Below are 57,671 nucleotides of genomic sequence, written 5' to 3' on the forward strand. Positions count from 1 at the left end.
TCCACGCGCGGCTCGCGGGAAAGCGTCTCGTTGATCGAATAGGTTCCGGCCACGACCGCGACCGTGCCTGTCTTCAACCCGCCGACGCCGAGCGCGGAAGCCGTCACGTCATGCAGCCCGCCGACAACGGGCGTACCGGCGACGAGGCCCGTGCGCTCAGCGCATTGCGCCGAAACGCCACCGACGATCTCGTCCGAGCGCGACATGGGCGGAAGGGCGTCCCAAAGCTCGTCCAGCCCGAACAAGGCAAGCGCCTCGCGCGAATAATCCTGCGTGTTCACATCGGTAAAGGAGGTCGAGGCCTCGGTGCGATCCGTGCCGACCGCGCCGGTGAGGCAGAAGCGCAGCCAGTCCTTGCAGGCGATCACATGCGCGATGCGGCCATAGCGTTCCGGCTCGTTCTGCTTCACCCATGCCAGAATGGCCGAAGGGGCCGATGCGTGCGGCAGTTGCCCGGTAACGGCAATGGCGCGGTCCGCGACGGGACTGCCGACCCAGCGCTCCGCCACATCGACGGCACGGCTGTCGAGCGACAATATGCCTGCGCCGAGCGGACGGCGATCCCTGTCCAGCATATAAATGCCGTCGCCATGGGCCGTGGTGGCGATCGCCAGAATATCGGAAGCCGGGCGCCCGCTTTTTGCGATGGCTTCGGCAATCGCATCGGCGGTCGCGTTCCAGAACGCGTCCATGTCGCGCTCGACATGGCGTGGGTGCGGGAACGATTGCGCCACGCGGCGGCGCGCGACGGCAAGCGGCGTTCCGTCAATATCGAACAGGACGGCCTTGGTGACGGTCAGTCCGCTGTCGATTCCGAGCAGAGAAGGCATGAATTCTATTCCCGACTCATGATTTCGATCCGCCCGATCGGGCGATCACAACCTCGATACCCTGCGACTGCATCCGCTCCAGATGCGCTTCCGGCGTATGTTCATCCACGATGACAACATCGAAATCGGTCAGCGCGCCGAAATTGTGCAGGGCGCGGCGCTCGAATTTGGTGTGATCGGCCAGCAAAATGCGCCTGGCGGCGCAGTCCAGCATGGCGCGCTTGGTCTCCACCATTTCGGGCGACTGGTGAAACAGGAGATCGTCGGTGATCGCGGCAATCGACATGAAGACCACATCGGCGCGAAGACGCCGGATCTCATGGATCGTCATACCGCCCACGAAGGCGTTGCACCAGTTATAGAGCTGGCCGCCGAGACCGAGCAGCGTCACGTCCTTTATGTCGCGCACTTCGTTCATCAGGGTGAGCGAATTGGTGATGACGGTCAGCGGACCCTTGTCCGGCAGATGGGGCACCATCTGTAATACGGTGGTGGAATCGTCGAAGAAGATGGCCTGTCCCGGCTCGACGAACTGCATGGCGGCTTCGGCGATCAGCTTCTTTTCTTCCGACTGGCGGCTGACGCGATACTGGTCGCTCGCCTCGATGAGGCTGGTCGGAGCCGCCGATACGATCCCGCGCGATTTGCGGAACAGCCCGCGGCTTACAAGTTCATCGACATCGCGATGGGCCGTCATGAGGCTGATGCCGAAACGCTCGGTCAGGTCCTCGATGCGCATCGAGCCTTCGGCCATCACTGTTTCAGCGATCTGCTGGCGCCGGACCAGCTGGCGCGCATGGCGGCTGTCGTTCGGCACCTGCCCGGTCTTCAGGCCATCCGTCATCAGCTTGTCGATGCCTGCCTTGTTGCTCACAGCCATGCCTGCCAACCCGTCCCCTTGTTCGCACGTTGTTCGCGCATCGTTCGCGCACCCCGAAAGCGTTTCGGCTGACGGGGTGCACCTTGTTCGAACCTTACTGTTCGAGAACGAACGGCGAGGTGTACTTGTCGACATTGTCCTTGGTGATCAGGATGCAGTCGAAAAGCTGCTTTTCTTGATCGACGCCGGTCTTGCCGGTCTTGATGAAGTTGTCGGCCTGCTTGACGGCAGCTTCGGAGAAGACGGCGACCGGCTGGAGAACGGTGTACTGGAGTTCACCGGCCTTGATGGCCGCAACGGCATCCGGCGAACCGTCGAAACCGCCGACCTTGACCTGGTCCAGCTTGCCGGCCTGCTTAAGAGCGGCAATCGCGCCGAGAGCCATTTCGTCGTTACCGGAGATGACGCCGATAATGTCCGGGTTGGCCTGAAGCAGCGACTGCATCTTGTCGTGGCCCTGGGTACGGTTCCAGTTGGCAACGTCCTTGCCGGCCTTCACCAGATCCGGGTACTGCGACAGAACCGTTTCATAGCCGTTCGAGCGCGTGGCGGCATTGTTGTCCGAAGGCGCGCCGAAAAGTTCGACATATTTGCCCTCTTCGCCGACGCTTTCGACCCACTGGGTCGCGCCGAGGGCCGCGCCCTGCGCGTTGTTGGAAACGAGCTGCGCCTTGGCAAGACCTTCCTGATTGATTTCGGCATTCACGAGGAACACCGGAATATTGGCGGCAACGGCGCGCTTGACCGCACCGACCGAACCGTCGGCATTGGCCGGGTCGAGGATGATCGCCACCGACTTGTTGGTGATGGCCGTGTCGATCAGGTTGCTTTCGGTGTTGGTGTCGCCCTTGTGGCCGCCGACGACAGCCGAATAGCCGAGGCCTTCAGCGGTCTTCTTGGCGATTTCGCCTTCGGTGTACCAGTACGGGTTGGACGGATCGTTGACGATCACCGTGATCAGACCCTCGGCCCAGGCCGTGCTGGCAATAAGCGGCAATGCTGCCGCAGCGGCGAACAGAACGCGCATACCCTTCTTGAACATAGTCTCACTCCCTTGACGTTTTTCATTTGCATTATGCCGGTTCCCCGGCGGGTGCATTATGCCGGTTCCCCGGCGGTACACATTTCCATGAGGTGCGGATATTCGAGATGATGCGCCTTTCTGGAAACCTTTCGACACTCCCGGATAGCGATGAAGAACCGGCTCCGCCCGGAACGGTGGACGGAGCCGTAACCGGTCATCTCCGGGAGTATTGAATGCTGTTGAGCAGAACCGCGAGCACGATCACCGCGCCGGTAAAGACGGTCTGCCAGTAGGAGGACACGCCGATGATCACGAGGCCGTCGGAAAGGAAACCGATCACGAAGGCGCCGAGAAGCGTGCCCTGGATAGTACCGCGCCCCCCGGTGAGCGCCGCGCCGCCGATGACGACGGCCGCGATTGCCGTCAGTTCGTAGGTGGTGCCCGCCGTCGGTCCGGCGGAGGTGAGCTGCGAGGACAGGACCAGACCGGCAATTGCCGCGCAGATGCCCGAAATCACATAGACCGAAACCTTGACGCGCTTGACCGGGACGCCCGAAAGCTCCGCCGCGCGCTCGTTGCCGCCCGAAGCATAGAGCCAGCGGCCGAAGGCGGTGCGGTTGAGAACGACGGCGCAGATGATGGCCAGCACCGCCAGAACCAGAACGCCGATCGGCACGCCGAACAGCTTGTTGAAGCCGAGCCAGTCGAAACCCGTATTGCCGAGTTCGGGGCGTCCGCCGAGATTGTTGTAGGTCAGGCCGTTGGTCATCAAAAGCGCTACGCCGCGCGCGCAATAGAGAACGCCGAGCGTCGCCACGAAGGCTGGAACGCGCAGATAGGCGATCAGTACGCCGTTGACGGCTCCGACAAAGGCGCCGAGCGCGCAGGTGATGAGGACCACCGCCCAGACCGGGAAATAGAGGATGATGCCGAATTGCTGCAAGGTGACGCCCTGCATCAGGAAACCGGCGACCACACCCGCCAGGCCCAGCGTGGAGCCGACCGAGAGGTCGATGCCGCCATTGAGGATGACGAGCAGCATACCGATCGCGAGAAGGCCGAAAATCGCCACATGCGACGACATGATGAGGAAGTTGTCGACCGTGAAATAATAAGGCGAAAGAAACGAGAAAACTGCGATGATCGCAATCAGCGCAAAGAATGCGCGACCTTCGAGCAGCAGATGCACGATGCTGGTTTTCCGCTTCGCGCCGTTCGGAGCCGCTGTTTCCTTGTTGGTGCTCGTGACTGACATTCTATCAGTGCTCCATGACTATTTTAGTGACCGACCATGGCTTCGCCCGAGGCGGCCATGATCTTTTCCTTGGACACGTCCGATCCGAATTCGGCGGAGATGCGTCCACGGTGCATGACGATGATGCGATGCGCGATGCTGAGGCATTCGCCGACTTCCGAGGTCGTGTAGATGACCGCAAGCCCCTGCTTCGCCTTTTCGGCGAGAAGCTTGAACACTTCGGCCTTCGCGCCGATGTCGATGCCGCGACTCGGCTCGTCGAGCAGGATCACATCCGGCTCGGTGGCCAGCATCTTGCCGATCACGACCTTTTGCTGGTTGCCGCCCGAAAGCGACCCGATGGCCGCTTCGCCGCCGTCGGTCTTGATGTGAACGTTCCTGATCGACTGATCGACGATCTGCTTCTCGCGCTTGCGCGAGGTGAACAGGCCCCTGGTCATTTCGGCGATGCTGGCGAGCGACAGGTTTCGTCCAACGGTCATCGTCTGGACGAGGCCGTCACGCTGGCGGTCTTCCGGCACCAGAACCAGCCCCTTTTCGATGCGCTGGGCGATGGTGAGACCGGAAATGTCCTGCCCTTTCAGGAGAACGCGGCCGCCGCTCGGCTGAAGGCGCCCGGCAACGGTTTCCAGAAGCTCGGTGCGGCCCGCGCCCATCAGGCCGTAGATGCAGACGATTTCACCGGCGCGCACGTCGAGCGACATGCGATCCACCAGCGAGAAACCGGCGCCGCCCGGATCGGGAACCGTCAGGTTTTCGACGGAGAGCGCCACATCGCCCCGCTCATGGCCTTCCGGCGGCGAGCCGAGATCGAAATTCTCGCCCACCATATTGCGCACGATCCATTCCAGATCGATTTCCGCGCGCGGCGCATAGGCCGTCATGGTGCCGTCGCGCAGCACCACCGCATGATCGGTGATTTGCAGCGCTTCTTCCAGATGGTGCGAGATATAGACGATGGCGACGCCGCGCGCCGTCAGGTCGCGGATGACCTTGAACAGCACCTCGACTTCCGAAGCGCTGAGCGCCGAAGTCGGTTCGTCCATGATGAGAATGCGCGAATTGACCGAAAGCGCGCGCGCGATTTCGACCACCTGCTGCTGGCCGAGACGCAGTTCCTCGACCGGCGTCAGCGGATCGATATCTTCTTCCAGCTCAGCCATGAGGCCGCGCGTCAGGCGCTCTTCCTCTGCGAAATCGACGCCGGTGGCGGTGCGTATCTCACGCCCCATGAAGATGTTGTCGCGCACATTCATGTTCGGCGCGAGGCTCAGTTCCTGATGGATGATCGAAATGCCGTGGTCGCGCGCATCGGTCGAGGAACTGAACGTCACCGGCTCGCCGTCGAGGATGATCGTGCCGGAGGTCGGCTGGATCACGCCCGAAAGCACCTTCATCAGCGTGGATTTGCCCGCGCCGTTTTCGCCGAAAAGAGTCGTGACCTGACCCCGGCGGATTTCGAAATTGACGCCCTTCAGCGCATGAATGCGACCATAGGACTTGGCTATATTGTCCGCGGCGAGAACGACATCGCCGTTCTTGCCTTCGATTTTCGCTGTCGCGCTCATTTCACTTCAAGCCCCACGGGCGTGACGAGCCAGTTCTTCGGATTGACGACCTTGAACACACCGACGACCGAAACCGTCTTGCCGTCGAGGTTTTCGGCATCGACCCCCGCAAGCACCTGTTTCTTCATCTCATTGTTCAGCGCCGAACCGGCATTCTGATATTCGATCTGGTTCTTGAACTGGCCGAACTGAATCTCGCCGGTCGCATCGCGCAGGTCCGTGCCGTTGATCGCCGGGCCGGTCTGGACGCGGATCGCCACGCCTTCCGGCATACCCTCGACCTTGACGATATTGTAATTCGACTTGCGCTGCTGCACGGTGCCGGTGAACCTGACCGGGACGACCGGATTGACGTCGCCCACGCCGTATTTCTTTCCGGCGGCGGCCTTGTCGGCAACAAGCGCATTGCCCACCTCGACGGCATCCACGGCGCGCTGCTCGACGCTCGCCTTCACCTTCGGAAATTCGGAAGCGCCATAGGCTTCGGGGGAGAAAACCTGCTGGCGCACATCGGCATCGGATCCGATGCTGACGACCTTCGTGTCGAAACCGATTGCGCCGATGACCACAACCGCCGCGATAACGCTCCACAGGATGGCGCGGTTCACCCTGGCGGGCTTTTGTGAAACTGGACTGGTTTGTGCACTCATTATCAAACGCCTTCAGCAATTCTGCCGGATTGTCGCTATGGAAAGGAAGTCAAGCGGTCAGATCGCAACCGCCGGACCATTGCCGCAACGGGCGCCGCGGACCGGACAGGCGGAAGCCGCCGCGCGGGCGGGGCAGGATGCGGCAGGCAAGATCATGGTATCCTCCACATGAATTCCGAAAACCGCGTCCCCTCGCTGCGCCCGGAAACAGATGCGCCGCAGTCGGACCCTGTGATAGCGGCGTGTTATCAACTTCAATAATGATGTTATAAAGCGCCAAAGCTGTCAATCGGGTGTTTTCCGAACGGTGGCGAATTAGCACGATTTACGGGCAAACCGACATCACAATCCGGCGAAATCCACCGCATAATATGAGACAGGTCTGGCCACCGGCATCGCTTGCAACAGCTTGCAACCGCCCACCCACCATGAAAGAAACTCAAAATATATCTATTTATTTTCAATATATTATCAGAAATTCCATTTTCGGAAAGATCGATCTTCAGGCCCATTCATCGGAAAAATCCGCACCTGGCGGCATGGTGATTTTTCCGGTCCCCACCTCTTATTGAAAAAAAATTCTTCGATCCAAAAATTTTACAGACAATGGCAATATGTTATGTTATCTCCAGCATACGCCATCGCCCCAACTCCTCATAAAAGCGGGCTGCGAGCGACATTATTTCAGTCGCGGGAGGTATCCGGATGTTTATGAAAGCTTATGTCGGCCATGCGTGAGAAGGGCGACATCATCATCGGAATCGACGCGGGCACGTCCGTTCTCAAGGCGGTCGCCTTCGACCTCAAGGGCCGCCAGATCGGTTCCGCCGCCGTTCGCAACAGATATGACACCGGCGAACACGGCGCTGTCACCCAATCGCTCTCCCAGACCTGGCAGGATTGCGCGCGCGCCCTGCGCGATCTTGGCGAAAAGATGCCCGGACTGGCGGAACGCACGGCGGCTATCGCCGTCACAGGGCAGGGTGACGGGACCTGGCTCGTCGGCAAGGACAACCAGCCGGTTGGCGACGCCTGGCTGTGGCTCGACGCGCGCGCCGCCTCGACGGTGACGCGTCTTGCCGCAGGGCCTTTGAACCGCGCGCGTTTCGAGGCGACCGGCACCGGCCTCAATACCTGCCAGCAGGGCGCGCAGATGGCGCATATGGACAGCATTGCGCCGGAGCTTCTGGACAATGCGGAAGCGGCCCTTCACTGCAAGGACTGGCTTTATCTCAATCTCACCGGCGTGCGCGCCACCGATCCCTCGGAAGCGAGCTTCACCTTCGGCAATTTCCGCAATCGCCAATATGACGATGTGGTAATCGAAGCGCTCGGTCTTCGAAAGCGCCGCAATCTTCTGCCGGAGATCATCGACGGCACCGAAGTGCAGCATCCGCTTTCTCCCGAAGCGGCGGCTGCTACCGGGCTTCTGGCCGGAACGCCGGTCAGCCTCGGCTATGTGGACATGGCCATGACGGCGCTGGGTGCAGGCGTGCGCGGCGGCACGGCTGGCGCCGGATGTTCGACCATCGGGTCGACAGGCGTACATATGCGCGCCAAGCCGGTTGCCTACATCCATCTGAACAGCGAGGGCACCGGCTACGTCATCGCGCTGCCCATTCCCGGCATCGTCACGCAGGTGCAGACCAATATGGGCGCGACGATCAATATCGACTGGATATTGCAGGTCGCAGCCGACCTCATGTCCTCGCCGGAAAAGCCGGTTTCGCTTGGCGACCTCATTCCGCGCCTTGATGACTGGTTCAATGCCAGCCGTCCCGGCGCGATCCTCTATCACCCTTACATTTCCGAAGCAGGCGAGCGCGGCCCCTTCGTCAATGCCGATGCGCGGGCGGACTTCATCGGCCTGTCCAGCCGCGACCGTTTCCCGGAACTGGTCCGCTCGGTCGTGGAAGGCCTCGGCATGGCGACGCACGACTGCTACGCGGCCATGGGCGAAATGCCCGCCGAACTGCGCATCACGGGCGGCGCTGCCCGCTCCAAGGCACTGCGCAGCACCCTGTCGGCGGCGGTCAACGCGCCCGTGCGCGTGTCGGCCCGCGAGGAAGCGGGTGCCGCAGGCGCTGCCATGATGGCCGCTGTCGCAATCGGCGCTTATGCAGGCATGGACGACTGCATTGCCGAATGGGTCGAGCCGCTATTGGGCGTGAGCGAAGCGCCGGATGCGGCGCGCGCGCGCCATTATGAAGAACTTTTCGTTGCCTATCGGGAAGCGCGGCTGGCTCTCGCGCCGGTCTGGGACAAGCTGGCCCGCATTTAGACTATGGGATGCGATTGCATCCGAAGGAGCATGAAATGGCTGAACCGGAAACCTGCGACCTGTTTGTAATCGGCGGCGGCATCAACGGCGCGGGCGTGGCCCGCGACGCTGCCGGGCGCGGCCTCAAGGTCGTGCTGGCGGAAAAGGACGATCTGGCGCAGGGCACTTCTTCGCGCTCCGGCAAGCTGGTGCATGGCGGCCTGCGCTATCTCGAATATTACGAATTCCGCCTTGTGCGCGAAGCGCTGATCGAGCGTGAAGTGCTTATGAACGCCGCCCCGCACATCATCTGGCCGCTACGCTTCGTCCTGCCGCACAGCCCGCAGGATCGCCCGGCCTGGCTGGTGCGGCTCGGCCTGTTTTTGTACGACCATCTCGGCGGTCGCAAGAAGCTTCCCGGCACGCGCACGCTCGATTTGCGCCGCGACCCGGAAGGCACGCCGATCCTCGACCAGTACACAAGAGGCTTCGAATATTCCGACTGCTGGGTGGACGATGCCCGCCTCGTCGCGCTGAACGCGGTCGGCGCTGCCGAAAAGGGCGCGACCATCCTCACCCGTACGCCTGTTATTTCCGCCCGCCGCGAGAATGGCGGCTGGATCGTGGAGACCAGAAACAGCGATACCGGCGAGACCCGCACGTTCCGCGCCCGCTGCATCGTCAACTGCGCCGGACCATGGGTCACGGATGTCATCCACAATGTCGCGGGATCGAATTCCTCACGCAATGTGCGCCTCGTCAAGGGCAGCCACATCATCGTGCCGAAATTCTGGTCGGGCGCGAATGCCTATCTCGTCCAGAACCACGACAAGCGCGTGATCTTCATCAATCCTTATGAAGGCGACAAGGCGCTGATCGGCACCACCGACATCTCTTATGAGGGCCGTGCCGAGGACGTGGCGATCGACCAGAAGGAAATCGACTATCTGCTCGCCGCCGTGAACCGCTATTTCAAGGAAAAGCTGCGCCGCGAGGACGTGCTGCACTCTTTCTCGGGCGTTCGCCCGCTTTTCGACGACGGCAAGGGCAACCCTTCCGCCGTTACGCGCGACTATGTCTTCGATCTCGACGAGACCGGCGACGCGCCGCTGCTCAACGTCTTCGGCGGCAAGATCACGACCTTCCGCGAACTGGCCGAGCGCGGTATGCATCGCCTCAAGCACATTTTCCCGAAGATGGGCGGCGATTGGACCCATGGCGCGCCGCTGCCCGGCGGCGAAATTCCCGATGCCGATTACGAAACCTTCGCCAATAGCTTGCGCGATACCTATCCGTGGATGCCGCGCGCCCTCGTCCATCATTATGGGCGGCTCTATGGCGCACGCACCAAGGACGTTGTTGCCGATGCACGGAACCTTGCAGGGCTGGGCCGTCATTTCGGCGGCAATTTCCATGAGGCGGAAGTGCGTTACCTGATGGCCAGGGAATGGGCGAAGACGGCGGAAGACATCCTCTATCGCCGCACCAAGCATTACCTGCACCTGACCGAAGCCGAACGCGCCGCTTTCGTGGAATGGTTCGACAATACCAGAATCACCGCTTGAGGACACACCATGGCCCTTACGCTTTCGCTGAATACCAATCCGCTGGTCAATCGCTTTGCCGAACCGGGCGACCTGATCGAAACGGTTGCCCGCGACCTGCGCCTGCGCGACCTTCAGCTTACCCATGAGTTCATCAATCCGAGCTGGCGCGCCTCGACCATCCGCCGCCTGACCCGCGACATGGATAAGGCCTTGCAGCGCACCGGCGTCCGCGTCACCTCCGGCATGACCGGCCCCTATGGCCGCCTCAATCATTTCGGCCACCCCGACGCAGAAGTGCGCCGCTATTATATCGACTGGTTCAAGACCTTCGCCGACATCATCGGCGATCTTGGCGGCAAGTCGGTCGGCACGCAGTTCGCCATCTTCACCTATAAGGATTTCGACGATCCGGCGCGCCGCGAAGAGCTTATCAGGATCGCTATCGACTGCTGGGCGGAAGTGGCCGACCACGCGGCGGGCGCGGGCCTCGACCATGTGTTCTGGGAGCCGATGAGCATCGGGCGCGAATTCGGCGAGACGATTGCCGAATGCATGAAGCTCCAGCACCGTCTGACCGCCGCCGACATGGCAATCCCGATGTGGATGATGGCCGATATCGACCACGGCGACGTGACCTCGTCCAACCCCGACGACTACGACCCGTACGCCTGGGCGCGGGCAGTGCCGAAAGTCTCGCCGATCATCCATATCAAGCAGAGCCTGATGGACAAGGGCGGGCACCGTCCCTTCACGGCCGCGTTCAACGCCAAAGGCCGCATCCAGCCCGAACCGCTGCTGAAAGCCTTTGCCGAAGGCGGTGCCGTGGATAATGAAATCTGCCTTGAACTTTCCTTCAAGGAGCGCGAGCCGAACGATCGCGAGGTCATTCCGCAGATCGCGGAAAGTGTGGCTTTCTGGGCACCGCACATTGACACCGGCGCTAAGGACTTGAAGATATAGGGCAATCAGGAACGGGAACGCTTTCTACAATGGCGGATGCTGACGATTCACTGGCGCTGCGCGCCGCCTGGCTCCATTTCGTGGGAGGCATGACCCAGTCGGCCGTTGCCAAGCGGCTCGGCCTGCCTTCGGTGAAAGCACATCGCCTGATTGCCAAGGCCGTTGCCGACGGTGCGGTGAAAGTGAGCATCGACGGCGACATCACCGAATGCATCGATCTTGAGAACCGCCTCGCCGACATATACGGCCTGCATTACTGCGAGGTCGCGCCCGACATTGGCGAGGAAGGCCTGCCGCTGATGGTCCTCGGCCATGCGGGCGCGGATTTTCTGCGGCGCGAGATCGAGCATGGCGATCATGAAGTCATCGGCATCGGCCATGGCCGCACATTGTCCGCCGCCGTCAGCTACATGCCGCGCGTCGCCGCCAGCAATGTGCGCTTCGTTTCCCTGCTCGGCGGCCTGACGCGCAATTTCGCCGCCAACCCGCATGACGTGATGCACCGCATCGCAGAGAAGACCGGGATGCCCGCCTATGTGATGCCGGTGCCCTTCTTCGCCAATACGGCGGAAGACCGCGAAGTGCTGCTCGCCCAGCGCGGCGTCACCACGGTTTTCGACATGGGTTGCAGCGCGGAACTGAAGATCGTCGGCATCGGCACAGTGGACGCGCAGGCGCAGCTCGTCACATCCGGCATGATAGAATTGAATGAAGTCGAGGAAATTGCGAACCTCGGCGGCGTCGGTGAAATGCTGGGTCATTTCTTCGATGCCAGCGGCCAGCGGCTCGAAACGGCACTCACCGCCCGCACCATAGCCGCCTCGGTGGAAAACGCCGATATGAGCCGAATCATCGGGCTTGCCGGTGGTCTTTCCAAGGCCGAAGCCATTCGCGCCGTGCTGAAAAGCGGTCGCCTCTACGGCCTCATCACCGACGAACGCACCGCAAGGGCACTCGTCGGGGAGCCGGAGAGAAAATAACAAAATCACATTTTACCAATGGATTTTTTTGTTATTTTGTGATTTAACGTCGCGTATCAGATGCTCCGCCAATAGATCGGACAAAGCGTGAAGCGCGACGACAGACGACAGGCGATCATAAACCTTCTCATCGAAAATCAGGCCGTCGACCTCGACGATCTGGCGGATCGGTTTGCGGTTTCCAAAATGACGATCCACCGCGATCTCGACTCGCTGGAACATTCCGGCGTGCTGCGCAAGGTGCGCGGCGGCGCGACCATCGATACGGGCACCCAGTTCGAGAGCGATTTCCGCTTCCGCGAGCGGCAGGACGGAGAAGCCAAGCAGAAGATGGCCCGCGCCGCGCTCGAACTGGTCGAGCCGGGCATGACCGTGATGGTCAATGACGGTTCCATGGCGGCGGTCCTCGGCGGTCTGCTCCTGGAAAAGCGCCCGCTGACGGTCATCACCAACAATGCCGTCATCATCGAGGAACTGAAGGGCGAGAGCGGGATCAACCTCATTGCGCTCGGCGGCGTTTTCTCGGCCAAGTTCAATGCATTCTTCGGAATCCTGACGGAAGAGGCCCTGTCGCACCTGAGCGCCGACATCGCCTTCATCTCGTCGCCCGCCGTGAATGGGCAGCTTGTCTATCACATGGACGAGAATGTGGTGCGCACCAAGCGCGCCATGACCGCATCCGCCGCCCGCACCTGCCTTCTGGTCAATCATCAGCGGTTCGGGCGCCCAGCCCTCCATGTCATGGCCAACCTGTCCGATTTCGACGCGATCATCACCGACTCATCCCCCAGCGCGACGGTTCTGGACGATCTGGAGCAGGCCGGGATCAGACTGACAATAGCAGCAGACTAGGAACAGTTACGCATGACCAGATTCTGGGTTGGAACGAGTTGGAAAATGAACAAGACGCTGGCCGAGGCCCGTGTCTTCGCGCAAGCGCTGAAAGCCGCCGACGACAACCGCTCCGCCGACATCCAGCGCTTTGTCATCCCGCCCTTCACCGCCGTTCGCGAAGTGAAGGAAATCCTGTCCGGCACCTCCGTCAAGGCTGGCGCGCAGAACATGCATTGGGCCGATCAGGGCGCATGGACCGGCGAAATTTCGCCGCTCATGCTGAAAGACTGCAATCTCGACATCGTCGAGCTTGGCCATTCCGAGCGCCGTGAACATTTCGGCGAGACCAACGAGACGGTTGGCCTGAAAGTGGAAGCTGCCGTGCGCCACGGCCTGATCCCGCTCATCTGCATCGGCGAGACGCTGGACGACCGCGAAAGCGGTCGCGCGGCGGAAGTGCTCGCGGAAGAAGTGCACGGCGCGCTTTCCAAACTCTCCGACGGGCAGAAGAAGGCTGAAATCCTGTTCGCCTATGAGCCGGTCTGGGCGATCGGCGAGAACGGGATTCCGGCTTCCGCCGATTATGCCGATGCGCGGCAGGCCGAAATCATTGCGGTTGCGGAAGGCATTCTCGGACGCCGTGTGCCGTGCCTTTATGGCGGCTCGGTCAATCCCGGCAATTGTGAAGAACTCATCGCCTGCCCGCATATCGACGGCCTGTTCATCGGCCGTTCGGCATGGAACGTGGAAGGCTATCTCGACATTCTGGACAAATGCGCCAGAAAAATTACATCCAGTCAAGGAGTAACATCATGAAAATTGCAGTAGCAGGCGACAGCGCCGGTGAAGGTCTGGCCAAGGTTCTCGCCGACTATCTCAAGGACCGTTTCGAAGTGTCCGAAATCTCGCGCACGGACGCCGGGCCGGACGCGTTCTACGCCAACCTCTCCGACCGCGTGGCTTCCGCCGTTCTGGACGGCACCTATGACCGCGCGATCCTCGTCTGCGGCACCGGCATCGGCGTCTGCATCGCCGCCAACAAGGTTCCGGGCATCCGCGCGGCGCTGACGCACGACACCTATTCGGCGGAGCGCGCGGCGCTTTCCAACAATGCGCAGATCATCACCATGGGCGCGCGCGTCATCGGCACGGAAGTGGCCAAGACCATTGCCGACGCCTTCCTCGCCCAGACCTTCGATGAAGCAGGCCGTTCGGCCGGCAATGTCAACGCCATCAACGACGTCGACGCCAAGTACAACAAGGCCTGATCGGCCAGTCTCTAAAAAGCAGAAAAGCGGCCAAAGGCCGCTTTTCTTTTGCCGTATCGGCAGAATTTAGCTGAACTTCGGGTCCAGCGTGCCGTCGCGATAGCGCTTTGCCATGTCGGCAAGCGGGATCGGGCGGATGGATGCCGCATGACCGGCAGTGCCGAATTGCTCGAAACGCTCCTTGCAGAGCTTGGTCATCGCAGCCATTGCGGGCTTGAGATATTTGCGCGGATCGAATTCGCTCGGATCTTCCTGCAGCACGCGGCGGATCTGGCCGGTCAGCGCCATGCGGTTATCGGTATCGATATTGATCTTGCGCACGCCGTGCTTGATGCCGCGCTGGATTTCCTCGACCGGCACACCCCAGGTCGGCTTCATCTCACCACCGAACTTGTTGATGATGTCCTGCAATTCCTGCGGCACGGACGACGAGCCATGCATCACCAGATGCGTATTCGGCAGCTTGCGATGAATTTCCTCGATCACATGCATGGCAAGCACGGAGCCGTCCGGCTTGCGGGTGAACTTGTAGGCGCCGTGCGAGGTGCCCATGGCAATTGCCAGCGCGTCCACCTTGGTCTCGCGCACGAATTTCACCGCTTCGTCCGGGTCGGTGAGAAGCTGGTCGTGCGACAGCACGCCTTCCGCGCCGTGACCGTCTTCCGCATCGCCCATGCCGGTTTCGAGCGAACCCAGAACGCCCAGTTCGCCTTCGACCGAAATGCCGCCCAGATGCGACATCTCGCTGACCTGGCGCGTGACCGAGACGTTATAGTCCCAGTCGGCAGGGGTCTTGCCGTCGGCCTTGAGCGAGCCGTCCATCATGACCGAGGTGAAGCCTGCCTGAATGGCGGTCATGCAGGTCGCGGCTTCGTTGCCGTGGTCGAGGTGAACGCAGACGGGAATATGCGGATAGATTTCCGTCACCGCATCCATCATGTGACGGAGCATGATGTCGTTGGCATAGGCGCGCGCGCCGCGCGAAGCCTGCAGGATGACCGGCGCGTCGACGGCATCCGCCGCTTCCATGATGGCCAGCGCCTGTTCCATGTTGTTGATGTTGAATGCCGGTACGCCGTAACCCTTTTCAGCGGCGTGATCGAGCAATTGCCGCAGCGTAATGCGCGCCATTTTCCAGACTCCCTTGAATTCTCAACTGATCAGACTATTTCGCGAAATATTCGCCGAGGATATCCACCTCTTCGGCCACGCCGAACACCAGCGCGCTGCGCTCGTGATAGGTTTGCGGCACGATGTCGAGGATCGGCAATGCACCGTTGGTTGCCTTGCCCCCGGCCTCGCGGCAGAGGAAGGCAATCGGATTGGCTTCGTAGACGAGCCGCAGGCGGCCGTTTTCGTAGCCGGGGCGGCTGTCGTTCACATAGAAGAACAGGCCCCCGCGCTGCATGATGCGGTGCATGTCGCCCACCGCCGCACCGAGCCAGCGCATATTGAAACTGCGTCCGCGCGGACCGTTCTTGCCGGTAAACGCATCATCGACATAGGCCTTCATGCCCGCCGACAGATGATGGTAGACCGATGCATTGAAGGCCAGTTCCGAGGCGCGCTCGGGCAGGGTCACATTGCGGCGCGTGATGTGGAAAATGCCGCTCGCCGGATCGAAGGTCGCGAAAATCACGCCGTCGCCGACCGAAAAGCCGAGATCGACCGAATTGCCGTAGGAAACGTAGCCAGCCGCGATCTGGCGGTTGCCCGGTTGCAGGAAAGGCTCGTCCGCATCGGCCGGGAAGATCGAGAAGATCGTGCCGAGCGGCGCGCCGAGGCCGACATTGCCCGAACCGTCGAGCGGATCGATGGCGACCGCGAGCAGTCCGCCGCTCTTGCCCGCCACGGGAAGGTCAGCTTCTTCCGACAGGATGGAGGCGACGCCCGCCCCGATCAGAAGCTCGACGAACAGGTTATGCGACCCGACGTCGATGCTCTTCTGCTGGTCCTGGTCGCTGTTGACGCCGACGAGCTTGCCCGGATTGCCGGGAAGCGAGCCGCGGGCGATGCGGCCCGCAAGGCGGGTCGCTCCGGCCAGAATGGCCTTGATCGCGTCGGCGGTCGCAAGACGCAGCGCATCCTTGCCGGCCCAGCCGTCGAGATAGGCGCCGACCGCTTCCGCTTCCACGCGGTCGCTATCGCCTGCAAGAACCAGTGGTGAAAAATTGCCAGCCATCGTCATTTACCCTGCTCCAGCAGAAACTTGGCGCGGGCGACAACCGCCTCGACCGTGATACCGAATTTTTCGTAGAGCACATCGGCGGGCGCCGACGCGCCGAAACCGTTCATGCCCATGACATCGTCTTCGCTGTCCACATAGCGCGTCCAGCCGAACTTGCCCGCAGCCTCGACCGCCACGCGCGGAACGTTACCCAGAACGCCCTCGCGGTATTCCCTGCCCTGCTTTTCGAACAGGTCCCAGCTCGGCATGGAAACGACCGCGGCGGCAATGCCCTCTTCGGCCAGCTTTTCGGCAGCCTTGACCGCAAGCGAGACTTCCGTGCCCGTGGCAAGCAATGTGACCTGACGGTCGCCATTCGCTTCCCGCAGCACATAGGCGCCGCGCGCGGAAAGGTTTTCGCCATTGTCGCCGCGAAGCTGCGGCACGTTCTGGCGCGAGAGAGCCAGAACCGAAGGCGTGTGCGGATCGGATAGCGCGACGGCCCAGCATTCCAGCGTTTCAATCGTATCCGCCGGGCGGAACACATGCAGGTTCGGCATGGCGCGCAGGCTGGCCAGATGTTCGACCGGCTGGTGCGTCGGCCCGTCCTCGCCAAGCCCGATGGAGTCATGCGTCAGGACATGGATGACGCGCACGCCCATCAGCGCCGAAAGGCGGATCGCATTGCGCGCATAATCCGAGAACACCATGAAGGTGCCGCCATAGGGGATGAAACCGCCATGGACCGCGATGCCGTTCATCGCCGCGCCCATCGCGAATTCGCGCACGCCATAGCTGACATAGCGGCCGCTCTTTTCCGGCGTGAAATCGCTGTCCACGGCCGCAACGCGGGTCAGGTTGGAATGGGTGAGATCGGCGGAGCCGCCGATCATTTCCGGCAGGGCGGCAGTCAGGCTTTCAAGCGCGATCTGGCTTGCCTTGCGGGTCGCGACAGTCTGCGGCTTGTCGAGCAGGCGCTGCCTTGCATCCGCGACGGCCTTTTCGAAAGCTTCCGGCAGGGTGCCTGCGATGCGGCGGTCGAATTCGGCGCGTTCGGCTTGCGGCAGCGCATCGATGCGCGTCTGCCAGGCTTCGCGTTCGGCAGCGCCGCGCGCACCGGCTTCACGCCAGGCATCGAGCAGCGGGGCCGGAATTTCGAAGGCTTCCGCCGTCCAGCCGAGAGCGGCCTTGGTGGCGGCATTTTCAGCGGCACCCAGCGGCGCGCCATGCACGCCGCTCGTTCCGGCGCGGTTCGGCGAACCATAGCCGATGACCGTCTTGAGCGCGATCAGCGTCGGACGGTCAGCCTGAGCCCTGGCGCGGGTCAGCGCGGCGTCGATTGCGTCATGATCGTGCCCGTCCACCTTCTCGACGTTCCAGCCGCAAGCCTTGAACTTGGCCGGTATATCGTCGGTGAAGGCGATTTCGGTGCTGCCGTCGATGGTGATGCCATTATCGTCGTAAAGCACGATCAGCTTGCCGAGGCGAAGATGACCGGCGAGCGAAACCGCTTCCTGCCCCACGCCTTCCATCAGGCACCCGTCGCCGCAGAACACATAGGTGCGGTGATCGACGATATCCTTGCCGAACTGATCGGCCAGGGCACGCTCGGCGATCGCCATGCCGACCGAGCTTGCAAGCCCCTGCCCCAGCGGGCCGGTGGTCAGCTCGACGCCTTCCGTATGACCGTATTCCGGGTGACCGGCGGTCTTCGAACCCCACTGGCGGAAGTTCTTCAATTCGTCGAGGGACACGTCCTTGTAACCGGCCAGATAGAGCGCGCTGTAAAGCAGCATCGAGCCATGGCCGTTGGACAATACGAAACGGTCGCGGTCGGCCCAATGCGGCGCCGAGGCGTCATATTTCAGATGCTTCGAGAACAGAACGACTGCGGCATCAGCCATGCCGAGCGGCATTCCGGGGTGGCCGGAATTGGCGGCGTCCACCGCATCGATCGACAGCGCGCGAATACAGTTGGCGAGCTGTAGCATATCTGATACGGGCGGGGCGAAATTCATCGGCGGCAACCTCCTGCCAAAAGCAAAGCCTCAAGCATTTCCGGCAAAGGAAACCCGGTTCCGGTGCCGATATGCGAAAAACAAAAAGCGGAAGCGCATTGCATCGATGCGAAGGGACGCGATTGGGTGCGACGCGCTTTGCTGCCCGATATTCCCGGCCTTTACGACCGGTGTCTCAGGCATCAGTCCCGGTAACACCCTTTCCAAAGCATAACAATACGGCCATAACATTATAACGATTTAAATGTGATATTGAGTGTGATTTTTCTTGTCCCATCCCCGTTTTCGGCCCTTTCGGGAGGCGAAAACGGGCCTGTCCGGCTGCGACTCACCTTTCAGAATGCGAAAAAGCAGCCCGCGGCCTGAGCCGCGGACTGCCTTTTGGATATGGCATTGAAAGCAGATGACGTTACGCGCCCGCCATGGGCTGGCGTCGCTCCCGCAGCAGCATCGGACCATATTCGAAAACGTAGAGGCCGAAAGCGCCCATCCAGAGCAAGGCCGATGCCGCGAGGATAGTGTGGAAGAAATTCGGCATGACTTCCGCCAGCGGCCGGATCAGCGCAGCAGCGGCAAGGCACAGATAAGCGACCTGCGTGAGCGGCGATGCGGTCAGCGCGCGTCCCGTATGGCCGCGCGTGGCCCGCGTCATGACGGCCAGCATCATGCAGCCGATCGCGCCCACGGTAACGATATGCAGGGATGAATAGGGATTGAGCCGGTCGATGGCCGAAAGACCGATGGCAATAAAGCCAAGGGGGATGAATGCGTAGGCGACATGAAGGATCAGGAGTAGCCTTTCCCGCCTCACCGACCATCCGCGCCAGCGGTAGAGCCGCACGGCGTGCAGCAGCGCCGCAATCCATGCCAGCGCCGCTGTCGGCGTCCGGTCGGGCGCGGCGATCCAGCCGATGCAGGCGGCGACGCCGACAAGAATGGCGAAACCGTCATAGCGATTGAACGGCACCGGAAAGCGCGTCCGGCCCATTTTGTTGAGCCAGTTACGGGTGAAGCTCGGCACGATGCGCCCGCCGATCACCATGATCAGCAGAAGATAGGCGCTGACGCCGATGCGACTGGCGAGCGCCACATCGCCATCGGTCAGGACCAGATAATGGAAGGTGAAATTGGCGACCATCACCGTCGCCACGCCCATCAGCACCTTCAGGTTTTTCCATTGGCGCCCGGCAATGATTTCGCGCGCACAGATGAAAAGCAGCGCGGGCAGGAACAGGCTCTCCACGGTAATGGCGAACCGGTAATCGACGAGGTCGGGCTGAAGGAACAGAAGCCGCCCGACAAGCCAGATCCCGAACAATATGGCAAGCGGAACGCCCGACACGGGCAGTCCGCCGGTCCAGTTCGGAATGGCGGTCAGAAGAAAGCCCGCCAGCACGGCGGAAGTAAAGCCGAACACCATTTCATGGGCGTGCCAGTTCAGTCCGCCATAGGAACCGCCGGGCTGCATTCCCACGGTCAGGGACATGATCCAGAACAGCATGGCGAGAACCGCCCATATGCCTCCGCCCAGAAAGAACGGGCGGAAGCCGTAGCTGAGGAGGACGGGACCAGTCATTTTCAGTCCGCGCGGCACACCTTTTTGCTCGGATGGCATTGCAGCAGATACTGCCGTCAGGCTTGGCTGTCTGGTCATGATGTCCTCGTCATGAAACCGGTTCAAGGCCGGCTCGTCGAGCGTTTTCGATCGGTATTAATTCGCGCTGGCGATAGCCTTTTCCAGCCGTTGCTGAACGGTCTTCGGCTTCTTGGCGGAAACGATCTGGTCGAGATTGGCCGGATTGTCGCCCACCGCGATCAGGGCGACCATGCCCATGGAGTAATGCGGGGTGCACTTTACCAGATATGCGCCGGGCTGCGTCACGGTCAGCACATAATCTTCATTGATCTTGCTTTTGAACTTCTCGACGCCTTCGGGAATCATATCCTTCACGGATTCGACATTGTGTCCCTTGTCGACAGGCACGAATGTAATGGTGTCGCCGGGCTTGGCCTTGATATAGGCCGGCTCGAAAACCATGACCCCTTCGGCGCCCTTGTTGCGCATATGGACTTCGATATTGTCTGCAAAAGCGGGTACAGCCAGCAGGGTGGAAAGGCTTGCCGCGGCAAGATTGATCGCGAGTTTATGCATTATGTCCTATCTCCATCGAAAGGCGCATCCGCCGTCATTGTCTGGACGCGCCACTCCGCGAGCATTAGACCTGCCCCTACCCCTCCACTTTGATCTGGATCAAAGAACCGGAATATTCCTGATAACGCCGGTCAGATTAATCTGGTAATGCGGGCGCCGCCAATAATCGCATTGATTTTCCCTGGCGGTCTGGCGCACGATCAACGCGTGCTGGCAGCTTTTGCCGCAGCCTCATACGCTGCCGCCCGGCATGACAAGCCTGTATGCATCTTGTATTCATTCGGGAAATGAAATCCGACATTACAGCCTGAAACGGCCAGGGAACGACAGAATGAGCGACACCATTTCGATTTCGACGGAAGAACTTGCAAAGCTTGTGCGGGAGATCCTGAGCAAGGCGGGGTTCAGCGCCGACCATGCCGCGGCGATTGCCAGGACCATCGTGGCGGGTGAGCGCGACGGCTGCAAATCGCACGGTGTCTATCGCATCGAAGGCTGCCTGCGCACGCTGAAAAGCGGCAAGGTCGTCGCCGATGCCGACCCGGTCGTCACCACCGATGGCAGCGCCGTGGTTCGCGTCGATGCCAAGGGCGGCTTTGCCAATCTGGCCTTCGAACGCGGCACGCCCGCACTTGTCGAAAAGGCGCGCAAGCTCGGCGTCGCCGTGCTCGCGATCAACGATTGCACGCATTTCGCCGCGCTGTGGCCGGAAGTGGAAGCGCTGGCCGAACAGGGCCTCGCGGCAATCGCCATGTGCCCGAGCTATGCCACCGTCGCGCCTGCGGGCGGAACCAGGCCGCTTCTGGGCACCAATCCCTTCGCCTTCGGCTGGCCGCGCCCAGGGGATTACCCCTATGTGTTCGATTTTGCCACCAGCGTCGCGGCGCGCGGCGAACTGGAGCTTTACCGCCGCGCGGGCAAGCAACTGCCCGAAGGCTGGGCGGTCGATGCCGAAGGCAACCCGACCACCGACCCGGAAGCCGCACTTGCAGGCGCGATGCTGCCCTTCGGCGGACACAAGGGATCGGCGATCTCGACAATGATCGAATTGCTGGCCGGTGCGATGATCGGTGATTTCACCAGCCCCGAAGCGCTCGAATTCCTCGGCACGACCACGCTCGCGCCGCGCCACGGCGAGCTTGTCATCGCCTTCGATCCGGCCCGCATGGCGGGCGGACGCGGCAACCCGCAGGAACGCGGCGAAATGCTGATCGAGGCGATTGCCGGACAGGGTGCCCGCCTGCCCTCGCAGCGCCGTTTCGCGGCTCGTCGCGATTCGCTCGCCAAGGGCGTCACGCTCACCGCTGACGAAATCGCGCTCTTGGAAAAGCTGAAAGAGAGCGGGCTGGAAGCCGTCGCCTGACAGACAAAAAGGCGCCGGAATCCGGCGCCTTTCCTTTATGTGGATTCGGTTCAGGCTGCGTATTTCGCAGCCGCGCCGCCCTGCTTGATCCAGTCGGCATACCAGTCCTGGAACAGCTTGAGCTGGGCTTCGCAATAGCCGCGCTGGCTGTCGGAAAGCTTGTCCGTCTCGTTGAAGTGCAGTTCGTATTCCGGGTTACCGGTCAGCACCATCATATGCTTGTAGAAGAGGACGAGGTCCGGGCCTTCATCGAAGGACGAAAGGACGTTGAGCGCCGCTTCCAGTTCCAGCGCCAGCTTGCGCGCCTCGACGTCGCCGCCCGCAGCCGCCTTCGACAGCGCCACCAGATGCTGCACTTCCTTCGGCAGCACATTGCCGATGCCGGTGATCGCGCCGGTGGCGCCGCAATTGACGAAGCCATGGAAAACGCCGGTATCGACGCCCACCATCAGGGTCACATTGTCATCGGCGCTGGTGATGTTTTCAGCCGCGTAGCGCATGTCCGCAGCACCGCCGAATTCCTTGAAGCCGATGAGGTTCGGATGTTCCGCGCGCAGCGCGAAGAACAGGTCAGCCCGCGTCGCGAAACCATAATAGGGGCTGTTGTAGATGACAGCCGGAAGGTCGGGAGCAGCCGACAGGATCGCCTTGAAATGCGCCTTCTGCGCCGAGATGGACGAGCCGCGCGACAGGACGCGCGGAATGACCATCAGGCCCTTCGCGCCGACTTTCTGGGCGTGGGCGGCATGAGCGGCGGCGATCTTCGTGTTGACCGCGCCGGTGCCGACGACGACGGGCACGCCAGCCTTGGCGAGCGCCTCGACGCCAGCCATGCGGTCCTCGTCCGAGAGGAGCGGCCAGTCACCCATGGAGCCGCAATAGACGACCGCCGACATGCCCTTGGCAATCAGTTCCTTGCCCTTGCGGACCAGCGCATCGAAATCCGGTGTGCGGTCGGGCTTGCAGGGCGTCATGAGGGCCGGGATGCAGCCGGAGAAAATGTTTGAGGTCATAGCGTTTTTCCTTGAGCGCTTTCCATGCAACCTGAATCTACAGCGCTCGGCAGACCGCTGCATTAAGTTGAATATACACTTTGTATTTTTAATGTCGACTAAAATCGTATTTCGTGACAGGATTGCTTGACTGACGGGGCCTAAACTGGTGATTAGGGTCAGGACCTATTAATTTGGTGGAAATGGTGTGAGGCCATCCGTCTGGATACGAGGAGAAAAGGCGAAGGAAATGTGGTTCATTTTCGAGACTTTTCAACGCTGTAGCCGGGCGGATGGGCCACATCCTTCGGACACCGAAATGACTGGTGATCTGCCGCGTCAAGCCGCTCAACCGGGGGAACCACCCCGTTTTTCGCGTCTTTCCTTGCAGCTCTTGTCATTTCAGGTGCCATTTTCATCAAATTAATAGGTCCTGACCCTAGAATAGGAATGTCGAAGGTATGTGAGCACCGGAAGCGTCAATTCCCGATAGAGGACAGGTCATGCACAAAGACGATGCGAACCAGCCAGCCGACCGGAAGAAGGGTTCCGGGGTCAAGCTGGTCTATGACGTGCTGCGCGACGAAATCATCGACCTGTCGCTGGCGCCGGGCAGTCCCATCGACGAGAACCAGCTTGCCGAGCGTTTTTCGATGTCGCGCACGCCGATCCGCGAGGCACTGGTGCGGCTGGCGAGCGACGGCTTCGTGACGACGCTTCCCAACCGCTCGACGGTCGTTTCCAATATCGACTTCCTGAGCCTGCCCGCCTTTTTCGATGCGGCGACGCTGATGTACCGCGTGACGACGCGGCTTGCCGCGCGCAACCGGACCGACAGGGACCTCGAAAACATCCGCGCGCATCAGGAAGCCTTTGCCCGCGCCGTCCGCTCGCAGAACGCGCTGGAGATGATCGCGACCAACCGGGATTTCCATGCGGCAATCGCCGAGGCGGGCCGCAATCCGTTTTATACGACCTTCTTTTCACGGCTTCTGGACGAGGGACGCAGGCTGCTGCGCCTCTATTACCAGTCCTTTTCCGACCGCCTGCCTGAACGCTACGTCACCGAGCATGAAGACATGATCCGCGCCATCGAGGAACGCGACGTCGATACCGCCGACCTGCTTGGCAAGGCGCATGGCGATCAGATCGTCTATCAGATTCGCAAGCTGATCGCCGAAGACCGTCGCGACCATCTGGAGCTGTAAGCCGGCGATCACACAGCTTCCGGCAATTGCCGGGATTCCGTCACGCCGTCGAACCATCCAAGCACGGCCTTGCTGTCCGGGAGAAGCACGACGCCGCAATCGCCCGCGAAGTCGCGCCAGCCATCGGCATAGGTCTCGCGCACGACTGTCAGAACCGGGATTTGCCGCGCAAAGGCCGTTTCGATCACGGTGCGAAAGCCATGGCCTTCGGTTTCGCCCTTGCCGAAGCGGTTGAGGATGAGAATATTCGCGCCCGCGTCGAGTTCGGCCAGCAGGCCGCCCGCGACCTCGGCCAGCGCCTGCGGATCGAGCCGACATCCCTTCGACCCCGAACCCAGCGACTGCGATATGATCTGCATCATGCCCGTGCCAATATGCTCGATATGGATGTCGCGGCAGCATTCATCCTTATCCGTGCGGTCGCGATGCTGGATAAAGCCCGCGACGCGCAGCCCCGATTGGGCGGCGCGTTCTGCGGCAAGGGTCAGCAAATGATCCACGGGCAGGTCCTTTGCCGCCAGAATGGCAGCAAGGATCGGGCGGTCGCTATTCATGCACTGTCTCCGTCGCTTGCCAGAAGATCGATGCCGGTAATGTCGGCATCGTCGGCGAGGATGGCAATATATTGCGAAACGGCCTTAGACCATGTGGAGGCTTCCAGCCAGCCTGAAATCCGCTCGGCAACATAATCGAAGGGAAGTTCCTCGCCCTCGATGCGGCGGTCAAGACGCACGATATGAAAGCCGAAACGGCTCTCGATGGGATTGACGGTGATCTCGCCCGGCGTCATCCGTTCCACCGCCCGCTCGAATTCCGGCACCGTGCTGCCGCGTGTAAGCTGCCCCAGATTGCCGCCCTGCGCGCCCGACGGGCAGGCCGAATATTCATGTGCGACCGAGGCAAAGGTGGCGGGTTCGGCAATCACCGAAGCCGCCAGCCGGGACGCGGTTGCCCGCGCCTTGTCCCGCGCCGGTTGATCGGCAGGATCGGCTGCGATCAATATATGGCTTGCTTCCAGAATGGGCGCGCTTGCAAAGCGGTGACGATTGTTTTCATAGAAACGCAGGGCTTCTTCGCGGCTGGCCGAAGGCACCTCGACTTCCTGTTCGATCACCATGCGGACAAGCGCATCCTCATCGGTCTCGCTGCGCCCTTCCGTGTCCTGTTCGCGCTCGGGAACGATGCCCAATTCCCTTGCGCGTTGAAGCAGAAGTTCACGCACAGCCAAGGCGCGGGCGGCAGAAAGCAGCGCCGCGCCGGGATTGTCCGCCGGATGGTTTTGCGCTTCCGTCAGGATGTCGGTCTCATCGATTGCGACACCGTTGACGGATACCGCATCGAAAACCGGGCGCGGCTTTGGCGGCACACGCGTGTCCGGTTCCTGATAGGTGGTGTAGCCGCTTTGATGCGTATGTTGCTCTGATGGCGATTGCTTGCGGTCGAAAAGTGTTACCATGAGCCTTACTCCACCCGTACCCGCACAGGTGCCCTGTGATTGCGTTCGCGCACCACCTGATAACCCGGACGCCAGATATAGCGCACCGGAGCGCTCAACATATGCACCAGACGCGTGAACGGAAACAGCAGGAAGATCGTCAGGCCGAGGAAGAGATGCATCTTGAACACGATGGAAGCATCCGCGATGTAGCTCGAAGCCGCCATATTGAAAGTGAAGATGCCCTGCGCCCAGTTCATGAATTTCACCATCTCACCGCCGTCTATGTGCTGGAGCGAAAGCGGAATGGTGGACAGGCCAAGCAGGAGCTGTATCCATAAAAGGGCGACGATCAGCGTATCGGTTGGGCGCGACGAAGCGCGTACACGCGGATCGAACAGGCGGCGGTGTATCAGAAGCGTGGCGCCGACGATGGCCATCGCGCCTGCAATGCCGCCCACGACAACGGCAAGAAGCTGTTTTGCTTCGTGGCTGATGCCAAGCACTTCAAATATCTGGATGGGCGTCAGCAGGCCGACAAAATGCCCCGCGAAAATGATGAGCACGCCGACATGGAACAGCACCGATCCCCACATGAGCTGCTTGCGCCGCAAGAGCTGGCTGGAGCCGGAACGCCACGTATAGGGCTCGTGATCGTAGCGGACAATCGATCCCAGAATGAGCACGCTCAACGCGATATAGGGATAGATGCCGAACAGAAACGTATGGATATAAGCCATTTTCCGTCTCCTATAGATGTGAGGGGTTGGACGGGGAGCCGGGCTTGCGATGCGCGGCGCGCATCTGCATGCGCAGCCGGTCCGGTCCGCAGGAGTTTTCACCCGCATTGCCGCCGAAGGTCACGGCTTCTTCTTCCCAGATGCGGTCGAGCGCGGCGAGATCGTCCGGGTCGTCTTCCTCCTGGTTGAGCAGTTCCCCGACGAGGCTTTTGTCCGGCTTCGCATTGGCCACATGCAAGAGCGCCGCAAAGGCATTGGCATAGGGCGACTGGCGCTTGCGCAGCCGTTCGCCAATGGCCGCCGTGATGTGACCGGTCTGGGTGAGAAGATCGTGAATCTCCTTCGGCGAACGCGTGGACAGAAATTCGAGGAACAGCGGCAGATAATCCGGCAGTTCCTTCACATCGACCACGAAGCCGTTGTCGTCATACATTTTCATGAGATCGACCATGGCCTGTCCGCGATCACGGCTTTCGCCATGCACATGCTCGAACAGGTGCAGCGACAGCGAGCGTGTGCGGTCGAACAGATGCACATAGCGCTCCTGCGCTTCATAAAGATCGCAGTCGCAGACATAATCGACAAGGCTGTCGAGGAGCCTGCGGACACCGGCGGAAAGGCCCGTTTCGGCATCAAGCGCCGTTTTCAGTTCCGCCTTGCCAGCCTGCAATTCCTGCGACGGATAGCACAGAAGCAGCGAGATGATTTTCAGTGTCGTGTTCATCATGCGCGCTCCTTGAAAATATCGGTCGGGGTCTGGACGACCTTCTGACGCTTGGCGCCGAACAGGTCTTCCGTGGATGAGCCGCCCGAGCAGCCATTGCCGAAGGAAAAGCCGCAGGAGCCGCGCACGTCATAGGCGTCTTCCGTGATCTCGCGATGCGTGGTCGGAATGACGAAGCGGTCTTCGTAATTGGCAATCGCCATGATGTGGTACATTTCCTCGATCATCGCGGCACTCATGCCGACACGGTCGGCAATCGCCGTATCAATGACGCCATCGACAGTTTTGGCGCGCATATAGGCACGCATGGCGAGCATGCGCTCCAGCGCCGAGATAACCGGCTCTTCCTTGCCTGCGGTCAGAAGATTGGCGAGGTAGCGAACCGGGATGCGCATGGAGCGGACATCCGGCAGCGGGCCGTCCATGCCGAGCTTGCCAGCGGCGGCAGCGGATTGCAGCGGCGAGAGCGGCGGCACATACCAGACCATCGGCAGGGTGCGATATTCGGGATGCAGCGGGAAGGCGATCTTCCAGTCCATCGCCATCTTGTAGACCGGTGAATGCTTGGCCGCTTCCAGCCATGCGTCCGGCACACCGTCCTTGCGCGCCTGCTCGATCACCTTCGGATCGTTGGGGTCGAGGAATATATTGAGCTGTTCTTCGTAAAGATCCTGCTCGTTGGCCGTGGACGCGGCCTCCGAAATGCGGTCGGCATCATAGAGCATCACACCCAGATAGCGGATGCGGCCCACGCAGGTTTCGGAACATACCGTCGGCTGTCCGGCTTCGATGCGCGGATAGCAGAAGATGCACTTTTCCGATTTGCCCGAACTCCAGTTGTAATAAATCTTCTTGTAAGGACAGCCGGAGACGCACATGCGCCAGCCGCGGCACTTTTCCTGATCGATCAGGACGATGCCGTCATCCTCGCGCTTGTAGATCGCGCCCGAAGGGCAGGCCGCAACGCAGGTCGGGTTGAGGCAATGCTCGCACAGGCGCGGCAGATACATCATGAAGGTGTTTTCAAACTGGCCATAGATTTCCTTCTCCACGCCCTCGAAATTATAGTCCTTCGAGCGCTTGGCGAATTCGCCGCCGAGGATTTCTTCCCAGTTCGGGCCCCATTCGATCTTCTCCATCCGCTCACCGGTAATTTTTGAACGCGGACGGGCGGTCGGCATGGTTTTGCTTTCCGGCGCGGTTTGCAAATGTCCGTAATCGAAGTCGAACGGCTCGTAATAATCGTCGATTTCCGGCAGGTCGGGATTGGCAAAAATCTTGGCGAGGATGCGCCATTTCGCGCCCATCTTCGGCTCGATCTTGCCGTTCTTCTTGCGGACCCAGCCGCCGTTCCACTTCTTCTGGTTTTCCCATTCTTTCGGATAACCGATGCCGGGCTTGGTCTCCACATTGTTGAACCAGGCATATTCGACGCCTTCGCGGTTCGTCCAGACGTTCTTGCAGGTGACCGAACAGGTGTGGCAGCCGATGCACTTGTCGAGATTGAGCACCATGCCGATTTGCGCGCGGATTTTCATTCTGCTGCCTCCTTGTTGGCCGTATTGCCGTCTTCGAGCGGGCCTTCCATCCAGTCCACGGAAGCGAGCTTGCGCACGACCACGAATTCGTCGCGGTTGGCGCCGACGGTGCCGTAATAGTTGAAGCCATAGGAAAGATGGGCGTAACCGCCGATCATGTGGGTCGGTTTGGTGATGATGCGGGTGACGGAGTTATGGATGCCGCCGCGCTGGCCGGTAGTCGGCGAGCCGGGCGTATTCACGATCTTCTCCTGCGCGTGATACATGAAGATCGTACCGTCCTTGATGCGCTGGGAAACGACGGCACGGGCCACGATTGCACCATTGGCGTTATAGACTTCCACCCAGTCATTGTCGGCGATACCGGCCCGCTTTGCGTCAGGTTCCGAAATCCACACCACCGGCCCGCCGCGATTGAGCGTCAGCATCAGAAGATTGTCGGTATAGGTGGAGTGGATGCCCCATTTCTGGTGAGGCGTGATGAAGTTCAGCACCAGATGCGGCTGTCCGTCCGTCTTTTCGCGGATTGTCGGATTGACGGTCTTGGTGTCGATGGGCGGGCGATAGACGCAAAAGCCTTCGCCGAATGCGCGCATCCATAGATGATCCTGATAAAGCTGCTGACGGCCGGTCAGCGTGCGCCAGGGGATCAGCTCATGCACATTGGTGTAACCGGCATTGTAGCAGACATGCTCGGATTCAAGTCCCGACCAGGTTGGCGAGGAGATGATCTTGCGCGGCTGCGCGACGATATCGCGATAGCGGATTTTCTCGTCTTCCTTCGGCGTAGCGAGATGGCTGTGGTCTCGCCCGGTGAATTTCGACAGCGCTTCCCATGCCTTGACCGCCACTTCACCATTGGTTTCCGGTGCCAGTGACAGGATGACCTCGGTGGCGTCAATGTCGGTATCAATGCGCGGACGGCCCTCGGTTGCGCCGGGCTCATTCACCTTGCCGTTCAGCTTGGCCAGCAGGTCCACTTCGTGTTGGGTATTCCACGAAATGCCCTTGCCGCCATTGCCCAGCGTGTCGAGCAGCGGACCGACGGAAGTGAAGCGCTTGTAGAGGTTGGGATAGTCGCGCTCGACCACCACGACCGACGGCATGGTCTTGCCGGGGATCGGTTCGACCTCGCCCTTCTTCCAGTCCAGCACATCCTTTGGCTGTGCCAGTTCTCCTGCCGTGTCGTGGAGCGTCGGGACCAGAACAACGTCCTTTTCCACGCCCAGCACTTCCGGCGCGACATCGGAGAATTTCTTCGCGATGCCCTTAAAAATTTCCCAGTCGCTGCGCGCTTCCCATGCCGGATCGGCAGCGCTCGACAGCGGATGGATGAAGGGATGCATGTCGGAGGTGTTGAGATCGTTCTTTTCATACCATGTCGCGGTCGGCAGAACGATGTCGGAATAAACGCAGGTCGTGGACATGCGGAAATCGAGCGTGACCAGAAGGTCGAGTTTTCCTTCCGGGGCCTCGTCGTGCCACACGGCTTCGCGTGTTTCCTGTGCGCCTTCAGCCCCCAGATCCTTGCCAAGCAGGCCGTTCGACGTGCCGAGCAGGTGTTTCAGGAAATATTCGTGTCCCTTGCCAGAAGAACCGAGCAGGTTGGAGCGCCAGACAAACATATTGCGCGGCCAGTTGGCCTCGTGATCCGGGTCCTCGCAGGACAGGGTGACGGTGCCGTTCTTCAGCGCATTCGCTACGAAATCCTTCGGTTCCTGCCCGGACGCGGCTGCTTCCTTTGCGATTTCCAGCGGATTGGTCTGGAGCTGCGGCGCGGAAGGTAGCCAGCCCATGCGCTCGGCCCGGATATTATAGTCGATCAGCGTGCCGTCCCATGCGCCTTCCGGCGCGGTCGGCGACAGGATGTCCTGCACCTTGACCGTTTCATAGCGCCATTGGTCGGTATGGGCATAGAAGAACGAAGTCGAGTTCATATGGCGCGGCGGACGGTTCCAGTCGAGCGCGAAGGCAAGCGCCGTCCAGCCGGTCTGCGGGCGCAGCTTTTCCTGCCCCACATAATGGCTCCAGCCGCCGCCCGACTGGCCGATACAGCCGCACATCACCAACATGTAGATGATGCCGCGATAGTTCATATCCATATGGTACCAGTGATTGAGACCGGCACCGAGAATGACCATGGAGCGGCCATTGGTCTTTTCGGCATTGGTTGCAAATTCACGCGCCACCGCAATGATCTGGTCACGCGGAACCCCGGTGATCTTTTCGGCCCATGCAGGCGTATAGGGCAACGCATCGTCATAGGATTTCGCGGAGTTTGCGTCGTCCAGACCACGTTCCAGACCGTAATTGGCTGCAAAAAGATCGAAGACGGTGGCGACCAGCACTTCGCCTTTTTTCAGCTTGAGCTTGCGCGCCGGAACCTTGCGCAACAGCACGCTGTCGTGATCCGTTCCCTCGAAATAATCGTGCTCGCGATTGCCGAAATAGGGGAAGGCTACATCGGCGATTGCATTATGTTCGCCCTCGCCAATGAAGCTCTTGGCCAGTTCGGTATCCTGCCCCTTGCCGTCCTTTTCCTCCAGGTTCCATTTGCCGTTATCCCCCCAGCGGAACCCGATGGATCCCTGCGGCACGACGTAAGCGCCGGACTTGGTGTCGAAGGCGACAGTCTTCCAGTCGGGATTGTTGCTTTCGCCCAGATCGCCCTTCAGGTCGGAAGCGCGCAGGAAGCGGTCGGGCACATAATGTCCGTCCTTTTTGGTCAGCATGACCAGCATGGGGAAGTCGGTATATTTGCGGCAGTAATCCTCGAAATAGGGCACCTGCCGGTCGAGGTGATATTCGCGCAGCATCACATGGCCGAGCGCCATGGCAAGGGCCGCATCGGTGCCTTGTTTCGGATGCAGCCAGAGGTCGGAGAATTTGGCGGCTTCCGAATAATCGGGACAGACGACGACCGACTTGGTGCCCTTGTAGCGCACTTCCGTATAGAAATGCGCATCCGGCGTGCGCGTTTGCGGCACGTTGGAGCCCCAGAGCATCAGGAAACCGGCATTGTACCAGTCAGCCGATTCCGGCACGTCGGTCTGTTCGCCCCAGGTCTGGGGCGAGGCGGGCGGCAGATCGCAATACCAGTCGTAGAACGACATGCAGACGCCGCCCAGAAGCGACAGATAACGCGAACCCGCCGCATAGGACACCATCGACATGGCCGGGATCGGCGAGAAACCGATCACGCGGTCAGGTCCGTAGGTCTTGGCCGTATAGGCATTGGCGGCGGCAATGATTTCGTTGACTTCATCCCATGTGGCGCGCACGAAGCCGCCAAGACCGCGCACTTTCATGTAATCCGAGCGCTTGGCCGGGTCCTCTTGGATCGCGGCCCATGCGGCGACCGGCGTTTTCAGAGCCCGTTCCTTGCGCCACAGCCGCAGCAAGCGCGACCGGATCAGCGGATATTTCACCCGGTTGGCCGAATAGATATACCAGCTATAGCTCGCGCCGCGCGAACAGCCGCGCGGTTCGTGGTTGGGCAGATCGGCGCGGGTGCGCGGATAGTCCGTCTGCTGGGTTTCCCATGTGATGATGCCGCCCTTCACATAGACTTTCCAAGAGCAGGAGCCGGTGCAGTTCACGCCATGGGTGGAGCGCACGATCTTGTCGTGCTGCCAGCGCTTGCGATAGGCGTCTTCCCAGTCGCGGTTTTCATTGGTGGTGACGCCATGGCCATCCGAGAAGGTGCCGACATTCTTGCGCGCAAGAAAGTTAAGGCGATCGAGGAGCAGACTCATGATTTTATCCTCATTCTATTTCTTCAGGCAGCAGCGGCCGTGGCCGGCTTGCGGCGATGTTCCACGTCGTAGAGCACGCCGCCTTTGCGGGTGTAGACGCCCCAGGTGATGACGAGGCAGGTCACGTAGAAGATCAGGAAGGCCCACAATGCCGCTTCCGGCCCGCCGGTCATGCTGATCGAGGTGCCGTAGCCCTTGGGGATGAAGAAGGCCCCGAAGGCGGCAATGGCCGAGGTGAAGCCGGTGATGGCGGCGGATTCCTTTTCCGCTTCGCGGCGGCGTTCTTCCGGCGTCGCATTGGGCATCAGGCGGTTCATTTCCTTCGACATGATCGCCGGGATCATCTGGAAGGTGGAGGCGTTGCCGATACCTGTCGCGAAGAACAGGAGCACGAAGGAGGCGAAGAAGCCCCAGAAGGCGTTCGGCTGGTCCTTGACGCCGACGAACCACAAGACGCCCGCCACGCCGACCATCATCAGGGCGAAGGCCCAGATGGTGACGCGACCGCCGCCATATTTATCCGCCAGCCAGCCCGAACCCGACCGAGACAGCGCGCCGACCAGCGGGCCGACAAAGGCGAAGCTGAGCGCATTCACATCCGGGAACAGGATGTTGGTCAGGAGCGGGAAGCCTGCCGAATAGCCGATGAACGAGCCGAAGGTTCCCGTATAGAGCCAGCACATGATCCAGTTGTGCCTGCGGCGGAAAATGATGGCCTGATCGGCAAACGATGCCTTTGCCGAGGCGATGTCGTTCATGCCGAACCAGTTGGCGAAAGCCGTGACGATGATGAAGGGCACGAAGAAGAACCCGGCATTTTGCAGCCAGAGCGGCGCTTCGCCCGTGGCCGTCGCGACCATGGCCGGATCGCCGCCGAGCTTGCCGAAGATGCCCGCCGTAATGGCGAGCGGCACCACGAACTGCACCACGCTGACGCCCAGATTGCCCAGCCCCGCATTGAGCGCCGCCGCATTGCCCTTCTCGTGCTTTGGAAAGAAGAACGAGATGTTGGACATGGACGAGGCGAAATTGCCGCCGCCGAAGCCGCAGAAAAGCGCCAGCGCCAGGAATACGAAGTAAGGCATATCCGGGTTCTGCACGGCATAGCCGATGCCGATGGCCGGGATAACCAGCGACCATGTGGTCAGCGTCGTCCACAGGCGACCGCCGAAGATCGGCACCATGAAGGAATAGAAGATGCGCAGCGTCGCGCCCGAAATGCCGGGAAGCGCGGCCAGCCAGAAAAGCTGGTCGGTGGTGAACTGATAGCCCACCAGCGGCAGCTTGGCCACCACCACGGACCAGACCTGCCAGATGGCGAAGGAAAGCAGCAGCGCCGGGATCGAGAGCCACAGATTGCGCCTGGCGATCTTCTGGCCCTTTTCTTCCCAGAAGGCCGGATCATCGGGACGCCAGTCGGTGAGGATGGAATCGCCTTTTGCCGGCTTGATATCGGCCTTTTTCAGACCCTGCAATTCGGCGAAGGCCGGAAGCTCTTCGCCCGCCTTGCCTTCCGCCGCGCGTTCCATCTGGCGGATCGAGACATGCATCCAGGCAAACGAGACCGCGACGACGACGAAGAGCAGCATGAAGCAGCTTGTCCACAGGCCGGTCTGGTCGAGAAGCACGCCGAACAGGATCGGCAGGATAAAGCCGCCAAGCCCGCCGATCATGCCGACCAGACCGCCGACCGAACCGACATTGGCAGGGTAATAAACCGGAATGTGCTTGAAGACGGCGGCCTTGCCCAGCGCCATGAAGAAGCCGAGGATGAAGACCGTGACGATGAAGCCGATCACGCCCATTTCGGCATGGAAGGCGAGCGGGCCGTTATCGGTCTGGATCGTATAGTCGGTCGGCGGATAGGACAGGATGAAGGTCGCGACCAGCGCGACGAGGAAGGTCCAGTACATGACCTTGCGCGCGCCATAGACATCCGAAAGATGCCCGCCATAAGCGCGAAACAGGCTGGCCGGGATCGAGAAGCAGGCAGCGGCGATGCCTGCCAGACGAATATCGACGCCATAGACGTGGATCAGATATTGCGGCAGCCACAGGGACAGGGCCACAAACGCGCCGAAGACGAAGAAATAATAGAGCGAGAAGCGCCAGACCTGCACATTCTTGAGCGGTTCAAGCTCCATCCACGTGCTGGTCGGTTTTTCACCCTTGCGGCGGCGTTCGACCAGAACCGGATCGTCGCTGGTGGTGAAATAGAAGATGAGCGCCATGACCACCATGGCGACGGCCCAGATTTGCGCAACCGCGTGCCAGCCGAAAGCCACCATGACGATGGGCGCAAAGAACTTCGTCACTGCGGCGCCGACATTGCCAGCGCCGAAAATGCCGAGCGCGGTGCCCTGTTTTTCAGGCGGATACCAGCGCGAGACATAGGCGACGCCCACCGAGAACGAGCCGCCCGCAATGCCGACGCCAAGTGCGGCCACCAGCATTTGCGGATAGGTCGCCGCATAGGTCAGGAGCCAGGTCGCGACCGCCGAGATCAGCATGGTCGCCGTGAAGATCACGCGACCGCCATAGCGGTCGGCCCAAATGCCGAGAATGACGCGGATCAGCGACCCTGTGAGGATGGGCGTGCCGACAAGCAGGCCGAACTGGGTTTCGCTCAAGCCCAGTTCGGAACGTATCTGGATGCCGATGATTGCGAAGATGGTCCAGACCGCAAAACAGACTGTGAAAGCGGTCGTACTCATCGCCAGCGCTGTCGTCTGCGCCCTGGGATTTTCCCCTGCGACTTGTTGCATAGGCGTACTCCGAATTGAATACCATGGGAGGTTTCGTTGGCACTTATGCGTCGTCAGTCAGATTATTACATTGATTAGGATCAATCTCTACTGATCCATCAATGTAATATTTATACACATTCTGAATGTAAGCCACAATAGACTTAGTTGTGTCCAAGTATTGATAAATATGAATTGTCAAATTGATATTTATCAATCATATTGATCTGGCAGTCCGATTCCCGAGGTGAGGCCCGATGCGGAAAGAAGATATCGACGCGCTGAGAAGCCAGCCGCTCTTTACCGACATGGCGGACGCCACTTTCGAGCGGATCATGCGGCCAAGCTTCGCACAGTCCTTTCCGCCGCGGACGACCCTGCTGAAAGAAGACGAACCGGCCGATTTCCTGTTCGCGATCCTCGACGGCCTCGTCCTGATGTCGGCAAGGTCCGACGATGGCGAGACGGCGCTGGAAATCCTGCGCGGCGGGGATATTTTCATCCTCGCTGCCGTGCTCAACGACGACGTGTGCCTGCAAACCGCGCAGACACTGACCCCGACCCGCGTGCTGATGGTGCCCGCCAGCCTCGTGCGGGAACTGATGAGCGAGGATGTGGGCTTCATGCGCGCCGTGGTGTTCGAGACCGCCCGCGCCTATCGCCGCCTCGTCAAGGAATTGAAGGCGCAGAAGCTTCGCAGCAGCGTGCAGCGCCTCGCCAACTGGATCGTGCGGGAATCGCTCGCCAATAACGGCGCCGATGTGGTGACGATCCCGTACGAAAAACGCACGCTCGCCGCCTATCTCGGCATGACGCCGGAAAACCTGTCACGCAGTTTTGCAGCGCTGGATTCACATGGCGTCAGCGTGCGGGCTTCCACGATCCGCATCACCGACCGCAGCAAGCTGATGCAATTCGCGGCCCCCTCCCATCTCATCGACAGGGAAGAGCCGACGCGGCTTACTGTGAGGGGTTAGGGCCGTTCGGAAAGCTGCGACCTTGCAATGACCTTGACCACCCAGTCGGCGAAGACGCGCAGCCGGTTGCTCAGGTGCCGGTTGGGCGGATAGACGAGGTGGATCGGCATCGGGTCGACCTGCCAGTCCGGTAGGACCTGATGCAGGGCGCCGCTTTCGAGATCGTCGCGCACCATGAACAGCGGAGCCTGGATCACGCCAAGCCCGGCGCGCCCGGCGGCGAGATAGGTGGTCGATTCGTTCGCGGCGACGATATAGCGCCCGGCGACCTCCACTTCCTCCGTGCCGCGCCGGAAGCGGAACGGCATCTGCTGCCCCGTGCTCGGCCTGAAATAGCCGACCACCGTGCAATTCTTCGCCAGATCCGAAGGATGCGACGGCGCGGAATGCCGTTCCAGATAGCCGGTGGAGGCGCAGGCGATGAAATGCAGGTCGGCAATGCGCCGCGCGATCAGCGACTGGTCGGTCAGTTCCCCGGCGCGGATGGCGCAATCCACATTTTCCGCCACATAATCGACCGGACGATCCGATACGCCGAGATCGATCTGGATATCGGGATAGCGCTCGTGAAACTCCGTCAGCGCCGGAATGACGATAAGATTGGCGAAAGCGCTGGCCATTTCCACGCGCAGGCGGCCTTTCGGCAGGGTCTGGGCGCTCGACAGGCTGCCGTCCAGTTCTTCCAGGTCGGCGAGCAATCTTGCCGCACGCTCATAGTAAAGCGCGCCGTCCGGTGTTACGAGAACGCGACGGGTCGTGCGATTGAGGAGTTTTGTACGCAGATGGGCTTCCAACCCCTGGACAAGATTGCTGATCGTCGCCTTGGGCATATTGAGCGAGGCGGAGGCGCGCGTGAAATTCCCGGTTTCGACAACCCGGAGAAAAGCGCGCATGGCCGAGAGCTGATCCATATTCGATAGCCGTCATTGTTCGAGATTCTGGACAGTGTAACCAATTCAAGGGGACTATTCCAGACGATGAACAATGATAATATCTCAACATAGCGGTTGGCCGCTATACACGAAGGCAAGAAAGATGTGCGAGAAGTTTAGTGTGGAGACATTGCAGGTTCATGGGAAAGCCCATGGGCAGGCAGGCGACTGCACCTGCACCGCCCGCATCTATCGCGGCGCCAGATTGCTCTGCCCGCCCCCGGTGGTGCTCCACCTTCACGGCGGTGCTTTCTCGGTCAATTGCCTTGGTGAATGCGAGCGCGTCGCCGAAACACTTGCGGAGGCAGGTGCGGTGGTCGTCTCGCCGGAATATTCGTCGGCCTGTCTCAACCCGTTTCCGGCGGCGCTTGAGGTAGCCTATTCCATTCTGACTTCCATGCGCGCGCGTTGCCCGGAGTTTGCGCACAAGAAGTCGATGCTGTTCGTCGCCGGTGAGGAGGCGGGCGGCAATATCGCAGCCGGTCTGTCGCTTATGGCGCGAGATCAGAATCTGACGGATCTCAAGGGTCAGATATTGCTTTCGCCCATGCTCGACCCCTGCCTCGCCACGGCGTCTTTCCGCAAATACTGCCCGGAAAGCGCCGTCCAGACGATGGCGGATGGCTGGCAGCATTATCTGGGTCAGTGCGGCGGGTTCACCCACCCCTACGCCGCGCCCGCCCTTTGTTCGCGTCTGGGTGGTCTGGTGCCGACCTTGCTCGTCACCAGCGCCCAATGTCCGATGCGCGACGAAACGCAGGCCTATGCCGGGCGTCTGCGCGAAGCGGGCGTGAAGGTCCAGTCCCATGTCCTGCCCGGAAAAGCGGGCTGGATACCAGAAAACAAGGTGGCGGGCAGCGACTGGTCGCCACAGGAACAGACACTCATCGACCTGTTTTCCGATTTCTTCCGGCAGGCAGGAGCAAAGCCAATCGCAGCATGACATCAGCTCGAAAGTCCTCCCAAGCTTTGATCTGATGCTCGAATTGAAAGCATAATCTTACCGATCTTCGTTCTGCTCCGGTCGGATTACGCTCCAGGAGATACAACATGACATCGATCACTGCCCGCCGGGCCCTGTGGGGCGCCGGCCTGAGTATCCTATTGTCTGCGGCAGGCGGCGGCGCAATTCTTTTCGGCGCTCCCCTTCTCAAGGCCGATGCGGCCACCGATATTTCCGCACCGCCCCCCGCCGTTCCCGTCTCGGTCGCCACGGCGCAATCGCGCCGCATCGCCACCTGGGAAGAATTTTCCGGCCGTCTGGAAGCCATCGAGCGTGTCGAGGTTCGCCCCCGCGTCGGCGGTGCCATCCTGAAGGCCCATTTCCGCGAAGGCGCACTGGTGAAGAAGGGCGACCTGCTCGTCACCATCGACCCGGAACCCTATGCGGCCACGGTCGAAAAGGCCAAAGCGCAGGTTTCGGCAGAAGAGGCCCGCGTCGCACTGGCGAAGGCCGAACTGGAACGCGGACGCCAGCTCGTGACCACCCGCACCATCGCCCAGAGCGGCCTCGACCAGCGGTCGAGCGCCTATGACGAAGCGCAGGCGAGCCTGCGTTCGGCAAAGGCGGCGCTGCACTCGGCCGAACTCGATCTCCGATATACGGAAGTGCGCGCGCCGATTTCGGGCCGCGTCGGGCGGCTGGAAGTGACGGCGGGCAATCTCGTCGCCGCAAGCTCCGCCTCCCCCGTCCTGACGACGCTCGTCTCGGTCGATCCGATCTATGCGAGCTTCAGCGCCAATGAGGAAGTCGTCACGAAGACGCTCGCCAAACTTGCCGCCTCACCGGGCGGGAATTCCATCGAGCGCATTCCGGTGCAGATCGGCACCGCTTCCGATGAGGGCACGCCGATTTCCGGCCATATCCAGCTTATCAACAATGAGGTGGATGCCACGACCGGCACGATCCGCGTTCGTGCCGCAATCGACAACCCGGACGGCAGGCTCATTCCGGGCCAGTTCGTCCGCATCCGTTTCGGAGAGCCGGAGCCGGATGAAAAGCTGGTGGTGAGCGACCGCGCGATTGCGTCCGATCAGGACAAGAAATTCGTCTTCGTGGTCGGCGCGGACAACAAGGTGGAATACCGGCAGGTGGTGCTGGGCCGCAATTATGACGGGATGCGTATCGTCGAAAGCGGGCTGAAGCCCGGCGAAAACATCGTCGTCAACGGGTTGCAGCGCATTCGTCCGGGCGTGGTCGTCGCACCGCAGCCGGTTGCTGAAACACTTGCCAAAAGCTGATTGAAACGGCGCGCCTGAAGCGCGCATAAACGCAAATTCTCGGCCTAATCAACCCGCGAAATCTTCCGATTTCGCGGGCCGGGAGAGTTTTTGCCTTCCCGCCACGGCATCGGCCCAAAAATCGATTTCGATTTTTGGAAAGCACGATGCCCAGGCCCAAACAATTAGAGCGTCCTTTGTGCGTCCGAACGGACGCACGGCGCTCTATGGGGGATACTGATATGAACTTTTCACGCTTTTTCGTTGACCGGCCGGTCTTCGCGGGCGTTCTGTCGGTCCTGATCTTCGTTGCCGGTCTGATCGGCATGACAGGTCTGCCGATCTCGGAATACCCGGAAGTCGTGCCGCCGCAGATCGTGGTGCGCGCGCAATATCCGGGCGCCAATCCGGCCGTCATTTCAGAAACTGTCGCCACGCCGCTTGAAGAACAGATCAACGGCGTCGAGGGAATGCTCTATATGCAGAGCCAGGCGACCGCCGACGGCGTCATGACGCTGACCGTGACTTTCGCGCTCGGCACCGATCCCGATCAGGCCCAGCAGCTGGTGCAGAACCGCATTTCGCAGGCCGAACCGCGCCTGCCGGAAGAAGTGCGCACGCTCGGTGTCACCACCGCCAAAAGCTCGCCCGACCTGACGCTCGTGGTTCACCTCATCTCGCCCGACGGGCGGTATGACGTGAACTACCTGCGCAACTATGCCGTCCTTAATGTCAAGGACAGGATCGCCCGTATTCCCGGCGTCGGACAGGTGCAGATTTTCGGCGGCGGCGATTATTCGATGCGCGTGTGGATCGATCCGCAAAAGGCCGCCGAACGCGGCCTTTCGGCGGGCGACATCGCCAATGCCATCCGCCAGCAGAACGTGCAGGCCGCAGCCGGCGTGATCGGCGCATCGCCCTCCGTCGCGGGCCTCGACCTTCAGCTTTCGGTCAATGCGCAGGGTCGTCTCAAGACGCCGGAAGACTTTGCCGATATCGTCGTCAAGTCGGGCAGCGAAGGCGAAATCACCCGGCTGGGTGATGTCGCGCGCGTCGAAATGGGTGCGGCCGATTATTCGCTGCGGTCGCTGCTCGACAACAAGTCGGCCGTCGGCATGGGCGTGTTTCAGGCTCCCGGCTCCAATGCGCTCGAAATTTCCGAAAACGTCCATGCGGCCATGGCCGACCTGAAAAGGACCATGCCGGAAGGCGTGGATTTCGATATCGTCTATGACACGACCCAATTCGTGAAGGCTTCGATCGAGTCGGTCGTCCATACCCTGCTCGAAGCCATCGTTCTGGTGGTGATCGTGGTCATCCTGTTCCTCCAGACATGGCGCGCTTCCGTCATTCCGCTGGTCGCGGTCCCCGTCTCCATCGTCGGCACATTCGCGGTCATGTATGTGTTCGGCTTCTCCATCAACGCGCTCAGCCTCTTCGGCCTTGTGCTCGCCATCGGCATCGTGGTCGATGACGCCATCGTGGTGGTGGAAAATGTCGAGCGCAACATCGAACAGGGCCTGTCGCCGGTCCAGGCGACCTATCGCGCCATGCAGGAAGTGTCCGGGCCGATCATCGCCATCGCGCTGGTTCTGGTTGCGGTCTTCGTGCCGCTTGCCTTCATCACCGGGCTGACCGGCCAGTTCTACCGCCAGTTCGCGCTGACGATCGCGATCTCGACGGTGATTTCGGCCTTCAACTCGCTGACGCTTTCGCCCGCGCTTGCAGCGCTGCTGCTGCGCGGCCACGATGCGCCGAAGGATCGTCTCACCCGCATCATGGACCGGATGTTCGGCTGGTTCTTCCGTGGCTTCAACCGCTTTTTCGGCGCCAGCTCCAACGCCTATGGGCGCGGCGTCGGTGGAATCCTTTCCCGTAAGTCGCTGGTGATGGGCCTTTATGTCGTGTTGCTCGGCGTTACCTTCGTCCTGTTCCGCGCCGTGCCCGGCGGCTTCGTTCCAGCGCAGGACAAGCAATATCTGATCGGCTTTGCGCAATTGCCCGATGCGGCGACGCTCGACCGTTCGGAAGACGTGATCCGCCGCATGAGCGACATCGCGCTCAAGCATCCGGGCGTGGCCAATGCCATCGCTTTCCCCGGCCTGTCGATCAACGGTTTCACCAACTCGTCGAACTCCGGCATCGTCTTCGTGACGCTGAAGCCGTTCGAGGAGCGTAAAACCCCGGAACTGTCGGCCAATGCCATCACCATGGAGCTCAACCAGCAGTTCGGCGCCATTCAGGATGCCTTCATTGCCATGTTCCCGCCGCCGCCCGTCCAGGGCCTCGGCACGACCGGCGGCTTCAAGCTCCAGCTTGAGGATCGCAACGGGCTTGGCTTCCGCGCGCTCGACGATGCGACCAAGGCGTTTCTCGCCAAGGCCTATCAGACGCCGGAACTGGCCGGGCTCTATTCGAGCTACCAGATCAACGTGCCGCAGCTTTACGCCGATCTCGACCGCGTGAAGGCGCGCCAACTCGGCGTGGCCGTGACCGATGTGTTCGAGACGCTGCAAATCTATCTGGGGTCGCTCTATGTCAACGACTTCAATGCCTTTGGACGCACCTACAGCGTGCGCATTCAGGCCGATGCGAATTACCGCAGCCATGCCGAGGATATCGGCAAACTGAAGGTGCGTTCGCAATCGGGCGAGATGATCCCGCTGTCGGCGCTTCTGAAAGTGGAGCAGACCGTGGGTGCGGAACGCGCCATCCGTTATAACGGCTTCCTTTCCGCCGACATCAACGGCAATCCCGCGCCCGGCTTCTCTTCCGGTCAGGCACAGGCGGCAATCGAACGCATCGCCGAGGAAACGCTTCCACCCGGCATCGCCTATGAATGGACCGACCTCACCTATCAGCAGATCCTTGCAGGCAATTCAGGCGTCCTCGTCTTCCCGCTTGCCCTGCTTCTGGTGTTCCTCGTGCTGGCCGCGCAATATGAAAGCCTGGCCCTGCCCATATCGATCATCCTGATCGTGCCGATGGGCATCATGGCGGCGCTCACCGGCGTCTGGCTCACCGGCGGCGACAACAATGTCTTCACCCAGATCGGGCTTATCGTTCTGGTGGGACTGTCGGCGAAAAACGCGATCCTGATCGTGGAATTCGCCCGCGAGCTGGAACTGGCCGGCCGCAGCGTCGTGCAGGCCGCGATCGAGGCAAGCCGGCTGCGCCTGCGCCCGATCCTGATGACCTCCATGGCCTTCATCATGGGCGTCGTGCCTCTGGTCACATCGACCGGCGCCGGTGCAGAAATGCGCTCGGCCATGGGCATCGCGGTCTTTGCGGGCATGATCGGCGTGACCGCCTTCGGCATCTTCATGACGCCGGTGTTCTATGTGCTGATCCGCAAGCTTTCGGGCGAGCGTCCGTTGAAACATGCGGGCGCGAAGATCGAAGCGCCGCATATGACTCCCGGTGAGTGAATAGCTGGCGTCTTTATCAAGGGGCCGGAGCAATCCGGCCCTTTTTCATGCAAATTATGAACTTGTCTGCCTTCGTCGCGATATCGCCCGAATCTCTTTTTTAAGAGGGGTTTGCTCGACGCTGAAGGAGAAGATTGTTGCAGAAGTCCGGTTTGCTTGCCCTCGCCCTCATTGTCACGGCCTTGACGGCGTGTTCCGAAACGACGCCCGGCCCCTCGGCAAGCGCCGCGCCCGCAAAACCGCCTGTCGATCCGACGCCGATCACCGGCACCTGGTGCAGTTCCGATGGCCAGCGTTTTTCCATTTCCGGCGAACGTTTCGACAGTAGCGACAGCCAGTGTTCGGTCACGCGGATGAACAATTACGAAGGCACGTTCACCGTCGCCCTGTCCTGCACCGCCAACGGCCAGCAGTCGAACCAGAACATCACGATTTCGCCCGTCGGCCAGACGCTGCACATCTCATTCCTGTCGCAAGGCGGCAAGCGCGCCGTGGTCAGCCGCTGCGGGTCGTGAACCGCCGCAACGAATTAAGGCAAAGCCGCGATCTGCCGCGATTTTTGGGAACGAGGCCCGTTTCCGGCGAAAAACGGCACGTTCAGCTATGATAAATTATGGCTAATTCGTGTTAATCTTGTGATTGACGCGGCAAAATTATGGCAAAAATGAGAGGGAATGGCTTTTCCGACTTCCAGCGAAACGATGTGATGCGACTGTAACAGAAGGCTCTGCTAAACTTTCCGTTGCAATGCCATATCCCCAACCGAAGGAAGACAGACATGAAAGTCGTATTCGTGACTACCGCTGTCCTCGCTCTGTCGGCGACAGCCGCGATGGCAGACTGCACCTATCATAGTGCTCAATCTTCCACGAAGATCGAGAAACCGCAAACGACTGCCAGCATCCAGACGACGGCGCCGGACCAGAAATAGCCAGCGCCAAAAGCCCCCCGATTTGTGACGGCCGCTGCCCCCGGCGGTTCGTCACATATTTTTTGCCCGGTCGATGCCTGCGCGGCGCGCAAAAAAAAGCGCCCTTCCGAAGAAGGACGCGAAACGAGTTGCCGGATTGCTCGGCTACAGCATCATACTCTGTGCGTCCATAAGGGCGCACGGCGCTCTAATCGAGAAACCGGATCTGCAGGTTTATCGGCTTGGCAACAGCCTGCCATTCCTGTCAGCACTTCCTGAGCGGTAGCGGGTGTGGATGCGGCTCGGTTGTTCTTCTCTCGAAACCTTGTTTCGAGCGCAACCGTCGCCGCACTCCTCCCCTACCTGTATCAAATTAGCTGCTTATCGACCTCGACCTCGACCTCCCCGCGGTCGATAAGCAGCCTCCCGCCCGATATGATCGTCAGCCTTCCTAAGCCCAATAAGGCTGACGCTTATTTAGTGAACGTTCGATCAAGGAAAGACAATTCCCCCGTTCAGGGGGATAGAATAGAAATAAACAAATGTTCGCCAAAACTGTAATAGTTTACAGCATACCGTATAGATCAGATGATATGACCCATTCTGCTTGGCCTTTATTGTTTCAAAAGGGCGCCTTTTCATCACTTTTTGCACATCGACGCGGCATAATTCCATTTGCGGTTTGGAATGATTCAAGAATCGTGAGAAGAAGCCTTGGCGAATAATGGCTTTGAATCCGTTTGATGGTTTTCAGGATGAGCCTCAGCCCCTAAACTGATACGCATTGCAATGATCGTTTCTGGAGAACCCCTTGTGTCACGCGCAAAATGGTCACGCGCAAACTGGATGATCGCTTTCCGGCGTCTTCTCGCGCCCGTGACCCTGATCGCGCTATTGGTCCTCACCCAGACACTGGCCTCGACCGTCCCGTCACATGCGGAACCGGCCACGACATTGACCGTCATCGGACCGAACGGCAACAGGCGCGTGCTGACCAGGGACGATTTTGCCAGACTGCCGCAGAGCAGGCTCCAGACCAGCACCGCCTGGACGGAAGGACCGCAGAGTTTCGACGGCGTTCTGCTGCGCGATGTGCTCGCAACCGTCGGCATCGACGGCAGGCACATCGGCGACCGGCAGATTACCGTCTCCGCGCTCAACGACTACAGCGTCGAGATACCCTTGCTCGATGCATTTAAGTACGATGTGCTCCTGGCTCACAGGATGAACGGCAAAGTACTGAACCGGCGCGACAAGGGGCCTTACTGGATCGTCTATCCGCGCGACCAGCATGAGGAACTGGACGATTTGCGTTATGCCCACCGCTGGGCGTGGCAACTCAAGCAGATCGAAGTCAAATGAAGCTGAAGCGCGGCTATATACTGTCCGGTCTGGTCATGGCGGGTTTTGCGGCCCTGCTCGCCTATGCCTTCGCGCAACTTCTGGAAATCCAGAAATCGCTCGCCACCTTCGTCGGAGAAAACATGGTCTGGGCCATTTCCCAGACCGAGCGTGACGCCGGCAGGCTGGGGGAAACCGCGCTGACATTCCAGAGCGGCAATGGCAGCACATCCGAGCTGCAATTGCGCCTCGATGTGCTCTACAGCCGCTTTTCCCTGCTGGCCGACGCGCCGCAGAGAAAATATTTCGCCGCCATTCCGGGCGGCGGCGAAACGATCCGGCGCAATGCCGACCGCCTGCCGGCAATCGAGAAAATGATCGACGCCGCGCCCGACAGGTTCGACCCTGTGGCGATCTATGAAGCGCTCGTGACCATGCGCGAGGAACTGTCCAAGCTCGCCAGCGAAGCGGTGATACTGGAGCGGGATCGCAGCGGCACCCAGCGCGACCAGCAATTGCAAACGATCTATCTCATCATGTTCGCCGTGCTCGGCATCATGGCGACCGGGGCGATCCTGTCCTGGCAGGTCTTCTCCAACATGCGCAAGGCCGAGCGCGCCAACCGGGAACTTCAGGAATACAAGGAACAACTGGAACATACCGTCGCCGACCGCACCGCCGCCCTGCGCGAGGCGCTGGAAAACGAGCGCAAATCGAAGGAGCTTTACAAGAGCTTCATCACCACCGTTTCGCACCAGTTCCGCACGCCCGTCTCGATCATCGACATCATCGCCCAGCGTTTCATCCGCCGCGCCGATGAATTCACGCCCGAAATCATCATAGACAAGGCCAAGCGGATGCGCAGCGCCAGCCGCCGCCTGATCCTGCTCCTGGAAAGCACCGCCAATGCGGAACGGCTCGACGAAAACGGCTTCCAGATCAATCGCCAGCCGGTCAATTTCGCGGAACTGGTCGCCAATACCTGCATTTACCATCGGGAACTGCACCCGGAGCAGGAACTGATAACGAATATTCAGGAAAGCAGTGAATTTTGCTATTGCGACGGCATTCTGATAGAGCAGATTCTTGTCAATCTGCTCAATAATGCCGCAAAATACTCTTCTGCCGACAAGCCCGTCGAAGTAACAACGCAGGAGGACGAGAACGAATTCAGATGTATGGTGCGCGATTACGGCATCGGCATCCCGGCGGCCGATGCGGACCGTATCTTCACCCGCTTCTTCCGCGCCGGGAATACATCCCATATGGCCGGCACAGGTCTCGGTCTCAGCCTGTCATATGCGCTTGCCGAACTTCATGGCGGCTCTTTGACCTTCACTTCGACCGAAGGTGAAGGTAGTTTGTTCACCCTGTCCCTACCAAAGGTGGCCCGGAATGCGACTGCCTGCCCTCCCCCAGACGCCGACCGTTCTCTGCATCGAGGACGAGGCCCACATATTGGAAGAACTGATCGATGAACTGCGCACGTCGGGTTTCCGCGCCATCGGTGCGGCCAATGCCGCCGATGCGATGCGGGTGCTGGACAAGACAGTGCCCGACCTCATCATCTGCGATATATTGATGCCCGGAACCAACGGGCTGCAATTTCTGGAACAGGTGCGCGGCACCCGTCCCGACCTTGGCGGAACGCCGTTCCTGTTTCTCACCGCGCTCGCCGATCGCAGCCACGAGCTGGAAGGCCGCGAAAGCGGCGCAGACGACTATCTCACCAAGCCCATCGATTTCGACGTCCTGATACTGACCATCAGGGCCAAGCTCGATCTGGTGGCGCGAATCAAGGCCATGTCGGCGAAACCTCCCGTTGCGGAACCGGAAGGCGAGTTCATCCATCTTTCGCGCCGCGAGACGGAAGTGCTGGCGGAAATCGGCGCGGGGTTCAAGAACGGCGAAATCGCCCGTAAACTTGGCCTTTCCGAGCACACGGTGAGCGATTACGTCAAGGCCGTCTATCAGAAACTCAGCGTCTCCTCGCGCGCGGAAGCAACGCGGGAGGCGATCAGACGCGGACTGATCACGGTGCGGTAGGAAAGGCCCCCGAGCCTGTTTCAGAAGTCACCATGAGCGGTCGCAAATGGCGATTTGCTGCATTCCGGCACTTATCTATGTTTAGGTACCATTCAAGCTCCAGTACTCGAAAATCGCCATTTTCGCACACACATGCCGCTTTTTTATTCAGGCTCTTACCGTTCATGAAAAGGCCGCGCCGGGTTCCCGCGCAGCCTTTTGTTTTTGACACTCCAGCTAAAGCGGTTCCTGTTTTGACTGAACCGTTGGAACCGCTCTAACTATTTGTTTTTACGCATTATCCTACGCAAAACCGCTTCGCACTTTTGCTGGAAATGCTCTAGGGTCTCGTCACTCCCTCATCCTGAGGAGCCGCCGAAGGCGGCGTCTCGAAGGGCGAGGGAGCTTATACCGAACCTCGCCCTTCGAGGCTTCGCTGCGCTTCGCACCTCAGGGTGAGGGCGATGGCGGATGCGACCAGCCCCTTATATCAAGGCGGTTCCGATGCTGACGCTATCCAAGCCTTGAAAAGGCTCAACCGCCGCACGGGCTTGATCAAAGCTCGATGAGTTCCGCTCATTGAGCTTTGGCATTACCCTCGATCGGCAGGGGAACCTTGGAAAGACGCGACCGCTTCGTCAAGCTGCACCCAATCATGTTTTGATTGCTCGAATACTGACATGGTAGGTGGCGCGAACGCCGGATCGGCAAACGAACCGACCGCAACCCCGATCCAGGACGGCGAAGCATCGGCCTTCCAATAGACGGTCGACCCGCAAGTGGGGCAGAAATACATGCGGACCTTACGGCCGCTTTCGCCGATACGACCGAACTCTGTAACTGTTCCGGATATTTCGACACACTCGGCGGCATAGAAGGCATTGGCGCTGAATGGTGCGCCAGTTCTTCGTTGACAAGCGAGACAGTGGCACAGTGCGGTTAACTGTGGCGGTTCACGAAACGTCAGTCTAAGCGCGCCGCAGGCGCATTGGGCGTCAACCATAGAAGTTCCTTCCACTTGCGCGATGAGATTACGATGAATTTTAGGGCTGAAGAACTGGCCAGAATCGCAACTCGTTGCGATAGGCGATGCAGAAGGCCTGAATTCTGATGTGATTTTTCAGGCTTGCCAAAGCGATAAGCTAGATGGCAAGAGTATCGCTGTCTAGTGGGAATCCATCTGACCGTCAGGGTCGTTCTTCTAATGGAGTTAGACCCCGGCACCGACCGTTCAAACAAATTTGTTGGGCGAAGGGGGCGACGATCTCGACAATGCCGGGACGTCAAATTACGATTTGAGCATGGACCAACTGATCCGGCGACGCGCCGTTTTTTTCATTGGCGGCTACGACCCGAAAACGCCGGAGGCGTTTTTCGGTCGGCTGAACAGAGAGATCAAACGTTTCGAAGCGCTGTGGAATGTGCGTTCCAGCGTTTCGCCCATCGATACCGATCCCGAATGTGAAATCGGCTCGGTCCGCATCAACAGCCATTGCGAACAGGAAGGCTGGAAGACCGAGACGGACTTCAATTTCCTCGTGCTGGACAGGATCGTTCTGGCGGATTTCGACCGCCCGCTCCCAATGCGGCTTGCGAAATATCTCGTCGCTTTCGGCGATTTCATCGTAACGGGAACGGCCTTCCGCTTTTTCGCCAGGGCATGGCGGTTCGGGCTTTATTTTCTCTATCCATTTCTGGTGCTTGCGCTGTTTGCAGCCGCCGGTCATGCGGCGGCGCGGCTGGCCGTTGAGTGGCTGGGCGCGCCGGACTGGGCAGGCTGGCTTGTCGCGCTCGCGGTCTTTTTCACCGCACTTGCCACGCTGGGCAGGAGATGGTCGACCAACCACCTGATGGACCTGTGGTCGTTCTCGCTCTATTTCATTCGCGGATGGCGCCCGGACGCCGCATCGCAGATGCAGCGCTTTGCCGCCGGAATCGTCGAAAAAGTGCGCGCCCGGCAATATGACGAGGTGATCCTGATCGGGCACAGCACCGGCGGCATGTTGATGCTCGACGTCGCGGCGCGCTGTCTGGCCATCGATCCGGCCTTCAGCGGACACGCCGAAAAGACCGCCCTGCTTACGCTCGGATCGACCGCCCTCAAGGCCGGTTATCATCCGGCGAGCGCCGGTTTCCGGCAGGGCGTGCAGCGTCTGGTGGACGATGGAAAGCTCGAATGGGTCGAAATCCAGTGTCTCACCGATGCGATCAATTTCTACAAGACCGATCCCGTGACCGAGATGGGCCTGACGCGCGAGGCCGAGCGGGTCTTTCCGCTCGCGCGCACGGTTCGGATAAAAGACATGCTGCAACCGGAAACCTACAAGCGCGTGAAGCGCAGCCTTTTCCGTATGCACTATCAATATGTATTTGGAAATACGAAGCCCTATTGGTACGATTTCTTTCAGGTCTGCTGCGGGCCGACATCGCTTGTCGCACGCACCCGGGACCGTATCGTCGGCGCTTTGCCAAACGAGGGAAATCTTTCTGAATGACACCGACACTGGCTGCCATCATCTGGGGCATCGGGCTTGTTGCCTGGGTGGTTATCCGGGTGCCGCACAGGCGGCGCGCGCGCAAGGTCCAGGTTGCAAGCGACGCCCGGACCATCGGCGACCGGCTGGCGCTGGGCATTGCGACGCTCAGCCTGTCGCTTGTGCCGATCGTCTATGTCGCGACGGGGTTTCCGGCCTTTGCCGACTATGCTTTCCAGCCATGGCTGGGCTGGATCGGGCTCGTCGTCGAACTGGCTTTTCTCTGGCTTTTTCATGCAAGCCATCGCCAGCTCGGCAAGAACTGGTCCGTCTCGCTGGAAATCCGCAGCGAACACAAGCTGGTGACGGAAGGGCTTTACCGCTATGTGCGTCACCCCATGTATCTGTCGTTCTGGCTGTGGGCGATCGCGCAATTCTGCCTGCTGCCGAACTGGTTTGCAGGGCTGGCCGGGCTGGTCGGCGTCGGCATTCTCTATTTCTACCGCATCGGCCATGAAGAAGCCATGATGCGGGAGACATTTGGCGCCGCCTATGACGAATATGCCAGCCGGACAGGACGCATTATCCCCAAACCCTGGTAATTGAAGATGGTTTCAAGAACGAACAGGCCCTTTCCCAAGGTCTTTACGCGCCGTTCGCTGCTGGTCGCGGCAGCGGCCTTCGGCCTGCTGCAAGGCACGGCCCAGGCCGCCCCCAAACGCGCGGCATCCGGCAGATCGTCTCAGGCCGATGTCTATCTGCTGCGTGGTTTCGCCGACATTTTCTCCGCCGGCATCGACCAGATCGGCCAGAAATTGCAGGCCAGCGGCGTCGATGCGCATGTGAGCAGCCATCGGGCGTGGCGTTTCGTGATGAACCGGATACTCGCCGACCACAGCAAAAATCCGCGAGCGCCGGTCATCCTGATCGGCCATTCGCTCGGCGCCAATGCCGTCATCGACATTGCCGAGGGACTGGAAAAACACGGAATTCGGGTCGATTACATGGCGACCTTCGCCGCCACCGCGCCCGATCCGCTGCCGGGCAATGTCCGGCGTGTGGTGAATTACTACTTCAAGCGGCACGGCTGGGGACTGCCGCTTACGCCGGGGCCGCGCTTCCGCGGTAACCTCGACAATCGCGACTTTTCGGACATCAAGGATATCGGCCACTTCAACATCGAAAAACAGCGCCCGCTTCAGGACGAAGTGGTCCGCAACGTTTTGAGGATCGTGCGTTCGAAGAGGGGCAGGTGAGCGGCCACCCGCTCTTCGCCTGCCGCAGCCTTATCGCAGGGCGCCCGGAACCGGAAAACCATGTCCCGGATCGCCCCCGCGCCAGAGCATCTGTCTACGTGTGCGCCATGTCCGCAAGGACGCCTTGGGCCGCCTTGATCAACAATCCGAGATCGACAGCGCCTGCGACGAAGCGGTAGCCCCAGTTCCGATATCGCACGGCGTCCGCGGCATTGGTCGCCAGAATTCCGGGCACCTTGCCCGCCGCCAGAATGCGTTGCGCGGCCTGCTGCAGGGCCGCCTGGACGTCGGCATGTCCCGGTTTACCGAGGTGACCGAGAGAAGCCGCCAGATCGGAAGGCCCGACAAAGACGCCATCGACCCCGTCGACCGCGGCGATGGCCTCGAGCCGGTCGAGCGCCTCGCGCGTCTCGATCTGCACCAGAACGCATGTCTCCTCATTCGCCACCGTGAAATAATCCGACGTCAGGCCGAAACGGCTGGCACGCGTCGATCCGGCCACACCGCGAATGCCCGACGGTGGATATCGGGTCGCGGCCACCGCCGCCGCCGCTTCTTCAGGGGTCTGCACGAAAGGCACGAGCACCGTCTGGGCGCCGATGTCGAGGATGCGCTTGAGAAGAACCTTGTCGTTCCAGGCGGGGCGAACCACAACGGCCGACTTGCCTGCGGCAGCAGCCTGAAGCAACGGCTGAACGCCAGCCACCTCGACCGGAGAATGCTCCGTATCGAACAGCAGCCAATCGAACCCGACGAGCGACAGGGCTTCCGCAGTCTGGGGGCTTGCGATCGACATCCAGAGGCCATGTAAGGTTTCCCCGGCCAGAAGGCGCCGCTTGAATTCGTTTCTGGGAGCTTGCATCGACCCGCCCCCTCAAACGAACTGCACGGCGACCGAGCCGAGCGGCCCGAAATCAGCATGAAGCGTATCGCCTTTTTTCGCCCATACGGGCCGGGTAAAGCTGCCGGAGAGCAACATATGCCCGGGTTCGAGCGTGACGCCGAACGGCGCCAGCTTGTTGGCAAGCCAGGCGACCGCCATTGCCGGATGGCCCAGCACACCGGCGGCAAGGCCCGTCTCCTCGATCTCGGAGTTACGGTAGAAGATGGCGCCGGCCCAGCGCAGGTCCACATCCTCGGGCCGAACCGGCCGTCCGCCGAGAACCAACCCCGCCGCCGCGCCATTGTCGGCGACCGTGTCGAAAATCCTGCGCGGTTCCGTCACCCGCGCGTCGATGATCTCGATCGACGGCACCACCCATTCGGTCGCACGCAGCACGTCGACCAGACCGACATTCGGCCCCTTCAGCGGCTCCTTGAGGATGAAGGTCAGCTCCGGCTCGACGCGCGGCACGCAGAAATCCTCGAAACGGACCTTGGCACCGTCCGACAGCACGAGATCGTCGAACATATAACCATAGTCCGGTTCGTCGATCCTGGATGCGGCCTGCATGGCCTTGGAGGTCAGGCCGATCTTGTGGCCGATGATCTTCGCCCCGGCTTTCACCTTGGCATCCGCGACGGCGGAGGAAATTGCATAGGAATCGGCAATCTCGATATCGGGAAACAATTCCGAGGGGCGCGGCCCCTGAACCTTGGTGCGGTGGCTTTCCAGCAGGCTCGCCACACACCGGGCGCGCTGTTCTTCGTTCAACATTCGTCAAGAGCCTTTCAGAGTTTGATGCAGACGTTGCGCAGCTCGGTATAGAATTCGAGGGAATGGATTCCGCCTTCGCGGCCGATGCCGGAGGCTTTCGAGCCGCCAAAGGGGGTTCTGAGGTCGCGCAGGAACCAGCAATTGACCCAGGCAATGCCCACCTCGATCTGCCGCGAAACGCGGTGCGCGCGCGACAGGTTCGTCGTCCAGATGGAGGTGGCCAGCCCGTAAGGACTGTCATTTGCCAGAGCGACGCCTTCTTCTTCGGTATCGAAGGGGGTTATGTGGGTGCACGGCCCGAAAATCTCGTCGGTGATCACCGGCGCGTGTTGCGGCAGGCCGGTCCAGACGGTCGGTTCCACCCAATAACCAGCCTCGTAGCCCTGGAGGTCCGGCACGCCGCCGCCAGCGAGGATCGTCGCCCCTTCGGCCTTGGCCTTCTCGTAATAGGAAAGCACTTTCTGCCGGTGTTCAGCGCTGATCAGCGGCCCCATGGTGGTTGCCGGATCGAAGGGATCACCGAAACGGTAGCTTCCGGCCTTGCGCGCCAATCCTTCCGCCAGCCGCTCGAAGATGCCGCGCTGGACATAGAGCCGCTCCGTACCGAGGCAGACCTGCCCGGTATTGGCAAAACAGGCGCGACCGATCCCTTCCAGCGTGGCGTCGAGATCAGCATCATCGAAGATGATGCCAGCATTCTTGCCGCCAAGCTCCAGCGATACCGGGCGAATGCCGCCGGCGGCAGCGCGCATGATCGCCTCGCCGGTGCGTGTCTCGCCGGTGAAGGTGATGCCGTCGACATCCAGATGGCTCGTCAGAAACTCGCCTGCGGCTCCCGGCCCTGTTCCGTGGACGACGTTATAGACACCCCGGGGGATTCCCGCCGCGTTCATCACCTCGCCGAGCAGCGTCGCCGTTGCCGGGGTTTCCTCCGATGGCTTGACCACCACCGTGTTGCCGCAGGCGAGCGCGGGAGCGACCTTCCACGTCATCAGGAGAAGCGGCAAGTTCCACGGGCACACGACAGCGATGACGCCACGGGGCAGCCTCAGCGCATAGTTGAGCGCCCCGGCACCGTCCGGGGTGGCCATTTCGAAGCTTTCCGTCGAGGCGGTCAGGATCTGGTCGGCGAAGACGTTGAAATTGGCCGCGCCGCGCGGGATGTCGATATGAGAAGCGATCGAGCGAGGTTTCCCGGTGTCGCGTATCTCGGCCGCCAGGAACTCTTCGAAGCGCGCATTGATACCGTCTGCCACCTTGCGCAGAAGCGCGACACGTTCGGAAACCGGCATCCGGCCCCAAGGCCCCTTGAGGGCCGCCCGGGCAGCTCCGACGGCGGCATCGACCTCGGATTTGCCCGCGGCGGAAATCTCGCCGATGACCGCACCGGTGCTCGGAAAGTGATTGGCGTAGGCTTCGCCGCTGCCGCGAACGAAATTGCCGTCGATGAAATTCAGATAGGTCGTCACGTCTTGTCCTTTCACATGACCGCTTGGTCAGGAATTTCGTTCGGGGTCGCCTGCCGTCAGGTACTCCCACATCCGTTCCACAATTCCGCCACCAAACGTCGCCCGCACTGCCGCATCCGCGGCGCTGACCACCGGCGCCGACGCCGCGTTGCCAGCGGAAAGCGCTGCAAGCTCGATCCGGCACATATCCTCGAGATACCAGGCGAGCATCAGCGCCTCCTCGATCGAGCCGCCGCTAACCACAGCGCCATTGCCGCGCATCAAGACACCGGCGCTCTCGCCCATGGCGTCAACAACGCCTGAAGCGCGAGCGTCGTCACGAATGAGCTGTATGTCGTCCCAAAAGCCGACCTGCGGCGCAAAATAGGTTCCGAAACCATGGCGCATCTGCGGACGCAGGCCGAGGGCGGCAAGCGCCATGACGCTCGGCGACATGAAGCGGATGACGGCGCCTGCGGCGGGCCGTGCGGCGTAGATTTTCTGATGCAGACGCACTTCACCGAGCACGCCCGCCGGTAGCGCACCGGAGACGGGCACCGTCGTGCAGGGTTCACCGGGCAAGATGAGGCCCATCGGCCTTGGCGGGCAGACGAGAAAACTGTCATCGTCCAGGCGGGCCGAGCAGTGACCATAGGCGTGCACAAGCCCGGCCCGTCCCAATGCGCGGGCCGCCATTCTCACGGCGATTGCCGGATCGTTCACCATGTCTTCAATCCTTGAAAGCGGCGATGTTCGGCTTCGCGCCCCAATGGCAGAAGCCCTTGGGTTCGAAGTGGAACTGCCGGTCGCGCCATAAAGGTTCGTCATGGATTTCGCATACTCCGGTCGAATATTCGAAAGTCATGCCCTCAGGCCCGGTGAAATAGAGGAACTGTGCCGAGGATGTCGGGTGCCTGCCAGGGCCAAAGGTGATGTTGACCTGGTTTTCCCGCACATGGCTGAAGGAGCGCTGAATATCGTCCGTACTCTCCACCTGGTGGTTGATGTGCTGAATGCCTGCCTTGTGATAAGGGAAGAGCGCGATCGAGTGGTGGATCGTGCCAAGCCGCATCAAGGGGGCGTCGCCAATGCGGTCTGAAACCCGGGCATTGCAGACCTGCGTCCAGAATGCTTCGTCGCGTTCGGCGTCCGTGGTGCAGAGCCCCACATGGGAAAAGCCGGTAATACCGGCGTCACGCGTGCCGTGATAGCGCCTGCCCGACATTTCGGGACGCACGACGAACTCGATGCCGTTGCCGGTCGGGTCGTTGAAGCGGATGAACTCGCGCACATGGCGCGCGTCGCATTCCTGAGCGGTCCCGTAATGAACACGATGACCCAGGCCCTCCAGCGTGGACGCCGCGCGCTGGAGATCGTCCGACGAGCCTATCTGGAAGGCCGTGACCTGATCCTGCGGATCGCCCTCGAAATAACAGAGCGTATGTTCGCGCGAATCCGATTTGAAATAGGTGGAATTGCGCCTGCGTTCGGAGACTTCAAGCCCCAATATGTTGACCGCGAACCATTCCGCGCCTGCTAGGTCAGTGGTTCCAAGCCGGCAATAGACAACGTCCTTGAGTTCGATCATCGCTCGTCTCCTCCCTGGAATTCCGGTACGAGGCATGGCGACCCCCAGCCGCAATGCGACCCGGCGGTGTCGGAAAATTGACGCGGCCCACGGGCAGCGACCTGCGGCCCTTCCTCCATCTCCGCCGCGTAGGAATAGTAGATGTCTCCAGGCCCCCTGGCCGTTACGAAGACGGCGCCGGAAGCAGCCTGACGACCGGGGCCATGCGCCACCGGCACCTGATGCGATTGCAGGAAGTACCAGCCCTGCATGACGTTGTTGATGCCCTCGACGCCCCAGGTTGCTCCAAGAACACCGTCGCGGGCGGACGGATAGAGCGCGATCCGGTGATGCGCTTCGTCAAGCCGCAGGAAAGCGGCGTCCCCGATCCAGTCGGAAACGGCAAGGCCGATGCCCCGCGTCCAGAAGTCCTCGTTGGCGGCAATATCGGTGCAGGCCAGTTGCACCGCCTGAAAACCGGTGATCCCCGCATCACGCGGGCCGTGGTAACGCCAGCCGGAGGTTAGCGGCCGCCAGACGAGTTCGATGATGACACCGTTCGGCGCCCGAACGGCAAGGCCGCTCTTGATCTGCCTTGTCCTGCATTCATCGGTTCCGAGACGGATGGGCGACCATTCGGCCAGCCTTTGTTCGGCTGCGTCCAGATCCTCCGACCGGGCGACCGTCAGCGCGACCGCCGCCTCGCCGCCGGTCGTGTAGCAGAGCGCATAATTGCGGGCATCGGACCGGAACCGGACATTGCTATCGTCACGGTCGCCCTCCTCCAGGCCGAATATCCCGGTCGCGAAAGATGCGGCCGCCGTCAGATCGGCGACCGGCAGACGCAGGTATCTGAGGTCACGATAAAATGCAGTCATCCTGTTCTCCCTGGAGGGCACGCCACACGGGCGCGCCCTTCTTGTGCGTGCCCCCTCAAAGAGCGGCAGCTTCGGCTTCGAGTTCGGTCAGGAGCGGAGTTTTCTTGCGCCATTCCTCATACCACTTGTCGACGGCTGCTCCGAAGAAGCTCCGGTCGACCTGAATGACCGGGACGGCGGTCGTCTTCAGCTTTTTCAGATAGTCATTGTCAATCGATGCATAGGCGCCAACGATGTTGTCGGTTTCTTCGGACATCACCCTCTCGACGACGGCGCGGTCGGCCTCGGAAATCGTTTGCCATTTGCGCGCCGAACCGACGGCTATCATCGGAAACATCATATGATTGGAGTCGAGAATGGCCCCTGCATGTTCATAATATTTCGAGTTCCAGGTGCCTTCGAAGTCGATCTGCATACCGTCGACCTGACCGTTGGCGAAGGCATCGTAGAGGGCTGGCAGCGGCATCGGCGTGGGAGCCGCGCCAATCTGCTGCCAGAAGAAGAGCTCCTGTGCGAAGGGCACTGTGCGGATTTTCTTGCCGGAAAGATCCGCAACCGTATCGACCTTGCCGCGCATGACGATCTCACGCATACCGGCCATCCCCCAGCCAAAGCCTTTCAGGGCGAACTTGTCGAGGCCGGAGACGAGCTTCCCGGCGACCGCCCCCTTGAGCAGCTTCTGCGCACCGGCAGCGTCCTTGACGAGGTAAGGCGCCAGGAAGACGCCATAATTCGGATCGCGATTGGCGAACTCGCCAAGCGTCAGAAAGGCGAAATCGATGGCACCCGTCTGCAGTTGTTGCAGCATCTGCGCCTCGCTCCCGAGCTGGCCGGACGGGAAGATCGAAATATCGACCCGGCCTCCGGTCTCCTCCTTGATGCGCGCCGCGACAGTCTCGGCGCTCTTCGTCCACTGATGCGGCGGCGGCGTGATCAGGCCCAGCCGGTATTGCTCGGCAAGGGCCGGCATCGAATGCAGACCCGCGACGACGGCCGTGACGGCGGCCAGAAATTTTGCAGCTTTCATCCCTTGTTTCCTCCCGTTTGGATGTCTCGTGAATGTGGGCCGGTTTCGCTGTTCAGCATCGTAATGAGGTCAGCGAGACGCGCGTCGCGTTCCGCCGCGATGTCATCAACCGGGCGCGGATCGAATTCGGCCATGCCGTCATCCCCACCGCCCAAAATCCAGATAACGGCCATCACAGCAACTCCTTGAGGCCGATGGAAAGCATCGGAAAGAAAACCAGGAGAAGCAGAACGAAAAGCACGGCGGCAAAGAACGGCACCAACAGAACCGCCAGCCGTTCAGCGCGAACATTGCCCATCAGCGAGGCAACGAACAGGCCGGTTCCAACCGGCGGCGTCAAGAGGCCGAGGGTGAGATTGAGGCAAACGACAATGCCGAAATGGAATGGATCGATGCCATAGACCTTGGTGGCGACCGGAAGGAAGACCGGAACGATCAGGATGATCGCCGGGATCGGGTCGGTGATCATTCCGACGACCAGCAGCATGGCGCACAGCATCAGGAGAAAGATCGTCGGCGATGCGGTCACCGCCTGCATCGACTGGGCGACAAGCGCCGGCAGGTTTTCAAAGGTAATGACCCAGCTGAACACCTGGGCGGCAGCGATCAGAAACAGGACGCTGGCCGCTCCCTTGGCCG

Annotated in this window: 52 protein-coding genes (2 of these 52 cut by a window edge); 22 read left to right on the plus strand and 30 right to left on the minus strand. The window is 60.8% G+C overall.

Annotation, left to right across the window (positions count from 1 at the left end):
• The 6 genes from FHS76_RS09435 to FHS76_RS09460 form a co-directional block, all read right to left on the minus strand.
• A protein-coding gene (locus FHS76_RS09435; RefSeq protein WP_183651222.1) for an FGGY-family carbohydrate kinase crosses the window boundary here: on the minus strand, positions 1–830 show its 5' portion. The gene continues 685 nt to the left of window position 1, outside the view; the window shows 830 of its 1,515 coding nt (coding positions 1–830); it begins with the start codon at positions 828–830; its stop codon lies off the left edge, out of view.
• A gap of 16 nt (positions 831–846) precedes the next feature.
• Positions 847–1,710 (minus strand): DeoR/GlpR family DNA-binding transcription regulator, encoded by an 864-nt coding sequence (locus tag FHS76_RS09440; RefSeq protein WP_183651225.1) that lies wholly within the window; start codon positions 1,708–1,710, stop codon positions 847–849.
• Between the two features lie 94 nt (positions 1,711–1,804).
• Positions 1,805–2,752, minus strand: a complete 948-nt coding sequence (locus FHS76_RS09445) for a D-ribose ABC transporter substrate-binding protein (RefSeq protein WP_183651228.1) — start codon at positions 2,750–2,752, stop codon at positions 1,805–1,807.
• Positions 2,753–2,948: 196 nt separating this feature from the next.
• Positions 2,949–3,989, minus strand: a complete 1,041-nt coding sequence (locus FHS76_RS09450; protein ID WP_183651231.1) for an ABC transporter permease — start codon at positions 3,987–3,989, stop codon at positions 2,949–2,951.
• Positions 3,990–4,012: 23 nt separating this feature from the next.
• A complete protein-coding gene (locus tag FHS76_RS09455) occupies positions 4,013–5,557 on the minus strand; it encodes a sugar ABC transporter ATP-binding protein (RefSeq protein WP_183651235.1) in 1,545 nt (514 codons plus the stop codon).
• Positions 5,554–6,207, minus strand: a complete 654-nt coding sequence (locus tag FHS76_RS09460; RefSeq protein WP_183651238.1) for a DUF2291 family protein — start codon at positions 6,205–6,207, stop codon at positions 5,554–5,556. The genes FHS76_RS09455 and FHS76_RS09460 overlap by 4 nt, the downstream gene beginning before the upstream one ends.
• A 37-nt stretch (positions 6,208–6,244) precedes the next feature.
• Between FHS76_RS09460 and FHS76_RS22720 the strand changes: the two genes are divergently transcribed.
• The 8 genes from FHS76_RS22720 (at position 6,245) to derI (ending at position 14,056) form a co-directional block, all read left to right on the plus strand.
• Positions 6,245–6,379 carry a hypothetical protein gene (locus FHS76_RS22720; protein ID WP_268902635.1) on the plus strand — a complete coding sequence of 45 codons (135 nt, stop codon included), beginning with the start codon at positions 6,245–6,247 and terminating at the stop codon, positions 6,377–6,379.
• Positions 6,380–6,937: 558 nt separating this feature from the next.
• The gene (locus FHS76_RS09465; RefSeq protein ID WP_183651712.1) at positions 6,938–8,488 is read left to right on the plus strand and encodes an FGGY-family carbohydrate kinase; all 1,551 of its coding nucleotides are present in this window, start codon (positions 6,938–6,940) and stop codon (positions 8,486–8,488) included.
• Between the two features lie 35 nt (positions 8,489–8,523).
• Entirely contained in the window at positions 8,524–10,032 is a 1,509-nt protein-coding gene (locus FHS76_RS09470) for a glycerol-3-phosphate dehydrogenase (RefSeq protein WP_183651240.1), read from the plus strand.
• 9 nt (positions 10,033–10,041) lie between these two features.
• On the plus strand, positions 10,042–10,974 hold the full coding sequence (locus FHS76_RS09475) for a sugar phosphate isomerase/epimerase family protein (RefSeq protein WP_183651243.1): 933 nt from the start codon (positions 10,042–10,044) through the stop codon (positions 10,972–10,974).
• 29 nt (positions 10,975–11,003) lie between these two features.
• Positions 11,004–11,954, plus strand: a complete 951-nt coding sequence (locus tag FHS76_RS09480; protein ID WP_183651246.1) for a sugar-binding transcriptional regulator — start codon at positions 11,004–11,006, stop codon at positions 11,952–11,954.
• Between the two features lie 87 nt (positions 11,955–12,041).
• Positions 12,042–12,806: a DeoR/GlpR family DNA-binding transcription regulator gene (locus FHS76_RS09485; RefSeq protein WP_183651249.1), complete on the plus strand. Its 765-nt coding sequence runs from the start codon at positions 12,042–12,044 to the stop codon at positions 12,804–12,806.
• Between the two features lie 12 nt (positions 12,807–12,818).
• A complete protein-coding gene (locus FHS76_RS09490; RefSeq protein ID WP_183651252.1) occupies positions 12,819–13,604 on the plus strand; it encodes a triose-phosphate isomerase in 786 nt (261 codons plus the stop codon).
• Complete coding sequence (gene derI / locus FHS76_RS09495; RefSeq protein WP_183651255.1) at positions 13,601–14,056, plus strand: D-erythrulose-4-phosphate isomerase; 456 nt, start codon at positions 13,601–13,603, stop codon at positions 14,054–14,056. Before FHS76_RS09490 ends, derI begins: the two co-directional genes overlap by 4 nt.
• A 66-nt stretch (positions 14,057–14,122) precedes the next feature.
• On the opposite strand, the gene fba is transcribed toward derI, so the two are convergent.
• From fba to FHS76_RS09520, 5 genes are all read right to left on the minus strand, one after another.
• Positions 14,123–15,187, minus strand: a complete 1,065-nt coding sequence (fba, locus tag FHS76_RS09500) for a class II fructose-bisphosphate aldolase (RefSeq protein WP_183651258.1) — start codon at positions 15,185–15,187, stop codon at positions 14,123–14,125.
• A 34-nt stretch (positions 15,188–15,221) separates the two neighbouring features.
• Complete coding sequence (locus FHS76_RS09505; protein ID WP_183651261.1) at positions 15,222–16,244, minus strand: class 1 fructose-bisphosphatase; 1,023 nt, start codon at positions 16,242–16,244, stop codon at positions 15,222–15,224.
• Entirely contained in the window at positions 16,241–18,241 is a 2,001-nt protein-coding gene (gene tkt, locus FHS76_RS09510) for a transketolase (protein WP_183651264.1), read from the minus strand. The genes FHS76_RS09505 and tkt overlap by 4 nt, the downstream gene beginning before the upstream one ends.
• Positions 18,242–18,650: 409 nt before the next feature.
• Entirely contained in the window at positions 18,651–19,895 is a 1,245-nt protein-coding gene (locus FHS76_RS09515; protein WP_183651267.1) for an NnrS family protein, read from the minus strand.
• Between the two features lie 57 nt (positions 19,896–19,952).
• The gene (locus tag FHS76_RS09520; RefSeq protein WP_183651270.1) at positions 19,953–20,393 is read right to left on the minus strand and encodes a pseudoazurin; all 441 of its coding nucleotides are present in this window, start codon (positions 20,391–20,393) and stop codon (positions 19,953–19,955) included.
• A 331-nt stretch (positions 20,394–20,724) separates the two neighbouring features.
• On the opposite strand from FHS76_RS09520, the gene FHS76_RS09525 reads away from it, so the two are divergent.
• On the plus strand, positions 20,725–21,756 hold the full coding sequence (locus tag FHS76_RS09525; protein WP_183651273.1) for an Ldh family oxidoreductase: 1,032 nt from the start codon (positions 20,725–20,727) through the stop codon (positions 21,754–21,756).
• Positions 21,757–21,806: 50 nt separating this feature from the next.
• Here FHS76_RS09525 and FHS76_RS09530 read toward each other — a convergent pair whose 3' ends face one another.
• Entirely contained in the window at positions 21,807–22,769 is a 963-nt protein-coding gene (locus FHS76_RS09530) for a dihydrodipicolinate synthase family protein (RefSeq protein WP_183651276.1), read from the minus strand.
• A 482-nt stretch (positions 22,770–23,251) separates the two neighbouring features.
• Between FHS76_RS09530 and FHS76_RS09535 the strand changes: the two genes are divergently transcribed.
• Positions 23,252–23,956 (plus strand): GntR family transcriptional regulator, encoded by a 705-nt coding sequence (locus FHS76_RS09535; protein WP_183651278.1) that lies wholly within the window; start codon positions 23,252–23,254, stop codon positions 23,954–23,956.
• Positions 23,957–23,964: 8 nt separating this feature from the next.
• On the opposite strand, the gene FHS76_RS09540 is transcribed toward FHS76_RS09535, so the two are convergent.
• Genes FHS76_RS09540 through FHS76_RS09570 form a run of 7 tightly spaced genes read right to left on the minus strand, consistent with a single transcriptional unit; the run spans position 23,965 to position 34,913 of the window.
• Positions 23,965–24,510: a DUF2478 domain-containing protein gene (locus FHS76_RS09540; protein ID WP_183651280.1), complete on the minus strand. Its 546-nt coding sequence runs from the start codon at positions 24,508–24,510 to the stop codon at positions 23,965–23,967.
• Entirely contained in the window at positions 24,507–25,412 is a 906-nt protein-coding gene (locus tag FHS76_RS09545) for a peptidylprolyl isomerase (RefSeq protein ID WP_183651282.1), read from the minus strand. Before FHS76_RS09545 ends, FHS76_RS09540 begins: the two co-directional genes overlap by 4 nt.
• A 5-nt stretch (positions 25,413–25,417) precedes the next feature.
• Entirely contained in the window at positions 25,418–26,131 is a 714-nt protein-coding gene (narI, locus tag FHS76_RS09550; RefSeq protein ID WP_183651284.1) for a respiratory nitrate reductase subunit gamma, read from the minus strand.
• Positions 26,132–26,141: 10 nt separating this feature from the next.
• Positions 26,142–26,855: a nitrate reductase molybdenum cofactor assembly chaperone gene (gene narJ, locus FHS76_RS09555; protein ID WP_183651715.1), complete on the minus strand. Its 714-nt coding sequence runs from the start codon at positions 26,853–26,855 to the stop codon at positions 26,142–26,144.
• Positions 26,855–28,393, minus strand: a complete 1,539-nt coding sequence (gene narH / locus FHS76_RS09560; protein ID WP_183651286.1) for a nitrate reductase subunit beta — start codon at positions 28,391–28,393, stop codon at positions 26,855–26,857. The genes narJ and narH overlap by 1 nt, the downstream gene beginning before the upstream one ends.
• Positions 28,390–32,148 (minus strand): nitrate reductase subunit alpha, encoded by a 3,759-nt coding sequence (locus tag FHS76_RS09565; protein ID WP_183651288.1) that lies wholly within the window; start codon positions 32,146–32,148, stop codon positions 28,390–28,392. Before FHS76_RS09565 ends, narH begins: the two co-directional genes overlap by 4 nt.
• Positions 32,149–32,171: 23 nt before the next feature.
• Positions 32,172–34,913, minus strand: a complete 2,742-nt coding sequence (locus FHS76_RS09570) for a nitrate/nitrite transporter (RefSeq protein ID WP_183651292.1) — start codon at positions 34,911–34,913, stop codon at positions 32,172–32,174.
• A gap of 236 nt (positions 34,914–35,149) precedes the next feature.
• Between FHS76_RS09570 and FHS76_RS09575 the strand changes: the two genes are divergently transcribed.
• A complete protein-coding gene (locus FHS76_RS09575) occupies positions 35,150–35,869 on the plus strand; it encodes a cyclic nucleotide-binding domain-containing protein (protein WP_183651294.1) in 720 nt (239 codons plus the stop codon).
• Here FHS76_RS09575 and FHS76_RS09580 read toward each other — a convergent pair.
• Positions 35,866–36,780 (minus strand): LysR family transcriptional regulator, encoded by a 915-nt coding sequence (locus tag FHS76_RS09580; RefSeq protein WP_183651296.1) that lies wholly within the window; start codon positions 36,778–36,780, stop codon positions 35,866–35,868. The genes FHS76_RS09575 and FHS76_RS09580 overlap by 4 nt on opposite strands.
• A gap of 124 nt (positions 36,781–36,904) precedes the next feature.
• Here FHS76_RS09580 and FHS76_RS09585 point away from each other — a divergent pair, with 124 nt between their 5' ends.
• The 8 genes from FHS76_RS09585 to FHS76_RS09620 all read left to right on the plus strand — a co-directional run bounded on the left by FHS76_RS09585 (position 36,905) and on the right by FHS76_RS09620 (position 46,746).
• Complete coding sequence (locus tag FHS76_RS09585; RefSeq protein WP_235992622.1) at positions 36,905–37,744, plus strand: alpha/beta hydrolase; 840 nt, start codon at positions 36,905–36,907, stop codon at positions 37,742–37,744.
• A 107-nt stretch (positions 37,745–37,851) separates the two neighbouring features.
• Entirely contained in the window at positions 37,852–39,042 is a 1,191-nt protein-coding gene (locus FHS76_RS09590) for an efflux RND transporter periplasmic adaptor subunit (RefSeq protein ID WP_183651299.1), read from the plus strand.
• Positions 39,043–39,263: 221 nt separating this feature from the next.
• On the plus strand, positions 39,264–42,449 hold the full coding sequence (locus tag FHS76_RS09595; RefSeq protein WP_183651302.1) for an efflux RND transporter permease subunit: 3,186 nt from the start codon (positions 39,264–39,266) through the stop codon (positions 42,447–42,449).
• A 137-nt stretch (positions 42,450–42,586) separates the two neighbouring features.
• A complete protein-coding gene (locus FHS76_RS09600; protein WP_183651305.1) occupies positions 42,587–42,964 on the plus strand; it encodes a hypothetical protein in 378 nt (125 codons plus the stop codon).
• A gap of 263 nt (positions 42,965–43,227) precedes the next feature.
• Positions 43,228–43,380 (plus strand): hypothetical protein, encoded by a 153-nt coding sequence (locus tag FHS76_RS09605; protein WP_183651307.1) that lies wholly within the window; start codon positions 43,228–43,230, stop codon positions 43,378–43,380.
• A gap of 792 nt (positions 43,381–44,172) precedes the next feature.
• Positions 44,173–44,721 carry a molybdopterin-dependent oxidoreductase gene (locus FHS76_RS09610; protein ID WP_328700465.1) on the plus strand — a complete coding sequence of 183 codons (549 nt, stop codon included), beginning with the start codon at positions 44,173–44,175 and terminating at the stop codon, positions 44,719–44,721.
• Positions 44,718–46,178: a sensor histidine kinase gene (locus FHS76_RS09615; RefSeq protein WP_183651314.1), complete on the plus strand. Its 1,461-nt coding sequence runs from the start codon at positions 44,718–44,720 to the stop codon at positions 46,176–46,178. The genes FHS76_RS09610 and FHS76_RS09615 overlap by 4 nt, the downstream gene beginning before the upstream one ends.
• Positions 46,096–46,746, plus strand: a complete 651-nt coding sequence (locus tag FHS76_RS09620) for a response regulator transcription factor (protein WP_183651315.1) — start codon at positions 46,096–46,098, stop codon at positions 46,744–46,746. The genes FHS76_RS09615 and FHS76_RS09620 overlap by 83 nt, the downstream gene beginning before the upstream one ends.
• Before the next feature lie 571 nt (positions 46,747–47,317).
• Here the strand turns inward: FHS76_RS09620 and FHS76_RS09625 are convergent.
• Entirely contained in the window at positions 47,318–47,728 is a 411-nt protein-coding gene (locus FHS76_RS09625; protein WP_183651317.1) for a GFA family protein, read from the minus strand.
• A gap of 298 nt (positions 47,729–48,026) precedes the next feature.
• Between FHS76_RS09625 and FHS76_RS09630 the strand changes: the two genes are divergently transcribed.
• The 3 genes from FHS76_RS09630 to FHS76_RS09640 are packed head-to-tail and all read left to right on the plus strand — an operon-like array spanning position 48,027 to position 50,455.
• Positions 48,027–49,220, plus strand: coding sequence for an alpha/beta fold hydrolase (locus FHS76_RS09630; protein ID WP_183651320.1), 1,194 nt, complete (start codon positions 48,027–48,029; stop codon positions 49,218–49,220).
• Positions 49,217–49,801 (plus strand): protein-S-isoprenylcysteine O-methyltransferase, encoded by a 585-nt coding sequence (locus FHS76_RS09635; protein ID WP_183651322.1) that lies wholly within the window; start codon positions 49,217–49,219, stop codon positions 49,799–49,801. Before FHS76_RS09630 ends, FHS76_RS09635 begins: the two co-directional genes overlap by 4 nt.
• A 6-nt stretch (positions 49,802–49,807) precedes the next feature.
• Positions 49,808–50,455 (plus strand): alpha/beta fold hydrolase, encoded by a 648-nt coding sequence (locus tag FHS76_RS09640; RefSeq protein ID WP_183651324.1) that lies wholly within the window; start codon positions 49,808–49,810, stop codon positions 50,453–50,455.
• A gap of 94 nt (positions 50,456–50,549) precedes the next feature.
• On the opposite strand, the gene FHS76_RS09645 is transcribed toward FHS76_RS09640, so the two are convergent.
• The 9 genes in view from FHS76_RS09645 to FHS76_RS09685 are tightly spaced (at most 55 nt apart) and all read right to left on the minus strand, a layout consistent with a single transcriptional unit that may run on beyond the window.
• On the minus strand, positions 50,550–51,317 hold the full coding sequence (locus FHS76_RS09645; RefSeq protein ID WP_183651326.1) for an HpcH/HpaI aldolase family protein: 768 nt from the start codon (positions 51,315–51,317) through the stop codon (positions 50,550–50,552).
• Positions 51,318–51,329: 12 nt separating this feature from the next.
• Positions 51,330–52,112, minus strand: a complete 783-nt coding sequence (locus FHS76_RS09650) for a fumarylacetoacetate hydrolase family protein (protein WP_183651328.1) — start codon at positions 52,110–52,112, stop codon at positions 51,330–51,332.
• Positions 52,113–52,126: 14 nt separating this feature from the next.
• The gene (locus FHS76_RS09655; RefSeq protein WP_183651330.1) at positions 52,127–53,581 is read right to left on the minus strand and encodes a 2-hydroxymuconic semialdehyde dehydrogenase; all 1,455 of its coding nucleotides are present in this window, start codon (positions 53,579–53,581) and stop codon (positions 52,127–52,129) included.
• 27 nt (positions 53,582–53,608) lie between these two features.
• Positions 53,609–54,286 (minus strand): class II aldolase/adducin family protein, encoded by a 678-nt coding sequence (locus FHS76_RS09660; protein WP_183651332.1) that lies wholly within the window; start codon positions 54,284–54,286, stop codon positions 53,609–53,611.
• A 4-nt stretch (positions 54,287–54,290) separates the two neighbouring features.
• The gene (locus FHS76_RS09665) at positions 54,291–55,148 is read right to left on the minus strand and encodes a VOC family protein (RefSeq protein WP_183651334.1); all 858 of its coding nucleotides are present in this window, start codon (positions 55,146–55,148) and stop codon (positions 54,291–54,293) included.
• A complete protein-coding gene (locus tag FHS76_RS09670) occupies positions 55,145–56,005 on the minus strand; it encodes a VOC family protein (RefSeq protein ID WP_183651336.1) in 861 nt (286 codons plus the stop codon). Before FHS76_RS09670 ends, FHS76_RS09665 begins: the two co-directional genes overlap by 4 nt.
• 55 nt (positions 56,006–56,060) lie before the next feature.
• A complete protein-coding gene (locus FHS76_RS09675; RefSeq protein ID WP_183651340.1) occupies positions 56,061–57,032 on the minus strand; it encodes a TRAP transporter substrate-binding protein in 972 nt (323 codons plus the stop codon).
• A complete protein-coding gene (locus FHS76_RS09680) occupies positions 57,029–57,205 on the minus strand; it encodes a hypothetical protein (protein WP_183651343.1) in 177 nt (58 codons plus the stop codon). The genes FHS76_RS09675 and FHS76_RS09680 overlap by 4 nt, the downstream gene beginning before the upstream one ends.
• On the minus strand, positions 57,205–57,671 hold the 3' end of the coding sequence (locus FHS76_RS09685; protein WP_183651348.1) for a TRAP transporter large permease. The gene runs 805 nt beyond the window's last position; only the last 467 of its 1,272 coding nucleotides appear in the window; the start codon falls outside the window, past its right edge; the stop codon is at positions 57,205–57,207. Before FHS76_RS09685 ends, FHS76_RS09680 begins: the two co-directional genes overlap by 1 nt.

This window comes from Brucella daejeonensis, from assembly GCF_014199265.1.
GTDB lineage: Bacteria > Pseudomonadota > Alphaproteobacteria > Rhizobiales > Rhizobiaceae > Brucella > Brucella daejeonensis.

Excerpts from the sequence above, each read along its gene's own strand:
- FHS76_RS22720 (WP_268902635.1), top strand. The coding sequence starts at position 6,245 with ATGGAAAGGAAGTCAAGCGGTCAGATCGCAACCGCCGGACCATTGCCG.
- FHS76_RS09575 (WP_183651294.1), top strand. The coding sequence starts at position 35,150 with ATGCGGAAAGAAGATATCGACGCGCTGAGAAGCCAGCCGCTCTTTACC.
- FHS76_RS09615 (WP_183651314.1), top strand. The coding sequence starts at position 44,718 with ATGAAGCTGAAGCGCGGCTATATACTGTCCGGTCTGGTCATGGCGGGT.
- FHS76_RS09590 (WP_183651299.1), top strand. The coding sequence starts at position 37,852 with ATGACATCGATCACTGCCCGCCGGGCCCTGTGGGGCGCCGGCCTGAGT.
- FHS76_RS09675 (WP_183651340.1), bottom strand. The coding sequence starts at position 57,032 with ATGAAAGCTGCAAAATTTCTGGCCGCCGTCACGGCCGTCGTCGCGGGT.
- FHS76_RS09580 (WP_183651296.1), bottom strand. The coding sequence starts at position 36,780 with ATGGATCAGCTCTCGGCCATGCGCGCTTTTCTCCGGGTTGTCGAAACC.
- FHS76_RS09505 (WP_183651261.1), bottom strand. The coding sequence starts at position 16,244 with ATGACGATGGCTGGCAATTTTTCACCACTGGTTCTTGCAGGCGATAGC.
- FHS76_RS09630 (WP_183651320.1), top strand. The coding sequence starts at position 48,027 with ATGGACCAACTGATCCGGCGACGCGCCGTTTTTTTCATTGGCGGCTAC.
- derI (WP_183651255.1), top strand. The coding sequence starts at position 13,601 with ATGAAAATTGCAGTAGCAGGCGACAGCGCCGGTGAAGGTCTGGCCAAG.
- FHS76_RS09635 (WP_183651322.1), top strand. The coding sequence starts at position 49,217 with ATGACACCGACACTGGCTGCCATCATCTGGGGCATCGGGCTTGTTGCC.
- FHS76_RS09625 (WP_183651317.1), bottom strand. The coding sequence starts at position 47,728 with ATGGTTGACGCCCAATGCGCCTGCGGCGCGCTTAGACTGACGTTTCGT.
- narI (WP_183651284.1), bottom strand. The coding sequence starts at position 26,131 with ATGGCTTATATCCATACGTTTCTGTTCGGCATCTATCCCTATATCGCG.
- FHS76_RS09450 (WP_183651231.1), bottom strand. The coding sequence starts at position 3,989 with ATGTCAGTCACGAGCACCAACAAGGAAACAGCGGCTCCGAACGGCGCG.
- FHS76_RS09670 (WP_183651336.1), bottom strand. The coding sequence starts at position 56,005 with ATGACTGCATTTTATCGTGACCTCAGATACCTGCGTCTGCCGGTCGCC.
- FHS76_RS09660 (WP_183651332.1), bottom strand. The coding sequence starts at position 54,286 with ATGGTGAACGATCCGGCAATCGCCGTGAGAATGGCGGCCCGCGCATTG.
- FHS76_RS09680 (WP_183651343.1), bottom strand. The coding sequence starts at position 57,205 with ATGGCCGTTATCTGGATTTTGGGCGGTGGGGATGACGGCATGGCCGAA.
- FHS76_RS09445 (WP_183651228.1), bottom strand. The coding sequence starts at position 2,752 with ATGTTCAAGAAGGGTATGCGCGTTCTGTTCGCCGCTGCGGCAGCATTG.
- FHS76_RS09480 (WP_183651246.1), top strand. The coding sequence starts at position 11,004 with ATGGCGGATGCTGACGATTCACTGGCGCTGCGCGCCGCCTGGCTCCAT.
- FHS76_RS09525 (WP_183651273.1), top strand. The coding sequence starts at position 20,725 with ATGAGCGACACCATTTCGATTTCGACGGAAGAACTTGCAAAGCTTGTG.
- FHS76_RS09565 (WP_183651288.1), bottom strand. The coding sequence starts at position 32,148 with ATGAGTCTGCTCCTCGATCGCCTTAACTTTCTTGCGCGCAAGAATGTC.
- FHS76_RS09665 (WP_183651334.1), bottom strand. The coding sequence starts at position 55,148 with ATGATCGAACTCAAGGACGTTGTCTATTGCCGGCTTGGAACCACTGAC.
- FHS76_RS09520 (WP_183651270.1), bottom strand. The coding sequence starts at position 20,393 with ATGCATAAACTCGCGATCAATCTTGCCGCGGCAAGCCTTTCCACCCTG.
- FHS76_RS09595 (WP_183651302.1), top strand. The coding sequence starts at position 39,264 with ATGAACTTTTCACGCTTTTTCGTTGACCGGCCGGTCTTCGCGGGCGTT.
- FHS76_RS09475 (WP_183651243.1), top strand. The coding sequence starts at position 10,042 with ATGGCCCTTACGCTTTCGCTGAATACCAATCCGCTGGTCAATCGCTTT.
- FHS76_RS09465 (WP_183651712.1), top strand. The coding sequence starts at position 6,938 with ATGCGTGAGAAGGGCGACATCATCATCGGAATCGACGCGGGCACGTCC.
- FHS76_RS09470 (WP_183651240.1), top strand. The coding sequence starts at position 8,524 with ATGGCTGAACCGGAAACCTGCGACCTGTTTGTAATCGGCGGCGGCATC.
- FHS76_RS09605 (WP_183651307.1), top strand. The coding sequence starts at position 43,228 with ATGAAAGTCGTATTCGTGACTACCGCTGTCCTCGCTCTGTCGGCGACA.
- fba (WP_183651258.1), bottom strand. The coding sequence starts at position 15,187 with ATGGCGCGCATTACGCTGCGGCAATTGCTCGATCACGCCGCTGAAAAG.
- FHS76_RS09540 (WP_183651280.1), bottom strand. The coding sequence starts at position 24,510 with ATGAATAGCGACCGCCCGATCCTTGCTGCCATTCTGGCGGCAAAGGAC.
- FHS76_RS09585 (WP_235992622.1), top strand. The coding sequence starts at position 36,905 with ATGTGCGAGAAGTTTAGTGTGGAGACATTGCAGGTTCATGGGAAAGCC.
- FHS76_RS09620 (WP_183651315.1), top strand. The coding sequence starts at position 46,096 with ATGCGACTGCCTGCCCTCCCCCAGACGCCGACCGTTCTCTGCATCGAG.
- tkt (WP_183651264.1), bottom strand. The coding sequence starts at position 18,241 with ATGAATTTCGCCCCGCCCGTATCAGATATGCTACAGCTCGCCAACTGT.
- FHS76_RS09640 (WP_183651324.1), top strand. The coding sequence starts at position 49,808 with ATGGTTTCAAGAACGAACAGGCCCTTTCCCAAGGTCTTTACGCGCCGT.
- FHS76_RS09455 (WP_183651235.1), bottom strand. The coding sequence starts at position 5,557 with ATGAGCGCGACAGCGAAAATCGAAGGCAAGAACGGCGATGTCGTTCTC.
- FHS76_RS09515 (WP_183651267.1), bottom strand. The coding sequence starts at position 19,895 with ATGACCAGACAGCCAAGCCTGACGGCAGTATCTGCTGCAATGCCATCC.
- FHS76_RS09460 (WP_183651238.1), bottom strand. The coding sequence starts at position 6,207 with ATGAGTGCACAAACCAGTCCAGTTTCACAAAAGCCCGCCAGGGTGAAC.
- narH (WP_183651286.1), bottom strand. The coding sequence starts at position 28,393 with ATGAAAATCCGCGCGCAAATCGGCATGGTGCTCAATCTCGACAAGTGC.
- FHS76_RS09490 (WP_183651252.1), top strand. The coding sequence starts at position 12,819 with ATGACCAGATTCTGGGTTGGAACGAGTTGGAAAATGAACAAGACGCTG.
- narJ (WP_183651715.1), bottom strand. The coding sequence starts at position 26,855 with ATGAACACGACACTGAAAATCATCTCGCTGCTTCTGTGCTATCCGTCG.
- FHS76_RS09535 (WP_183651278.1), top strand. The coding sequence starts at position 23,252 with ATGCACAAAGACGATGCGAACCAGCCAGCCGACCGGAAGAAGGGTTCC.
- FHS76_RS09530 (WP_183651276.1), bottom strand. The coding sequence starts at position 22,769 with ATGACCTCAAACATTTTCTCCGGCTGCATCCCGGCCCTCATGACGCCC.
- FHS76_RS09570 (WP_183651292.1), bottom strand. The coding sequence starts at position 34,913 with ATGCAACAAGTCGCAGGGGAAAATCCCAGGGCGCAGACGACAGCGCTG.
- FHS76_RS09650 (WP_183651328.1), bottom strand. The coding sequence starts at position 52,112 with ATGTTGAACGAAGAACAGCGCGCCCGGTGTGTGGCGAGCCTGCTGGAA.
- FHS76_RS09440 (WP_183651225.1), bottom strand. The coding sequence starts at position 1,710 with ATGGCTGTGAGCAACAAGGCAGGCATCGACAAGCTGATGACGGATGGC.
- FHS76_RS09645 (WP_183651326.1), bottom strand. The coding sequence starts at position 51,317 with ATGCAAGCTCCCAGAAACGAATTCAAGCGGCGCCTTCTGGCCGGGGAA.
- FHS76_RS09545 (WP_183651282.1), bottom strand. The coding sequence starts at position 25,412 with ATGGTAACACTTTTCGACCGCAAGCAATCGCCATCAGAGCAACATACG.